The following is a 57,671-nucleotide window of genomic DNA, read 5'->3' as shown; positions in this document are numbered from 1 at the left end:
TCGGTAAATTATTTCATGAATTTGCCGTAACGATCGCAGTGGCAATTTTGGTTTCAGGTTTTGTTTCCCTCAGTCTCACCCCCATGTTGTGCAGTCGTTTCTTAAGTTCATCCCATCACCAAAAACCAAATCGGCTTTATCGAGTCTTAGAAGGGGGATTTGATTTTCTACTGCGGGGATATGATTGGACGCTCAAGCCTGTTTTAAAATACCGCCTGATGACGCTGATTGGTTCTGGCATTCTGCTGCTAATGACCGTCTATCTGTTCGTCATCGTTCCCAAAGGATTTATTCCTACGGAAGACACCGGACAATTAATGGCGAACACGAAAGGAGCGCAAGATATTTCTTTTGATGATATGCTGCGTCACCAGCAAACGGTTGTTGATATCATTCGTAAAGACCCGAACATTGAAGCAGTTGATTCGATTGTGGGTGCAAGTGGCCCGAACGGTTCAGTCAACGGCGGGCGAATTACGATTCGGCTAAAACCACGTTCTCAACGTCAACTGAATGCTGACCAAATCATTCAAGAATTAACCCCGAAGTTGAGACGGACAACTGGGATTAAGACATTCCTCCGCTCTCCGCCAGCTATTCCCATCGGTGGACAACAAACTAATTCTACTTATCAGTTCACCTTGCAGAGCTTGAATTTGCAAGACTTGCGCCAATACGTTCCGAAACTTGTCGATAAAGTCAAAACCCTACCAGGACTTCAGAACGTTGACAGCGATTTACAACTCAGCACTCCTCAAATCCAAGTCCAAATTGACCATAACAAAGCCGCAACTCTGGGGATTACCGCCCAACAAGTTGAACAAACCCTCAGCGCCGCTTATGGTTCCAGCCAAGTTTCTACTATCTATACCCCAAATGACCAATTTTATGTAATCTTAGAAGTTAAACCAGAGTTTCAGCGAGATCCCAGCGCCCTATCGATGCTTTATGTGCAATCGAGTACTGGAAAACTGGTTCCTTTGAGTGCGATCGCAAATATCACCCAGAATGTCGGTCCCCTCACTGTTACTCACGTTGCTCAACTCCCCTCTGCGACTATCTCTTTTGACACGCTACCAGGAACGTCTCTAAGTCAGGCTACAGATGCCATCAAACAAGTAGCCAGTGAGATGCTACCCTCAACAATTACCCCCAGTTTTCAGGGGTCAGCCCAAACCTTTCAACAGTCTTTCAACGATTTAGGCGTGCTGTTGTTGGTGTCTATTTTAGTAATTTATCTGATTCTCGGTATCCTCTATGAAGATTTCATTCACCCAATCACCATTCTTTCCGGTCTACCTTCGGCGGGTTTTGGCGCATTATTGACGCTGCTGATTTTCCAAGTTGATTTAAATCTTTACTCTTTCATCGGCATCATTTTGCTAGTGGGCATCGTCAAGAAAAACGGTATCATGCTGGTGGACTTTGCAATTATTGCCCAGCGAAAGGAAGGAAAAAATTCCTATGATGCCATCTATGCCGCTTGCTTGACTCGCTTCCGCCCAATTATGATGACGACGATGGCAGCTTTAATTGGGACACTTCCCATTGCTTTGGGGACGGGAGTTGGTTCAGAAGCGCGTCGTCCTTTGGGGATTGCGATCGTTGGGGGATTGCTGTTCTCTCAGATATTGACTCTCTATCTGACTCCAGTGTTTTACATTTACATGGAGGCATGGCGGAAAAAGCTTAGTATGCAAAGTAGGAAAGCTGAAAAAAAGCATCTGCCAGCAGTTAAAAGTTAATGATAGTTTTTGGTAAAACCGAGCATGAGTAAAGCGATCGCTTAGAGTCAATAAGTAGTCAGACAGAATTAACAATGTCATTGCGAGCGAAGCGAAGCAACCCCAGCCCTTGAGATTGCTTCGCTTCGCTCGCAATGACTGTAAATATTTTTGTCCGACTACTTAACCATTGCTCGGAAACTACTTGACAAGATTAGGTTCAAGCAAGAAGTATCCTTATATTCGGGGCAGAGGGCCGCTAGATGCTTCCCTCGCTTGCTTCCAAATGTTGAGTCCGCACTCATTTGATGGATCAAGGTGCTGTGGTAGAACAGGGGACTCATGAAGAATTAATGGCGCTCAAAGGTTATTACTCCTGTCTGTATCAACAACAAGAAGCAAAACTGTAGGCAGGAGGCAGGAGGCAAGGGGAAATCTTATTGCTTCGACTTTTGAACTCGGAACTTTGACCTCTGAACTCGGAACTTCGACCTTTGAACTCGGAACTTTGACCTTTGAACTCGGAACTTTGACCTCTGAACTCGGAACTTTAACTTCAGAACTCAGAACTTCAACCTTTGAACTCGGAACTTCGACCTCTGAACTCGGAACTTCGACCTTTGAACTCGGAACTTCAACCTCTGAACTCAGAATGTCGAGATCATAACTTGGAAACTCAGACTTAGAACCTAAAACACAGCACTTTATGAGTATCTTCACTGATTTCTTAGTGCAAAAAACTGAGAGCTTAAAGTCTCTGCGCTGAACAAAGTCCTCAACCTTGTACTGTTACTTAAAAAACATTAATTACTCAAGAATCAATATCAATACAAATCACTGTAACGTATGGATTAATTACTGATTCAGGTACATCAATTGTTAATTCTCCTAACGGATTAGAATTGAACATAGAATCTATAATTGCACAACGACTTGTGTAGGTTAGCGCTGTACCGTCAGCAAGAACAAACACCGATTTTACTCGTTTGATTGGTATACCCCTAACTGATATTGTTTCGTAAGGTTTCATTAACAGGTGTAGATAAATGCGATTGCCCTTACGAGTTGAGGGGCCATAAAATTGCCAGGGTTCTAATCCTGGAGTTGTATCAAGTATACTTTCAGAGTGGCTCTCCATCCAATCTGCTATATCTTTGAGACGCTCTAACTGCTCAGGAGGGATTTGTCCATTACCCATTGGACTAATATTGAGCAAGAGGTTGCCTCCTTTACCTGCTACTTCACAAAGGGTATGAATTAGCTGACGAGATGACTTGAAGCAATGGTCGTCTGAATTATATCCCCAACTTTCATTGATCGTCAGACAGGTTTCCCAAGGATGAGTCGGTGGATGAGGAGGAATAAACTGTTCAGGAGTTTCAAAGTCTCCACAATTGGGTAGGCGATCGTTAATGAGAATATTAGGTTGTAAATCACGAATCATTTTTGCTAATTTTTGAGCCTGCCATTGCTCTGGAGTGCGTTCCCAACTTCCGTCAAACCAAATGATGTCAATTTGACCATAATTAGTCAATAATTCTCGTATCTGATTGAACATAAATTGGATATATCGCTCCCACTGTTGCGCTGTAGGTTGAGGTAGCTGGTCAAAGCGATAAGGTTTATCTGCTTCTGTAAAAGCCGGATAATCTGGATGATGCCAGTCACTAAGCGAAAAATAAAGACCAATACGCAATCCTACAGAGCGCATCGCTTCGATATATTCACGTACAATATCTTTTTTGTAAGGTGCAGATGCAATTGAAAAGTCTGATTCTTGGGTATGGAATAGGGCAAAACCATTATGATGCTTGGCTGTTAATATGGCATATTTCATTCCTAGACTTTTTGCTAAATGTGCCCATTCTTGAGGATTGTATTGCAGTGGATTGAAAGTATTAGCTGTGTAGTGATATTTCTCAACTGGAATATCTTTGCAAAAAGGAAGGCTGAATACACCCCCAACTAACGGCCAAGATAACTCACGTCCTTGTTGAGAACTATGTCCCCAATGAATAAACATCCCCAATCGAGCTGTATCAAACCAGTTATTCATCATGCTTAAATTTGGCAATAATTCTGCTTAATAAAGGAGACATAGCTCCCTTTGCATCTTAGTACATATACAGATTTTGATTGTGATTATTTTTTGACTGGTAGGGGGTTAAGTTTCTGAAGCCAACTGTTTAAATTTAAGTAAATAGTGAAAAAAGTATGAAAAATTCCGGTAAAGTCTTATTTAAAACAAACTTTATGCTTTTGACAAATGAATATAGAAGAAGCGCTAGTAATTTTAGACACATTTATTGAGCATGGCTTAAGTGATGTTCAGGATCACAGAAGCTTAGAAGTGGATGATCGTTATAAATTGGATGACCATTTACCTGAATAACTCTGAATGTCTAAATCAGTAGTAATATCTTTTACAGACAAAGAGTTCTTGCTTATCTCATCAGTTTCAATAGCAATGCTATCCATGTTACTTTGCTCAGATGCCTGAATATAGCGATGAATTGCTTCTTCCGGCCGGATAAAGTCTTGGTTTATACTATTTTTTAGCATCTTATTTTCTTTCCTCAAGTTTCTTTATTGGGCATACTTTGCAGGTTTGATGCAGTACTAAAGCTGCTTTGGCTCTCTGCTGATTCTTCAGGACTTGAGCAATCTGACTGGCTTTTTTTTCTGGATACCACACTTGTAGAGCTTATATTTAAACTGCATAGATATACTCAATTTAATGCTTTTTGTGGGTCTATCAATAATTTACAAGCGATCGCTCTTGCAGTAAATGGGCAGCTAGTTGCTCTTTGCGGGGAACGGAACGCGTTAGCAAAGCGGGGCGGTAGCACATCGCCTCGCCATTTGCACTGATTAGAGTAATTATTTTACCGCGTGGCTTAATAATTCCATTAATGAATCGAATGGGAGGTGCTTAATATAGCGTTTCCTAATCACATGAGGTACATCATAGTCCCCTCCTCGCTTGCGGGGAGGGGGTTGGGGGTGGGGTTCTTGTACCTCACTTAAGCGAGAACCGCTATATAGCACCTCCCATTCTGAAGATTTCTATTTGACTGTGGGGTTGAGAATTAAACAACTAGGAAGTTGTTTTCGGTTAGTGACACTCCACCAGATAGTTGTGCAAATTTTACCTGAGTAAATCCGCCCGCACTGCCATCTTGGTCAAAATATAGCGCACCTGTAGTGTTGTTATAGATAAATCGCTGATTGCTCGTTGTTGCAGATGCTCCAAGGGTAAAAGAGCTAGCTGAGAGTAAACCTGTTGATAACCCGCCAAAACCAGCAGCCGACACCCGAATCAGTTCATTAGTCGCGTTGAAGTTATAAATATTATCAACGCCTTCATTGAAACTATTGAAAATAAAGGTATCAGTACCAGCTCCTCCATAGAGGTTATCATTACCTTTGCCACCTTTGAAGGTGTTGTTACCAGAAGCACCAGAGGCTGTAAGAGTATCATTACCATCGCCTCCATCCAGTAGATTATTGCCTGATGAATAGTCAACAATCAAGCGATCGTCATTAGCACCACCATTGAGCGTGTTATTACCAGAGACAGTATAAGCTCCGTATAAGGAATATAAGGAGGCTGAACCAGCGGCTGTAAGAGTATCATTGCCATTGCCCCCATTTAGTAGGTTATTGCCTGATGAATAGTTAGTAACTAAGTTATCGTCACCAGCGCCACCATTGAGGGTGTTATTGCCAGAAATAGCATCGAGATAGAAATTGCCTCGGTAGTCATCGTAGGAGCCAGAGACGTTAAGAGAATCATTATCATCACCACCAGAGAGCGAATTATTACCATTTGAATAGTCAGCACTCAAGTAATCCTCACCTGCACCGCCGAGAATTGTGTTATTTCCACGTCCCCCAGCGAGGGTATCGTTGCCATTGCTCCCTACAATCAAATCATCGTAGTCTGTACCTGAGATATTTAATTGTTCGATAAACTTATAGCTAACCTGATTTGGGCCTGCTGTAATCGAACCAGTGTTAGTAGCAGCATTGAATGTCGTTGTGATTCCCTGGCTGATAGAATAGTTATAGAAGGACAACAAATCGTCACCTCTCCCTCCATCTATGGTATCGTTGCCGCGATCGCCCCCGTTGAGTGTATCGTTACCATTGCCCCCCACAATCAAGTCATCGTAGGCTGTACCTGAGATATTTAATCGTTCAATATTTTTGTAGCTAACCTGATTCGTGCCTGATGTAATCGAGCCAGTGTTAGTAGCAGCATTGAATGTCGAAGTGATTCCCTCACCCCCGGTAGAATTATCGGAATAATAGGCTTCCAATAAATCATCACCTCTCCCCCCATCGATAGTATCATTGCCACTACTACTTCCGTAGAGCGAGATGGTATCGTTACCATTGCTCCCCACAATCAAGTCATTGTAGACTGTACCTGAGATATGTAATCCTTCGATATTCTTGTAATTAATCAGATCCGTGCCCACGCTAATCGAGCCAGTGTTAGTAGCAGCATTAAAAGTTGAAGTGATTCCCTGACTAGGATAGATATACGAAACGCTCAACAAATCGTCACCTGTCCCCCCATCTACTGTTTGAGTCGCTAAGGAAGGTGGGGAAGTATATAGGACGAAAGAGAAGGAATCATTACCATCCCCTCCATTGAAAATGTTATTACCAAACGTGCCATAGGCTTTTTTGTCGTCGTAGTAGCCAGAGGCAAAGAAAGAATCATTACCATCGCCCCCATTGAGGATGTTATCGCCCGTTGAATAGTTAACACTCAATTCATCGTCACCAGCACCACCATTGAGAGTGTTATTGCCGGGGGTAAAAGAGGCGGAATAGTCGTAGTAGCGAGAGCCACTAAGAGAATCATTGCCAGCCCCTCCATTGAGGATGTTATCGCCTGTTGAATAGTTAGCATTTAATTGATCGTCACCAACACCACCGTTGAGGGTGTTATTGCCATTTGTGTTAGACGCTGAGAGATTATCATTGCCATCGCCCCCAGAGAGCAGGTTATTACCTGTTGAAGAATCAGCACTTAATTGATCGTTACCAACACCACCGTTCAGGATGTTATCGCTGGTGGAATAATTAACATTTAAGTAATCGTTACCAACACCACCAAAAATCGTATCATTGCCATAACTTAAATCATTGCCACTACTGCCTCCGAAGAGTAAATCGTTGCCATTGCTGCCGACAATAAAGTCAGCGTAGGTTGTACCTCTAATTTCTAATCGTTCGATATTGTTGTAGTTAACCCGATTTGTGCCAGCCCTAATCGAGCCAGTGTTAGTAGCAGCATCAAAACTCGAAGTGATTCCCCTGGTAGCACTGGTGTAATATACAGATAAGTAATCCTCACCTGTTTCTCCATTTACGCTTTGAGTCGTTAAGGAAGCGGGGGAAGTTTTTGAGGCGGACAAATAGAAGACATCATTACCAGCGCCTCCATTTAAAGTATTTCTACCCTGAACTTCATCTGCGTAGAAGGAATCATCGCCGTCTTTGCCTGAAACCGTATTGTTGCCAGTAGAGTAGCTAATATCAAGGTAGTCATCCCCTGCATCTCCACTGAGGATGTTATTTCCAGAAGAATAGGAAGCATCAAGGGTATCATTTCCCTCATCACCCCGCAGCAGGTTATTACCAGTACCACCACGGAGGGAGTCGTTACCCGTACCACCACGGAGGGAGTCGTTACCCGTACCACCAAGGAGAGTATCATTGCCCGCACCACCAATGAGGGTATCATTTCCGGCATCACCGCTTAAAAGGTCGTTGCCATCTTTGCCATCGATGGTATCATCTCCCACTTTAGCGTTAATTGTATCCGCGCCCTGACTACCCAGTAGAGTATCCTTACCGTTGGTTCCAATGATATTCACCATAACTTTTACCTTCCTGAATCGATTTTTTTGAGTAATTTCAGCTATTAACTTGTTGTTAATGTTGTTAAAGGACACACCGAAATCGCCGAGAGTTAACGCTTTCGACATACTTTTATGTCGCCCTTGAGGGCTAGCAATTTTCCCGAAGATTTACCTTATTGATGAGCTTGTAAGTAGGACTGATCTAACTGACTTGAAAAAGGCAGGAGGCAGGAGGTTCAAAGTTAAATTATTTACCTATTCCCTATTGCCTTTTTCATCCGTTATTTGTGTACGCGTTAATAATGGCTAGTTAGGACTATCTAAGAGGTTGTTTTAAAAGTGGTTAGCTGTGATTTTCAGCACATCTTTATCCCCCCTAGCCCTGCTTAAGAAGGGGGGAAAACTTCTTAAAGTCCCCCAATTTATCGGGGGATTTAGGGGGATCTAAAACTTTTTGCTACCAACAACAGGACTTGTTCATTCATCCTCTAAGTCTTAACCACTGTAAAGATTTATGAGCGTGTGTTTAGGAAAACACATGGTTTCACGCTTTTTTTATCATCCTTGATCCGCAGCTCAACCCAGCCATCACTGACAAAGCGTCGAAAAATCAAGCTTGAATGCCTAAAACCCACACTTCATATTTTTTTATCAAAACGTAAGCCCTACTGTCGTCAAAATAGAGAGTAATTCACTTCCAATAGGGAAAGAACTTTTATGCAGTCGTTGTGAGCTATTGCCCGTGGGTATGGAGCTTAAAAATAGAGAACATCTAAATAACACTTTAGTAACCATATCTGAATATTTACTGAGATGTCCATACTTAAAGACATATCTTTGCATACTCTTCACATTATTTGCCGATGAGTATAATGTCAGTACTTATCTTTATGTATTCTTCATGTCTTGATAGCCACTAACGCTCAAAATGCAGCAGCTAAACAGTTGTTTGAGATGCTGGTGTAGCGTGTCGTCCCGCTAGTAGACAAGCAAGCTGTAAGAGTTTTTCAAACCTGGGGTTATGCAGCAAGGTTTTGACGGCGATTTGTCGGAGTTGAAAGCGATCGCACTGGAGTATTGGCACGTTATCAAGAACTACTTGGGGGTAAATATCTCCTGCAAACAGACCCCCGTGGTGTAGGCGTAGCCCGTCGTAGACATCGCACAGAAACTACTGAGGACGGTGGATCTGAAACTGGACATATTGGTAGATTTGGAACAAAAATAGATTTTTATTAAAAATAACAGTCGCCAGGGAATGAAGACGTATTAAATAATCGATTCGGCGCTATTTTATTCTGGCAACGCTAACTATAAGGGTACGATCGCACCCGCATTCTCGGAGCGATTTTCAACGCTATATGTGCGATCGCCAGAAGGCACTCTCTCAGAAAAGCAGTGGAACCTCTGGTAATTACCCAAAAATTTATCCCACACCGCCCTTCGAGTGGGATATGAATTTTCATTTAAGCTAAAACACTGGAATTTCAATGACAAATTCTGTTCCTTCACCAAGTACAGAATTGCAACTCAACCGCCCATCATGGGTTTCCTCAACAATTTGACGAGCGATGGCTAATCCTAATCCCGTTCCTTTCCCAACCTGTTTTGTTGTAAATAGGTGGTCAAAGATCCTTGCTCTAATCTCCTCTGGCATCCCATGACCGTTATCTATGATGCAAATTGTTACCGTGCGTTGGTCACTGGATACTTCGGTGTGAATCAGTATTTGCTGATGTTCGGTTTCCACTTGAGCAAAAGAACGCCCTTCAATGGATGTATCGAAGACATCAATTGCATTTGCGAGGATGTTCATAAATACTTGATTTAGCTGTCCTAAAAAGCACTCAACTAATGGTAATTTTCCGTATTTGGTGATGACTTCGATCGCTGGACGTTTTTCGTTAGCTTTAAGCCGATACTTCAAAATCATTAGCGTACTCTCAATCCCTTCATGGAGGTTACAAGCAACTTTTTCGGCTGTATCGGCTCTGGAGAAGGTGCGGAGACTGTTACTAATGTCTATAATTCGTTCCGAAGCCATTTTCATCGAACTTACTAGCTTTGGTAAATCTGCAATCAGGAATTCTAGGTCAATTTTTTCACCATGCTCAATGACTGCCAAAGCAGGAGTGGGATGATGTTGTTTAATTAATTGGATATGGGCGAGTAAGTCTTGAGTATACTCTTCGGCATTGTGGAGACTGCCTTCGAGAAATCCAATCGGATTATTAATTTCATGTGCCACACCTGCAACCAAATTACCCAAGGTTGCCATTTTTTCATTTTGTACCATTTGTAATTGGGCTTGCTCAAGTTCTTGCAGCGATCGCTCTAGTTGATGGGCATAATTCTGGTATTCTTGATAAAGACGGGCATTTTCTAGAGAGATGGCGGCTTGGGTGCATAGCAGTTGGATAACTTCGGTGCGATCGCGAGTAAATGCACCAATTGTCAGCGGATTTTCTAAATATAGCAGCCCAATGATTTTACCCTGATTTAATATCGGCGTACACAAGACACTCTTAGGTTGTTGCTGTATGAAATATGGATCGGCGATAAAATCAGTTTGTGCTGTTGCATCATCCAGCACAACAGTTTTTAAGCTGTGTTTGACAAAGTTCACCAGTGTAATGGGAATGCCTTCGCTGGTTGACAATGGTACAGATAGTAGGGTGACTCCTTCATTGATGGTAGCTACGGCTTCAACCATTAAGTTGTCCTGTTGGAGTATAAGCAGCGTCGCTTTTTGTGCCCCAGTATTTTCCATCACCACTTGCAAAAGCGTAGTGAGTAATTGCTCTAATTGAATTTCACTGGAGAGAGCTTGGGAGACTTTAAAGATGGTGGCCAAATCGAGGGCTTCATAAATATTGCTGCTACAAAGGTTTGTGTGGATGGTTTGATTTGCAAATGATAATCTATCGACGCTTGAACTCAGTTTAAAGCGATTAAGTTGCTGTTGTAAGATGGGAGCCAAGAGTTGAGGATAGCGTTTTTCTAAGTCCTGGATTTTAGCTTTAGCACCCCAACGGGCATAGCAATAATAAGCTTCTTGCATGTAAACTTGAGCAATTTTTTCTTTGCCCCAGTCGAGGTAGAACTTGGCAGCTAGTTCATTGCTCAAGGCTTCTTCTTGGATATATTCGTTTTCTTTAGCTAGAGTTATGGCGCGATCGTACAATTCCATTGCTTTGTTTTTTTGTAGCAAAATCCGATGCCGTTCTGCTTCGACTAAATAAAATTTGTGTTGATGATTTCTTGGGGTATGATGCGCCCATTTTTTCAGCTTTTTCTGATGGGACTTTACTTTTTTAATAATCTGTTTTTGCTCAGTAGCCGTTGATGTTGGATAGAGAATTAGTTGGGTTAGCGCCTGATAAAAATAAACTATTGGTACAACTGCCGCCGATGTTACTCCATCTAAATAGGTTATTGCATTAATTGCTGCCTCAGATGCTCTGGTATAATTTTCAAACAGGTAGCAAAGTATCAATTCATTAGCATAGCTAAAGCACAATCCAGTGCGATCGTTTGCTTGCTCTTGTAAGGGGCGAATAGTTTGGGCATCATAAACAGCACCTGATAAGTAACTGGGATTATTAGATCCCAACAAATTCAAGATGGCTTGACGAAATGAATTAATATATGTGTGAGGTTTTTCTTGTCTAAAATGGCTGTAGACTTCAGCATAGTCACCCATCTGTTTTTCTAACTCAGTCAATTCCTGCCCCATAAAGTATCCATGAAAGCTACAGCTATAGCTAGCCCAAGCAGCATATTCAATATCTCCGGTTTCTAAACCCACTTGATAGGCTTCGATTAACGGTGTAATTGTGTCTTTAAGGGGTTGATGCCAGTGATTAATAAATGTTTGAACAATGAAGAAGGTTCTAGCTTTGAATTCCTTGCTATGGAATTTTTCGAGAACTTGTAATGCTAATTGACCAAATTCATAACCCGTCTGAATATTTCCCAGAATTCCACACTCAATCAATCCATACCAGGCATAGCCAAATGCAGATGCTGCCGCATTGCCGTACTGCATCGATAAATGGACTTCGCTCAAAATGATTTGTGGCAGTAAATCTGGACGACCAATATAAGCTGTTGAATTCGTACTAGCTAAAATTCTGATTGCTGCCAGTTGTTTGTCCCCCGTCATATTAGGTAAATCAATCAAATTTAAAGGAGATTTACCTAAAAGTCGCAATTTTGTTTGGGCTAAACTGAGAAATGTTTGTGTTTTATTTGCTTGATGAGATAGTTTGATACCTAAGAGATTTAGCAGTGCGATCGCAGTCCGAATCGAATCATCAAATCGACTCTGAGCTAAATAAGATTGGATTTGAATTTCAATCGATTTCACCTGATCTAGTAAGACGTTAGCATGGTGTTGCACTTGCCTAACAAACTCTTCTACCTGGTCAAATTGACCCATAAAATATGCTGCCGAAGCAGCTTCTTCATACAAGGATAAGGTGAGTGAATATTGTTGTTGCCAGCTATCTGTTGTCAATAGCTGAATCCCGCAACTAATATATTCCATTGTATTACTATAAGCAGTGGATTGTTTGGCTTTTTGCCCAGCTAGCAAATTTAACTGTGCTAATTGATTTCGGTCAGACTGGTGAGTGATTAGATTTACACCAATATTCAACTGATTAACAATCTCAAAAATTCTCTCTCCCTGCTTTTTAATCGGTATTTTGCTTAATAATAGTTGTCCAATTTGCAGATGGATGGATTGCTTTTTTGACTCTGGGATTAACGCATAAGCCGCTTGTTGAACGCGATCGTGTAAAAATTTATAGTTTACAGTTAGCGAACTTTGTACTAAATCCTGTGTTTCCCGCCCGACATAGAATTTGTAAACTTCACTTTGTGGCAGGATTAATCCCTCTTGTAATGCTTTCCAGAGGTCTGTTGCTGTTTCGGTTTCGGAATTTTCTGAAACAATTGCCAATGTTGCCAAATCAAATTGATTACCAATACAAGCCGCTAATTTCAAAACATCCTGCGTTGGTTCTGGCAATTTTCGCAACCGTAACACCATAAAATCAACCACATCATCTGTCAGGGCTAACACCTTCAAGTGGGCAATATCACACTGCCAACTTTCGCTATCTAAATCAAATTTAATTAGTTGATCTTGATGCAGGGCTTTGAAAAAATGCGTACTGAAAAATGGATTGCCCTTGGTTTTCTGATAAACCAATTGTGTGAGTTTTTCTGTAGTTTCTAGTGAACAACTTAGGGTATCAGCAACCAGTTGATTTAAACTGGGTTCACTCAGGGGAGCTAATGTAATTTTGTTAATGGTAGCATTGGCTTTGGCAATTTCATCTAATGTCAACATCAATGGATGAGCAGCAGAAACTTCATTATCCCGATAAGCTCCAATTAAAAGTAAAGCTCCACTTCCAGACTCGTTCATCAGCAACTGGATCAATTTGAGTGATGTAGAATCAGCCCACTGCAAATCATCAAGGAAAATTACTAATGGATGTTCTTTTGTGGTGAATACCTGAATGAACTTTTGAAACAGTAAATTAAACCGATTCTGGGCTGCACTGGGTGAAAGTTCGGTTGCAGGTGGTTGTTGACCAATAATTTGTTCTAGTTCGGGAATTACCTCAAGAATGACTTGCCCCTGCTCACTCAGCACTTGTAAAATTTTATTTTTCCAAGTTGACAATTGGGCATCACTTTCACTCAGCAATTGCCCCATTAAGTCTCGAAACGCTTGCACAAAAGCAAAGAAGGGAATATTACGATTAAATTGGTCAAATTTGCCTTTGATGAAGTAGCCCCTCTGTCGGACAATGGGTTTATGAACCTCGTTGACTAAGGCAGTTTTACCAATACCAGAAAAACCAGCCACTAGCATTAGTTCCGTCTGATTGTTGGTAATGCGGTCAAATGCTTTTAGCAGAGTTTCAACTTCATGCTCACGACCATAGAGTTTTTCTGGGATAATAAAGCGATCGCACACATCTCGTTGAGCAATTGGGAAACTTGCAATCTTACCCGTTTCCTTGAGTTGAGCCAAACAATTTTCTAAATCATATTTCAGCCCGAATGCACTCTGATAGCGGTCTTCGGCATTTTTCGCCATCAGTTTGCTGACAATAGATGAGAGTACAGACGCAATTTGCAGATTAATCTCGTGTACTAAAGGCGGAAGTTTGGCAATATGACAATGTACCAATTCCATCGGATCGTGCGATTTAAATGGTAATTGCCCTGTTAGTAACTCGTAAAAACTTACACCCAGAGAATAAAAATCAGTCCGGTAATCAATTCCCCGATTCATGCGTCCAGTTTGCTCTGGAGATAAATAGCCGAGTGTCCCTTCTAGCACATTAGGACTCATCAAGATTTGAGTTTCCCGTGGCAGCAGAGATGCAATACTAAAGTCAATTAACTTAACTTCTTTAGTTTCTGGATTAATTAAAATATTAGCGGGTTTAATATCTTTATGAATGATCCGATTACGAATTAGAATATCTAAGGCATTACACAGAGCGATCGCTATTTGTAAAAACTCTTGTAAAGATCCGATGTCTGGCGTCTGGTAATCAGTAAAGTAATCTTTGAGAGAAACCCCGCCAAAATCTTCCATCAGCAAAGCATAACCATTTTGATACGCCTCCAAACTATAGGTTTGGACGATCGCAGATGAGTTGAGATTTTTGGCAATTGTGTACTGATTGCGAAACTGCAACAGCTCGCTGAAACTGGGATATGAACTTTTCAGCAGTTTAATCACTACAGGTAATGAGTCAGTTTCTCGATACCCACGATAAACTATGGTTCTGGAACCATTGTAGATTTGTTTCGTTATGTAGTATCCGGGAATACTGACAAGAGTGCTGATCATGCTGCTAAATCCTGGTGATTTCTGAATTTATTGTTCCCAAATCAGTAACTCCAGTTTGTTTATACAGCAGAATTCTGAAGTAAAACAGGCTTTATAGCTGGCTTTGAGACTTAGCTTATGTACTTCACTGACTTTAAATCCGCTGTATGTGTCTTTTGAGACAACTCACAGGTGCGAATCATCCCAGTGGATGAAACTGTGTTCGATGTACCAAATTCAAAGGCAATGCGAGATTAGATATCCAGCCGTTCAGGAACGAGAATGTCTTCCTAGAAGAGAGAAATTTGTTAGTAAAGCCTTAAATAATACTCAAACAATAAACAAAACGAGAAAGGTTACAAAAAACCCACCTCCGAAGAATCGATATGATAGAAAAGTAAATAAAATTTATAAAATATTTATCGAATGGTGGAGCAATCATCTGGCTTGTCCAAGGTCAAAGACTCATTAACACAAAAACTCTTCTTGGGTAATGAACCGAATGCGGAGTTAATTGCAATTCTCACCGTTTACTTTGTCCAAGGAATTTTAGGGCTATCGCGTCTAGCCGTTAGCTTTTTTCTCAAAGATGAACTAATGCTGAGTCCAGTCCAGGTATCGGCGCTATTGGGAATTGTCTTCCTACCTTGGATGATCAAGCCAGTGTTTGGTTTTATCTCTGATGGCTTGCCTATATTTGGCTATCGTCGGCGTCCTTACTTGATTTTATCCGGGATACTGGGAACTGCTTCTTGGGTGAGTCTGGCCACAATAGTTGATACTAGCTGGGCAGCGACATTAGCGATCGCTCTTGGTTCTCTTTCTGTCGCCATGAGTGATGTGATAGTTGACTCGCTGGTTGTAGAACGAGCCAGAGGCGAATCGCAAGCAAAAGCCGGTTCACTACAATCTCTCTGCTGGGGTGCTTCTGCGATCGGAGGTTTAATAACAGCCTACTTTAGCGGTCTGCTGCTTCAATATTTTACTACCCGTACCGTCTTTGGGATTACCGCTTTATTTCCGCTGATCGTTTCAGGCGTGGCTTGGTTAATTGCTGAGTCTCCCGTTAGCAAAGATCCTCAAGATAGTAATCAGACCAACTCTTTACCAATAAAACATCAACTGGGGCAGCTACGCCAAGCCATTAGCCAAAAAACAATTTGGCTACCAACGGCATTTATCTTCATCTGGCAAGCTACCCCAAATGCTGACTCAGCCTTTTTCTACTTCTCTACTAACGAACTCCACTTTGAACCAGAATTTTTGGGGCGAGTAAACTTGGTGGGAAGTTTCGCTTCTTTAGCAGGTGTTTGGATTTTTCAACGTTTCCTCAAAAGCGTCCCTTTTCGCGTGATTTTTGCTTGGAGTACTGTCCTTTCGTCAATTTTGGGGATGACGATGCTGTTGTTGGTGACTCACACAAACAGACTGTTGGGTATAGATGACCACTGGTTTAGTTTGGGTGATAGCCTGATTCTCACTGTGATGGGGAAAATTGTTTTTATGCAAGTAATGGTGCTAGCAGCAAGGCTTTGTCCCTCTGGTGTGGAAGCGACATTATTTGCCTTGTTAATGTCGGTGTTTAATTCAGCAGGAACGGTTTCCCATGCATCCGGGGCATTAATCACCTATTGGCTGGGGATCACCGGAACGAACTTTGACTCACTTTGGCTCTTGGTGATAATTACTAACCTCAGCACACTGTTACCCCTACCATTTATCAAATGGCTACCTGCTGCTGATGAGCAAACTGAGACACCCAAAAATGGGGAACAATCATTTTCGCCTGATTTCATGTCTGAGTTGGTACTGAGAGAATCAAAGTCGGAAACAGTGGAATAGTGCCATAAATTTCACCCTAATTCGAGTCAGTGCTATGTCTTCCCGTTTGAGTAAAGCCGCAAAGAAATTATTTTGAGCGGCTACATATTTTTGTGCAAAATAACAACAAAAAACCAAGTATATGCATTTTAAAATTCCAGAGAGCTTAGTTACAGAAAAATCCTACACCCGTGCAGGCTGGCAAGGAGGATATCAATCTCTCACCGAAGAGTTTGATTATTGGATTGATGATATAGAAGGACAAATTCCCAAAGAGTTAAAAGGTACGCTGTTTAGAAATGGCCCCGGTTTGCTGGATGTGAATGGGCAGTCTATTCATCACCCATTTGATGGGGATGGGATGATTAGCAAAATTACTTTCAGCAATGGCCGCGCTCATTTTCGCAACCGCTTTGTCCGCACAACTGGCTATTTGGCAGAGCAAGAGGCGGGAAAAATTCTCTATCGCGGTACTTTTGGTACTCAAAAACCCGGCGGTTGGTTAGCGAATATCTTTGACTTCAAACTTAAAAATATCGCCAATACAAATGTTATCTATTGGGGTGGTAAATTGCTAGCACTGTGGGAAGGTTCTGAAGCACATCGCCTCGATCCTGACACTCTTGAAACCTTGGGCAATGAATATTTTAATGGTGTTTTGTCAGCAGGTGAGCCTTTCGCGGCACATCCCCGTTTGGAAAATAATTGCGATCAAGATGGGGGTGCATCTTGCCTGGTAAATTTCTCAATTAAGCCAGGATTATCTACCACAATTACTATTTTAGAGCTAAACCCAGCGGGTGAAATTGTCAGACAGCACGCTCATAAGGTTCCAGGTTTTTGTTTCATTCACGATTTTGTGATTACTCCTAATTACTGCATCTTCTTTCAAAATCCTGTCACATTCAATCCCATACCTTTCGCCTTGGGAATACGTGCGGCGGGAGAATGTATCAAATTCCAGCCAAATCAGCCAACTCAAATTCTAATTATTCCCCGCACCCCCAAAGAAGGGGAAGAAGAGATAAAAATTCTGGAAACTCAGTCGGGTTTTGTCTTCCACCACATTAATGCTTTTGAGGTAGGAGACGAAGTTTTGATTGACTCCATTTGCTACCAAGATTTACCAAAAGTAGAACCTAAAAGCGATTTTCGACAAGTTGATTTTGAAGCTTCTTCACCTGGGCAACTTTGGCGATTTTATCTGAATCTAAAGAATGGGATAGTACGGCGGGAATTGATTGATGGCCGTTGTTGTGAATTTCCCAGCATACATCCGGCGAATGTGGGACGCCCCTATCGATATCTATATATAGGTGCGGCTCATGCAGAGACTGGTAATGCTCCCTTACAAGCATTGCTAAAAATTGATTTAGAGTCTCTTGAAAGACAACTTTGGAGTGCTGCACCCCGTGGTTTTGTCGGTGAACCGATTTTTGTCCCGCGCCCAGATTCTGAAAAGGAAGATGATGGTTGGGTATTAGCCTTGGTTTATGATGCTGCTGATCACCGTTCAGATTTGGTAATTTTAGATGCTAGTGATTTTTCTAAAGGAGTAATCGCACGGCTACATCTGAAGCATCATATCCCCTATGGTCTGCATGGGAGCTTTACTTCTGAGGTTTTTGGGGAAATTTGATCCCCTATTTGGGTGAAACCATTTTTTCGCTGGAAATGATATGCAAATCGATATTTTTGAGCAAACGGACTAATTTTTGCGTCAAAGATCCTTTGAGGAACATAAGCCAGCGCGATCGCTGACTTTCACCAATAACAATTTGGGTGATCCGATATTTCTCTGCTACTTCAGCGATCGCATTGGCGATGTTACTGTTGGTAACACGAAGAAAAGTACCTTCAAATTCTTTACAGAGTTTCTCACAAGTGTCAATGTGTAGGCTTTCCTCCTTGGTGAGGAAGCGTTCTAGATCGGCAACAAACAAGGTATAAAGTGGGGCATTCATATAATTAGCCAGCCTCGCACCCCGGCGTAACAGCTGCACTGAGTTGGGATAAGTAGATACACATACCAAAACTCGTTCATGAATATTACAGGATTGTCCGTTGGGAGTGGAGGCGATCGCATTTCCTTCCACGTTGTCTGCTACTTCCCGCAAAGCCAACTCCCGCAAAGCAATCAGGTTACGGCGTTGGAAAAAATTATCGAGGGATTGTTGGATTTTTTGGGGTGCATAAATCTTCCCTTCTAATAACCGTTCTTGTAGCGTTTCGGGTGTGACATCTATTACCACAATTTCATCAGCATCATCCATAATCCTGTCAGGAACTCGCTCACGGACTACCACACCTGTAATTCGGGCTACTAAGTCATTGAGACTTTCCAAATGTTGCACATTCATTGTGGAGTAGACATCAATACCTGCTGCCAAAACTATTTCTACATCTTCGTAGCGTTTTTCGCGTGGGCAACCAGGGACATTGGTATGAGCAAGTTCATCGATTAAGACTAATTGGGGCGATCGCTTTAAAATAGCATCTGTATCCATATCCGTTAGCATCAACCCATCCCGAAGATATTGCTTGCGGGGTAAAATCTCCAGTCCCTTTGCCTTCTGGACGGTTTCCTTGCGCCCGTGGGTTTCCAAAAGCCCAATGACGACATCAATTCCTTCATGTTTGAGTGAATGTGCCTCTTCTAGCATCCGATAGGTTTTGCCTACTCCAGGAGCCATACCAATAAAGATTTTATGCTTGCCCCGCCGTCCTGGCGGATAAAGCGAGTAACTTAGAGAATTTAAAGGTGTAGTGCCAGCCGAACCAGTATTACTATAATCTGACATTTCATTATTGATTCCTATAGCAAGCCTATTTCATCGAAAAACGGCGCTTTCCCCATGCCCAATGCCCATTTACTAATTTGGCTGACGAGAAAAATCTTGCACGTCAAGAGCATAATTCAATCGGAGAACATTGACTCCCGGTTCGCCAAAAATCCATAAAAATCTGTCATCAGTATACTTATTAATTAAACGTAAAATCTCATCTTCTTTTACTCCCCGCGCACCAGCAACCCGCGTCAATTGCTGCCGTGCTGCTTTCAAGGAAATATGCGGATCTAAACCAGAACCAGAGGTATAAATTATATCAGCTATCGGTTGAAGATTTTCCTCTCGCAATTTATCTGCCTCTTCTAAAATCCGTTTTAGTAATTCTGGATTGCTGGCAGCGAGATTGCTAGCTCCAGATATGCCAGTTGGCTTGGCTTTTTTGCCTTGGCTATATCTAACAGTACTGGGACGAGAATGGAAATATCGCTCAGATGTGAACACTTGACCAATCAAAGCTGAACCAATTGGTTCACCATTTTGACCCGGCCTGATGCTGCCGTTAGCTTGATAAGGGAAAAAAACTTGACCGACTACAAGGATTATCAGAGGATAGATGATTGCAGTCAACAACCAAAGCATTAGAGTTATAAAAATTGCTCTGATGGTTTCTCGAATAATAGCCATAAAAAGTTTTCCAATTGCGCCTAGAATTTAATTTTTAATTTTTAATTTTTAATTCTTTTGTCCACCCAGCAGGACGTTCCAAGATGCTGTTAGCAACAGCAGAAACAACTGGGGCAGTTACCACATTCAAGCACAGCAGGATAAAAATAGCGAGTGGTAGATGTTGTTTATGCCATTGCGACCAAACAAAGGATATCGCCAAAGTAGTTCTGAGTGAAAACGATGTTTCTTTATATTCTTCTTGTTCCCCCTCTCAACAGGTAAAAGTAAAAATGTTTATTATTTTACTTTGATCGAGATGCGCTCGTTTCCCAGCGTCTCTACTTTTGCTGTCCTGAGAGGATGTTTGAAAAGTCGCAAAATATACTAGCCCTGGTGAATATAATTTGCCTAATACTTTTCAAACATCCTCTTAAGCCAAGCCCACAACTGTAATCAGTACATCAATCAACTTAATGGCAATAAACGGCGCAATCACCCCACCTAAGCCGTAAATTAAGATATTGCGTTGGAGTAACTGATTAGCTGTCAGCGGTCTAAACCGGACACCCTTTAAAGCCAAGGGAATCAAAGCGGGAATAATCAAAGCATTATAAATCAGCGCTGAGAGTACAGCAGATTTAGGGCTAGTCAAATTCATAATATTCAAGCTTTGCAGGTTAGCCGCGACAAATATCATTGGGATAATTGCAAAATATTTAGCAATATCATTAGCGATGGAAAATGTCGTCAATGCCCCGCGAGTAATCAACAATTGTTTACCAATACTAATGATATCGAGCAGCTTTGTGGGATCGGAGTCCAAATCGACCATGTTGGCGGCTTCTTTGGCAGCTTGTGTTCCTGTATTCATCGCGACGCCGACATTAGCTTGGGCTAAGGCTGGAGCATCGTTAGTTCCATCTCCGGTCATAGCGACCAGTTTCCCTGCTGCTTGTTCCTTTTTAATCACACTGATTTTGTCTTCTGGTGTGGCTTCGGCAATGAAGTCATCCACCCCTGCTTCTTTGGCAATGACAGAAGCTGTAATTCGGTTGTCTCCAGTTAGCATGATGGTACGCACTCCCATCCGTCGGAGTTGCTCAAAGCGATCGCGAATACCAGGTTTAACTATATCTTTGAGATAAACGATCCCATAGATTTCGTTATCTAGGCTGACTGCTAGGGGTGTACCTCCCAAGCGAGAAACTCGTTCGTAGGCAGCATCCAATTCTGGTGTATCGCGTCCGTTGCGGGAACGGACAAATCCTTTAATGGCTTCTACTGCTCCCTTTCTGGCCTCATACCCACCAGGTAAGTTTGTGCCACTCATCCGGGTTTTGGCGGAAAAATTGACTCCTTCTGCCTGAGTGGAGTCAAAATCAAACCTTGCGCCCAACTTTTCTGCCAGTCGGACAATGGATTTTCCTTCTGGTGTATTGTCAAAGACACTAGCTGCCCAGGCGACATTAGCAATTTCCGACATTGAATAACCGTTGAGGGGAATAAACTCTTCCGCCAGACGGTTGCCGAGGGTAATTGTACCTGTCTTGTCCAGAAGTAAAGTGTTGATATCACCACAGGCTTCGACTGCTCGTCCTGATGTGGCAATGACGTTAAATTGGGCAACTCGATCCATACCAGCAATACCGATGGTACTTAGTAAGCCGCCAATGGTGGTAGGAATTAACGCTACTAATAGGGCAATCAAAATTGGGATGCTGACTGGACTGTTGACATAGTAAGCAAGTGCAGGCAAGGTTACTACGACTAACAAAAACACTAAGCTGAGAACTGCCAACAATACCGTTAGGGCAATTTCATTGGGTGTTTTGCTACGTTCTGCCCCTTCTACTAAAGTAATCATCCGGTCAATAAAGCCTTTGCCTGGGTCAGTAGTAATACGGATAATCAGTTCATCGGAGATAATCCGCGTTCCACCAGTGACGGAACTAGCAACGTCCGAGCCTGATTCTTTTAATACTGGTGCGGATTCCCCAGTAATTGCCGATTCATCCACTGAGGCAACACCCATGATTACTTCGCCATCGGCGGGGATGATATCGCCAGCAACGACGTAGATGGTATCGCCCTGTTTGAGGTTGGTGGATGAAACTTCACTAAGTGTGCCATCGGCAGCAAGTTTTTTAGCGATCGTCTCTAACTTCATTAATCGCAAGGCATCGGCTTGGGCTTTACCCCGTCCTTCTGCCACTGCTTCGGCAAAATTGGCAACCCAAACTGTAAAGAATAAAATCCCCGACAATAAGCCGTTGAAAAGTTGCGGGTTCTTTTGAAGGGCTGGGCCAAATAGGTTGGGATCAATCGTTAGCAATAGGATGATGATTGTCCCTACCCAAACCACAAAGATCACTGGATTTTTGATTACATACTTAGGGTTGAGCTTGATAAAAGCATCCCTAATTGCTCTTAAGTACAGCCACTTATTACTTGCCCTGGTCTTTTTACGTCCTTGACGGCGATCGCCAGAACGAGAACTTGGGCGTCTAGCTTTGAAGTTAGTTGCCACTTGATTCATGAATAAAGTTTAGGAGTGAGAAGTTAAGAGTTAGGAGTTATAGAAACTTCTAATAAAAAAATATCCAACCTGTAGGATGCGTTAGTAACGCATCCTACGAAACCAGATAATTTATCAGATAAGGCAGGAGGAAAGAAGTATGAATTAAAACTTTATTTCTAAGTAATTACCCAGTCAAAAATCAGATACTGGTACGAGACGTGTAGTGCAAGATATAAACCTTTCTTGCTTGAATCTCACACTTTTAAGTCTGGGTTACTCCTTCCTCCTGCCTCCTGAATTATTTTTTGATATTTTCTTAATTTCAAACTTATAACTCATAACTTTTCTAACTGCCAGATGCTAGTTTCAAACCCTCAGCTATGGGGCCTAAAGCCAGAACGGGAAAGAAAGTCAAGACTCCCAAAACCAGGGTGACTCCAGCCGTGATACTAGTAAATACCAGAGAATCAGTTCTCAGGGTAGCAGGGGTTTCTTGTACTGGTTGTTTGCGAGACATCCCGTCAGCTAGCAGCAGGATGGCAATCATCGGAATGTAGCGTCCTCCGATTAGGCTAACTAAAGTACTCAAGTTCCACCACAGGGTGTTATCCCTCAACCCCTCTAAACCCGAACCATTATTTGCTGCTGCTGAAGCGTATTCATAAACTACTTGAGAAATGCCGTGATAGCCAGAGTTGCTAATTCCAGATAGGGAGATGGGATAAGCCAAGGCGATCGCACTGGGAATCAAAACTAGAATTGGGTGAATCAACAGCACTACGCTGGCGAGGACGATTTCTGGCTTTTCAATTTTGCGTCCTAAAAACTCTGGGGTGCGTCCTGCCATTAGTCCAGTTAGGAAGACTGTGAGAATTAAGTAAATAAATAAGTAAGCTGTTCCAGTTCCCTGACCACCCCAGATAACCTGGATAAATAAGTTGAAGAGAGTCGAAAATATTCCTTGCGGCATCAAAGAATCGTGCATCCCATTCACAGCACCAGACATAGTAGCGGTAGTCATCACTGCCCAAAATGCCGTTTGTGCCCAACCAAATCTAACTTCCTTACCCTCTAAATTGGGTTGTTCTAATCCAAAGGCGTTATTAACCAGAGGATTACCTTGTAGTTCTCCCACAGCTGTCACTCCCACCAGAACTACAAAAATCACAAACACCATCCAAAAAAGTAGCCAAGCTTGTTTGATGTTATTCGCAAATATACCGTAGGTGTAAATCAAGGCTGCCGGTATAGAAATCATGGCGATCATTTCGATCAAGTTAGAAGCGCCATTGGGATTTTCAAAAGGGTGAGCTGAGTTGACGCCAAAAAAGCCGCCGCCGTTCTCGCCCAAAAGTTTGATCATTTCAAAGGATGCCACCGGGCCTCTGGCCAGATATTGCGTCCCGCCTTCTAAGGTTGTCACATCCATAGTCCCAGCTAATGTTTGTGGTACACCTGCTACTAGCAAAGCGATCGCTCCAATAATCGAAATCGGCAGCAATATTCGCGTAATTCCACGGACAAGATCGACATAAAAGTTTCCCAATCCTCTACCCGTCAACCCGCGAATAAAGGCAATTCCCACGGCTAACCCGGTGGCTGCGGAGGTGAACATCAAAAAGCCTAAAGCCGCTACCTGGCTAAAATAGCTTAAGGTTGTCTCACCTGCATAGTGTTGTTGATCGGTATTCGTTACAAATGAAATCGTTGTATGCAGCAATACATCCCAATTGGGCGCACCGAAGCCGTTTGGATTCCAGGGTAAAATTCTCTGAAAATATATCAGAAAATACACGGAAATAGCCATGACCGTGTTGCAACAGAGTATGGCCCGGATATACTGCCAACCCGTCATGTCATCTTTTCTGCGAACACCCGCAAATACGAACATACTTCGCTCTATGGGGTTCATTAAAAAATCAAGCAGTGTTCTTTCTCCCAAAAAGACACGCGCTATGTATTTTCCGAATAATGGAGTGATTGCTATGACAATACACAGCGTTAAGCCAATTTGCAAAAAACCTTGTCCCATATATTTTACGCTAAATTAAATTTAAGTCCTACCAAGCCAATTTTTAGAAATAACGGATTTTGAGGAATTTACTATTTTCAGTTATCACTATTTTCCAGAGAGTTGTTCAAGTTTTTGTTAAGAATATTTAATCTTTACTTTTAATTCATCTATTTAAACTAATTAGGATTATTTGTTTATACAATACATTTTCCAAGTTTGCAGAACTTATACACTCAGATTCCCCATTGCATTGCTCCCTGACAACATCGACAACGCCGCTGCCGCCTCCAATACCTGATGGTCACGCACTTATAAGCGTCTCTGGAACTGCTCTAAATTCCGATGCCCTGAGATTTCCTGAATTACCCACAGTGAGATACCAGCATTACTCATCTGGGTTAAGGCTGTACGCCGAAAGGCTGCGATCTAGAGAATATAAGGATTTGACCCCGATTAGTCAGAATTGCTTGAGTGAGATTAGCGTAGCTTGCCAAAGTAGGCATCGCTCCCATATATTTCCAATCGACTGCATTAGGTGCGATCGCGCTGACGGCAGTATGCTCCAAATATATTTCAGGACTAGCCAGATTTTTAGTAAATCATAAATGACGATATTAAGTCGATTATTGACTATGAAAGAAGCGATAAATGAACGTGGAAAGACCTATGGACTAATAGCGATCGCCTTTGCGATCGTGATCATACTAGAATATTTGACACCTCCAGAGTACGTATTTGGCTACCTCTACACAGGGACGATTTTATTAGCAGATTCTCGATTGAATCGGAGAGCAGTTTTGGGGATCACTCTTGCAGCTACAGGATTAACATTATTGAATTTGTTTGTCCCAGGAGGAGAAATGATTAATTACCCAACGTTGGCAAATAGGTTGATTGCAGTGTTGGCATTGGTGGTAACGGGTTGGTTAAGCGATCGCAACCATCGCAACGAAGAAGCGATCGCTTATACGCAAGCACAATTACGCTCCCAAGAACAACTAGCTATCATGCGTGAAGATTTTGTTTCTACCCTAACGCATGATTTGAAAACACCCCTATTAGGAGCAATTGAAACGCTGAAATATTTTCAAAATGAGCAATTTGGTGAAATCACGCCCATGCAAGTAAAAGTCTTACAAACAATGGCTCGTAGTCATCGCAGTACACTGCAATTAGTCCAAACCCTTTTAGATGTGTACCGCAATGATGCCGAAGGGCTGAAACTACAGATATCAGCAGTTAACTTGGTGACAGTGGCAGAGGAGATCATCGCTACACTGACTGAACTAGCGAGAACACGTCAGGTTTATATTTCTCTGCACTATGGCGAATCAGATTTTCGGAGCTTTCTCTGGGTAAATGGCGATTCTTTGCAACTTGGGCGAGTCTTCAGCAATCTCCTGAGTAATGGCATTAACCATACCCCTCGTGGCGGTAAAGTGGAAGTAGTATTTGAAGGTTATTCTAGCGATCAAGTGGTAAAAATACTCGATACTGGTTCCGGCATTACCGAAAAAGAGTTACCCCACTTATTTGAGAGGTTTTATCAAGGAAATAGCGATCGCCACGTCTCAGGTTCTGGATTGGGGCTTTATTTGACTAGGCAAATTATAGTTGCTCATGGGGGTACAATTTGGGCAGAGAATCGCTCACCACGGGGCGCACTATTTGGTTTTCGACTCCCAGCTTGTCCACCACCGGGGAGATGAGAAATCAATTCAAAATTCAAAATTCAAAATTGAAGAACTCTTGCCTTCTCTACGACACGCTGCGCGATCTGCTTTCTCTTTCCCAATGCCCAATGCCCAATGCCCAATGCCCAATCCCCAATCCCCAATCCCCAATGCCCAATGCCCAATTACTAATGACAAAAATCTTACTTGTTGAAGATGATGAATTATTTCGGCTTGGTCTGCGGATGCGGTTGCAACAAGAAACCAGTTTGGAGATTGTCGCAGAAGCAGAAGATGGGGAACAAGCTGTAGAATTAGCAAATCGCTATCCTCTGGATTTGGTCTTGTTAGATATAGGTTTACCGGGAATTGGCGGGATTGAGGCTTGTCGCCAAATCAAGCAGAAGCACCCAAATTTACCAATTCTGGTTTTAACGTCTCGTTCTGAAAAACCCCTAATTTCGCGGTTAATTGCCGCCGGCGCACAAGGTTACTGCCTTAAAGGTATTCCTGCTGAGTCTTTGATATTGGCAGTGCGATCGGTTGCAGCGGGCGCTTCTTGGTGGGATCAAACTGCAACAACTGAAATTAGAGCCGCTTTTGAGGGCAATTCTATGGCGGTGCAGTCTGCAAAAACTGAGGAATCTTTAGAAAATCCTTTAACGAAGCGGGAGCAAGAAATTTTGGCACTGGTAGCAGCTGGCAAAAGCAATCAAGAAATTGCTGAAATTCTCTACATTGCCCCTGGTACAGTGCGGGTTCATGTCCATGCTATTTTACAAAAACTAGAAGTACGCGATCGCACTCAAGCCGCAGTCTTAGCTATCCAAAAAGGATTGGTAGCACCAGAATTGTTGATTAATTAGATTTATCGGGGACTGAGGACTGGGTAAACATTCCAAAATATGTTCGGGGTTAGAGCGAATTCTATAATTTTTCGTTTCAAAACCCAGTACCTAATCCCCAGTCTCTAATCCCTTTTCCGATTTTGAAAATTGCGATGAGATATCAGGTTGCTCTGTGGGAATTTCGATCACAAACTCTGCTCCTTTGCCAACAGATGAGTTACAGCTAATATTTCCTCGGTGTTTTTGCACGATAATCTGATAGCTAATAGATAATCCTAGTCCACTACCTTTGCCCACAGGTTTTGTCGTAAAGAATGGGTCAAATAAACGCGAGAGCAACGACTCTTCAATACCAAGACCATTATCAGCGATCGCAATTTTGACCATATTCAAGTCTGTCACCTCTGTATGAATCCGAATTTGGGGAGTAGGTAGTAGGGAGTAGGGAGTAGAAGATTGATTTCCCACTCTCCACTCCCCATTCTCTACTCCCTCTTTTAAAGATTGATTCCCCATTCCCCACTCCCCATTCCCCATTCCCTCTTCTATTGCATCAATAGCATTATTCAACAGATGCATAAATACTTGATTTAATTGACTCGCATAACAAGTGACTAGGGGCAAGTTACCATAATCTTTCACTACAACAATTGCCGGATGGTCTGCTGCCTCTCTGAGCCGATGTTGTAACATCACCAAAGTATTTTCGATGTCTTCATGGATATTTACCCGCTTCATCTCTGCTTCATCATGCCGAGAGAAGTGTTGTAGCGCCAGTACAATTTCCCGAATGCGATCAGATCCTCTATACATTGCACCTATCAGGTTTTGCAGATCCTTAATGATAAAATTCAGGTCTACATCTTTGGCTATTTGCTGAATTTTTGGTGTGGGTTTGGGATATTCTTGCTGATAGACCTCAATCATATTCACTAGGTCTTCCACATATTGACCAGCATATTGGAGATTTCCATAAATAAAACTGATCGGGTTATTAATCTCATGAGCCAGCCCAGCCACTAACTGTCCCAGCGCCACCATCTTTTCGTTCTGAATTTGTTGAACTTGAGAGGCTTTCAAGTCGTCAAGAGCCTGTTGGAGTAAAAAGTTTTTTTCTTGCAGTTTAACTTGGAGCAAACGTAAATTAATCTGATTTTCAATTCGCAATACCACTTCTGCCCCATGAAAAGGTTTGGCAATATAATCGACACCACCAACATCAAAGGCTTTCACCTTATCTACAACATCATCCAGGGCGCTAATAAAAATTACTGGGACTTCACAAGTTTTATCGTCAGCTTTCAGTTGTTGACAAACTTGGTAGCCATCCATACCGGGCATATTGATATCTAGCAAAATCACATCGGGCAAAACCATTTGACACGCAGTCAGTGCCATTTTACCGTTTAAGGCTTTGCGAACTTCAAAACCTTGTGCAGTCAACATCGCCGATAAAAGCCGCAAATTATCTGGGGTATCATCTACCACCAAAATATTTCTTTTATGATGGTTAGTTTGATTAAAATGCATTATTATCAAAAGTTATGCGTATAATTATTGAGAATAGTAAATGCTTCTTTCAAATCACCCTGAAGTGTGTTAACCAATTTCACCGAAATACTTGTATTTATAGTTTAACTCTCATGTGGCTGGAGAGTTTTGCTGACTATCGAAGTTATTGACCAGTTATTAGCTTTGAGAAGCTGATAAAGGGCTGTAAGCAGTATAGTAGATAGCACACGCAGATTATCTAGCCGAGCATCAACAATGAAATTTTTCCCAGGTGCTACTTGATAGCTACCATTGAGGTGCTGCCGTGAGCAACTTAAAAACTAATTGTTGTTCTATGGGTTGAGAAAATAGATATCCTTGAGCAAAATCACAGTTTAAACTTCTCAATTGGGCTAACTGTTCTTGTGTTTCGACACCTTCAGCGATCGCACTCATCCCCATTGAGTTGGCAATCCCAATCATTGCTGGTACTAACCCCATATTATCATTGTTCTCCTGCATACGTTTGACGAAAGATTTATCAATTTTAAGTGCATTCAAAGGAAAGCTGTGCAGGTAACTTAAAGATGAATATCCTGTACCAAAATCATCCATAATCAACTTGATTTTTCGCTGCTTTAGTTGTTGAAGAATTATTTTTATCGCCTCAGTATTTTCCATAATTACACTTTCGGTAATTTCTAATTCCAAATATGCAGGATTTATTTTATTTTCATAAATTATTCGGTCAATTTGTTCTACCAAATTCGGCTGTAAAAACAACCTTGCACTCAAATTGACACTCATAGTTAGAGGTTCTGGTGTAATTGGATGATGTTGCCAGATGCTTAGTTGATGACAAGCTGACTGTAATACCCAAGTATTGATGGCATTAATCAAACCCGTTTCTTCGGCCACAGGAATAAATTCTATGGGAGAAACCAGACCACGAATCGGATGTTGCCAGCGCACCAAGGCTTCAAATCCAGAAATTCTACCTGTAGTTAGAGAAACAATTGGCTGATAATAAACGAGAAATTCTTGCCTTTCAACAGCCCTTCGCAGGTCATTTTCTAACTCTAAAAGCTGAAGAGCTTCCTGATGCATCGCTGGATTGAAAACGTGATACTTGGCTCTCCCTTGAGCCTTAGCTCGATACATTGCCGTATCAGCATCCCGTAGTAAATACTCTGGGCGATCGTAATCTTTATTGCCCCAACTAATACCAATACTGACATTCATAAATACTTCATATCTTGACAGTTTAAAAGCAAGTGATAGCTGTTGCAGAAAAGATTCTGCAACTTGGATTGCTATATTGATATCTGTAATATTTTCTAGGAGAATTCCAAATTCGTCCCCGCCCAATCGTGCTAAAGTATCAATAGGTATCAGACATGCTTGCAAGCGGCGAGCAATGGCTATCAGTAATTCATCTCCTACCGGATGACCAAGGGAATCATTGACAACTTTGAAGCGATCGCAGTCTAAAAAAAGTACTGCAAACTGATAACTAGATTCTTGCTTCGCCCGATTCAGAGCATTTTCTAGTCGCCTAATAAACAAAACTCGGTTTGGTAATCCAGTCAGGGAATCATGCAGTGCTATATCTAGCAGTTGACTTTGCAATTTCTGGCGGGAATGGATTTCTTGTTGAAGTTTTTGTAGAGTTTTTTCTAGTTCCCCAGTCCGCTGTTTTACCCGATGTTCCAGTTCCACATTTAGTTTCAATATTTCTAGTCGCGCCGATCTCAATGCCAGTTGATTTTGCACACGCACTAAAACTTCTTGAAACTCAAAAGGTTTGGTGATGTAGTCTACACCACCCACCTGAAAGGCTTTAACTTTGTCAAAAACATCATCTAAAGCGCTAATAAAAATCACCGGAATATCGGCTGTTAGCTCCCAAGCTTTAAAGGTCTGACAAATTTCATAGCCATCTACTTCTGGCATCATAATATCAAGTAGAATCAAATCAGGTAATAATGTTTGAGTTGCTGTCAGTGCCATTTGCCAATTCAAAGCTTTACGAACGTTATACCCTTCCCTTGTCAATATGGAGGATAAAACCCGGAGGTTGTCCGCCATATCGTCAATGATCAAAATATCTTTTTTATCAGGGTCTAAATGCTCGTAATTCATTCTACGTTTGTTGTAGTCAATTCCATGATTTTCTCAAACTGGTAGTTATTTGCTAAATCCCTGAGAACTTGGAAAACGTGAGCATTATCGGATGGAATTTGCTTGAGTAACTCTAAAATCAGTTCATCGCTACAGCTGGCTGCGGCATAGTGAATCTGTTGGAGCCACTCAGGTGACATTTGTGATAAATGGCTCAGGAGTTCGGCAACAGTGACATAAATCTGTGTAGCTTGATCGACACCTGCACCTTTTGTGGTTTCTACTTGATTGGTATATTTTAAACCCAGATGTTGGCTCAGTTTTTCCAATAATACTTCCTGTGTGAATGGCTTGCGAATAAAATCATCACAGCCAATAGACAAAATTTTCTGGCGTTCTTCCTCAAAGGCGCTAGCAGTTAGGGCAATAATGATTGTAGGTGTATTGGAGCAATCCGGCGTTGCTCTAGAGAAGTCGCAAGCAGGAGCCAACGCTGTTGGCAGGAGCGATCGCCAAGTGGACGCACCAGAAGCATTATTTCCGATGACACCAGTTGCTTCTGGTGTGGAAGACGCATTTCGTACAACTTTGAGAACCTCGCCGTCATCTGAATCGGTTAACCCTGCTGCAAGGTACTGGCTCCTCGATGACACCAGTTGTTTCAATTTTGGGAACCTCCGCAACGTATTGGCTACCCTATGCCCTATTCCTCTAGCTTTAATAATTCTTGTGGCTTCGTAACCATCCATGACCGGCATTCGCATATCCATAAAAATCAAGTGTGGTTGCCAAGATTCCCAATTAGCAACTGCTTCACTACCATCTGTAGCTTCGTTGACTTCAAAGCCTAGAGATGTGAGAATTTTAACTAACAACAGACGGCTTTCTTTGGAGTCGTCAACTACTAAGATCCGGTATACTTTCTCAGTCGGCGCTAAAGCTAGAATTTGGGATTTAATTTGGTTTATCGGGATTTCTCTGGGGCAAGTTAGAGCAATCTGAACATCAAAGGCAAATGTACTACCGACACTAGGCATAGTGCCGACAGTAATATCTCCTCCCATCAGTTGCACGTATTTACGGCTAATCGCTAAACCCAGTCCCGTCCCCTGTTGGAATTTTCTGCCGATTTCGGTTTGTTCAAAAGCCTCAAACAGCAAGTCAATTTCTTGTGGAGCAATACCACAGCCAGTGTCTTGTACCTCGAAGAAGAGAAGAGGGGGATAAGGAAGATTTTGCTCCCCCTGCTCCTTTAGCTCCCCAGCCCCCAGTCTCACTCGTAGTGTCACCCTTCCTTTATCAGTAAATTTGATGGCATTTCCCAAGAGGTTGAGCAAGACTTGGCACAGTTTATTTTCGTCTGTTTCTATGTATTTAGGAATATCTTGTGCATATTCAAACAGTAATTCTAAATTTTTAGATTTAGCACGCAAGTGCAACATCTCTTCTAAGTTCTTCAACAGATGAATTAAGTCAAAGCTGCTGCGATTTAAGGTGATTTTGCCAGCTTCGATTTTAGACATTTCTAGAATGTCATTAATTAATTTGAGTAGATGTTCGCCAGCACGATTAATTATTGCCAAGTTTTCTTGATGTTCGCTAGATAGCGAATAATCTCGACTCATGACTTGGGTGAAACCAAGAATGGCATTGAGTGGGGTACGCAGTTCGTGGCTCATGTTAGCAAGAAATTCGCTTTTGGCGAGGTTGGCGGCGGCGCTTCGCGCTGCTTCCCGAACGGCTGCTTGTTGCTCTTGTGCAGCGATTTTTTGCGATTGAATCAGTTCTTCTTGGGTGGTTTGCAGTTGCTCGATAACTTGCCGAAACTCTTCAGTACGTTTTTTTACTTGAGCCTCTAAGGTGCGATTGTATTCTGCTAATAACTTTTCTGTTTGTTTGCGTTGGGTGATATCAAAAAATGTGACGATCGCAAAAACAAGATTCCCCGATTCATCATAAATTGGCTTTCCTAAAACCTCAATGGGAGTAATCTTGTCACAACGACGAATTTCCACATCATCAACCCTGGTGCTTTCCCCAAGCAATGCTCTCGAAATTGGTAAGCGATCGCTGGGGTAAAGTTGATCTGTCCCGGCAAGGTAAGCTTGATATACCTCTGACAATTCTTCGACTCTAACTTCTGCTATTGTCCCTTGACCGAGAATTTGCTGCCCAATCTGATTTGTATAATAAGGTTCACCTGACGCATCGATGATCAATACACCTACCGGCATGGCTTCTAAAAATTGAGTTAGCCGACTCTGATTATGAGATAGCGCCTCATTTAAAACTTGCATCTGGGCATTCTTTGCTTCTAAAGCACTAAAGGATGCTTGGAGTTGCTTTGCCATAGTTTCAAATGATTTGGCTAGTTCTCCCAGTTCATCGGAACGCTGAATTTCTGGTGTTTGCTCCCATTCACCTTGAGCAATTTTCTTCGCTGATGTATTTAATTGTAAAATCGGCTTAATTACCCAACGAGCAGTCAAAATCCCAATTCTTGTAGTCACTAAAAAAGCAACTATGCACAGCAAAATAGTCATGCGGGTGTTGGCATTAATTTGCTCCATAAATTCGCCTTCGGGAATCACCGCCACGATTAGCCAATCTAAACCCAGAGCGTCTCTCCAACTTTTTACCTGCACAAAATAACGCATTCCATCGGCGGTAAAACTTAGCTGTTGCTTCCCCGCAATAAACCCAAGATTACCAAAGCGTTTGATCAAAGACTGTGTTGTGAGTCTAATTAAAGAATTTTGACTATTTAATGCTGATAGACGTTTTCCTTTACCATTAATAATGGTATATGGTGGCTCGCTAGTAGAAGAAGCCACTATTAACCCAGAACGTTCTAAAATAAAAGTTTGACTCGACCGTTCGGTATTTAATTTGGCTAAAAAGTTGCTGATTTGTGACAATATCAAATCGATACCAATCACCCCAACAAGTTTGTGAGTTTTATCGTAAACAGGATAGCTGGAAGATATGGATAAAATTTGTGGTTTATCTTCCCATTGATAAATTTGACTCCAGACGGGTTTGCCTATCTTGACTGCATCTGCATACCACGCTTCTAGACGAGGATCGTAATTTTTGACTTGCTGCAACTGGCGGCGATTCCCTTTTCGGGCTGTATTATAAACATAAAGTTTCCCGATGCCATGCTTTTGGGTAACTTGATTAATTAAGAGCGTGCCATTATCTAAACGTTCAATACCGATAAATTCACCTTTGGGGTTGGCAAAGTTGTTGTAGCCAACATTGAAAACCTGCATTTGTTTCCAAAAGTAATTTCCGGTGGTTTGAAAGTCCGAAAGGTTGAGCAAACCTAGCTCAATCGCATCTAAGTTGATTTGATTGATTTGCTTCGGGGTTGTTAAATAGCTATCAAGATGTTGTTCAATGCGATCGCAGATTTCATTTTCTAATTGAGTAGCAAGCTCGTTTACCGCTTTTTGACCGTTTTGATACGAAAGATAGCCCACAAGTCCCACCGCCCCACAAATTTGCAATATAAAGGGCAGAATCAGAACATACCTCAAGGGCATCTTGGCATAAACTTTGCCAACTAAGCGATTAATCGATTTGACGGGCTGAAGTTTGGATAACATTGTTGTTTAATTCTTCCCCAGTCTATACTAGGTACATTTTTGCCACACAAGCTACACTTGTTCTCATGACAATTACGGTGTTCTCTCGCTTTTATGATGAAATATTTTAAATTTTTAGTATAAAAAAGCATAACTTCTTTATTTTATACTTATTTGACTGGCTGAATTCCTCCAACGCCTAATTTTCAAACTTTGCGATTGCACCTGAATTTGCTCAGTTTTATCTGGCAATATGTCAACAGATTTTCTCAAATGAACTGAAATTTAACCGATAAGCTCCAGTATGACATTCTAAAATTCAGGTCGCCATTAGCACCCCATCCTAAATTTAATTGTTAATTGCTGATCTCTTGATTTTCTGGTCTGAAAACCTCTGGAGTTCTACAAAAGCTTATATTTAACTACAACAATTTTAAAATTGTCATGCAAATACATCGCATAAACAAAAAAATCCCCAAAAATTTACTTTGTATTTTTTATTTTTAAGAAATGTTGACTTTGTTGTGGAAATATGTCAACATCATTGCCGATTTGTAAAATTTTTCCGGCTGACGATGGGGGTAATTGGGTATTAATACTCAATCTATAAAAGTGATTAAAAGGCGATGAAGCAACCCAATTTGGCAGAGTTGCTTGTCGCTGGGTTGCAAAAATTCTTTGAAAGTTTGGGTAAGCTTCCCCTAAGTAAGAATCGCGTGTTGGGACGATACAACGCTGACATGGGTTAACCCCAAAAAATTGCACATCTCCCACTCGAAAGGAGACTAAATCACCTTGTTCACTAAATAGCTGATCTTCCCAAAATGCTGGTACACCACCAATCTCAATGTTGGCACGCATCCGACGACGCATTTCATCTACACTTAAACCAGGAAACCAAGAAGCTACCTCTGCCAATGTTGCCGTACTAATTACCGTTGGGCCAAGTGAGTGTGTATCGTCAGGAAAACCCATTAGAGAGTTTTGTCCCAATGTGACAGCAAACTCAAAAAAAGCACTCAAAGTTGCTTCAAGTGCTTGCCGTTCCTCATCCAGATGAAAAATTTGTTGTAAGTCGCCATCTGGAATTTGCAACGAGATAGTTCTATTTAAGAGTGCAAATTGCGCCCTTAGTAAATGGATTTTAGCATGACGCTTGCCATTGACAAATTTACCTTGTTCGTCAAAAATGGCAAACTCGCGGTCATGCTGTAGTGCGCCACTGGCAAGAACTCTAGCGTTCTCAACTTCAACACCATCCAATGACTTAACTGGATACAGTAAAATCTTAGCTAGGTAAGGCATCATCGCAATTTTGGATTTTAGATTTCGGATTTTGGATTAAAGATTGGTGATTTAGCAGTTTCCAATCTAAAATCTAAAATTCTTTTGTTACTTATCCATTTGATTAATCAATATTGTTAATTATGGATATACTGGCGATTTATCGATTCCGCCAACATGATTTAGAGGCCAGAAGCGAACTACAGCACGTCCAATAATATTCTGGCGGGGGACAAGACCCCAGCAGCGACCATCGTAACTACTGTTACGATTATCACCTAATACTAAATATGAATCAGTTGGTATAGTCTGGGGTTTTGCTAAAAAAGGTGGCTGTGGCCCTGATTGGCAAACATCAATGACTGTGGTCTGACCAGAACTGAGGTAATTGGCTTCTGGTAGAGCTTTGTCGTTGATATAGACTTTGCCATCCTTAAGTTGTATTTTTTCTCCAGGTAAGGCAATTATACGTTTAATAAAAGCATCCTGGTATTGTTCTTTTTGTAGTTCTTTTGTCGGTGAAAATACTACTATATCTCCCCGCTGCGGGTCAGCAAATCTATACTTCAACTTATCGACAATAATTTTGTCTGCCTCCCACTGGTTTGGCGTACCATGCAGAGTCGGTTCCATTGATCCAGAAGGAATCCAGCGTGCTTCAGCAACAAAGGTACGAATTCCCAGAGCTAGAACAATGCTCAATACAATTGTTCTACCTAGCTCTGCGATCCAGGAATTATCGGGTTGTTGACTAGAATTGTTATCAGACACTTGATTATGCATGAAATTACTTAACTTAACGAAAGATGTAGGTAATTAACTCGCCTAGTGAGACTTTATCTGTTAATCTTAACGGGAAAACTTTAATTTCCTAGTCATGTTTGCATCTTGACTACCAATTTTAGATTGTGGACTTGATTGTGAGCGCTCACAATCAAGTCTAAAATCCCAAATTGATTGACGGGGTTCTTCATAAATTAAAAAAAGTTTATTTTTAAGGCGCGGCAAAAATTGGTTACTCCGATCGCGAATAAGTTTAACCTAAAAGTATAGTTCTCTGTAATATATAGCTCCCTGTCTAAACTTTGTTATCCCTATGTCATCTCCAAAAATTTTACTGATTCGCCGCGCTCGCATAATCTTACCCAATGGTGAACTGATGGTTGGGGATGTGTTGACGCGCGATCGCCAAATAGTCGAAGTTGCGCCAGAAATCTCCCAAACAGCACTAGTCACTGAAATTGACGCAGAAGGCTTAACTTTGTTGCCAGGAGTTATCGATCCGCAGGTGCATTTCCGCGAACCTGGACTAGAACACAAGGAAGATTTATTCACCGCCAGTTGTGCCTGTGCTAAAGGGGGAGTCACAACATTTTTAGAAATGCCCAATACGCGCCCCCTAACTACGACACAGCAGGCATTAGACGACAAGCTAGAACGGGCCTCACACAAGTCCTTGGTTAATTATGGCTTTTTTATTGGGGCAACAGCAGAGAATTTACCAGATTTGCTTTTGGCAAAGCCAACACCGGGAATTAAGATTTTCATGGGGTCGATGCATGGTCAGTTGCTGATTGATGGCGAAACAGCATTGGAGGCGATATTTGCTAAAGGCGATCGCTTAATTGCTGTTCATGCCGAAGACCAAGCTAGAATTAACCAACGCCGCCAAGAATTTGCCAACATTCACGATCCAGCAGTTCACTCGCAAATTCAAGATAATCAAGCGGCACTGTTGGCAACTCAACTGGCATTAAAACTTTCTCAAAAATATCAGCGTCGTCTGCATATTCTGCATTTGTCAACGGCTGAAGAAGCAGATTTGCTGCGTCAGGAGAAACCGAGTTGGGTGACAGCTGAGGTAACACCACAGCATTTGTTGTTAAATACCAGTGCTTATGAAACAATTGGTACCTTAGCACAGATGAATCCACCTTTGCGATCGCCCCACGATAACGAAGTTCTCTGGCAAGCTTTGCGCGATGGCGTGATTGATTTCATCGCAACAGATCACGCACCGCACACCTTAGAAGAAAAAGCTCAAGAATACCCCAATAGTCCTTCGGGAATGCCTGGGGTAGAAACTTCCCTAGCTTTGATGTTAACTGCGGCGATGCAAGGACAGTGTACTGTCGCTCAAGTTGTGAACTGGATGTCTAAAGCTGTAGCTGTGGCTTATGGTATTCCGAATAAGGGAGCGATCGCACCTGGTTATGATGCCGATTTAGTGCTTGTAGATTTAAACACATACCACCCAGTCCGACGCGAAGAACTTTTAACCAAATGCCATTGGAGTCCCTTTGAAGGCTGGAACCTGACCGGCTGGGCTAAAACCACCATTGTCGGCGGTGAAATAGTTTATGACAAAGGCCAAGTAAATACGCAAGTGCGGGGTCAAGCTTTAACTTTCTTATAGCAAATATTTATTTAAGCTTACGTAGTAGACAAATAATTATACATCAAAGCCATACTTGAACTGGCAAGATTTTCATCTATCCAGAGTCAAGACTAGACCAATGCGGTTTGGTTAAAGCTAAAAGGCGAAAATCCTTGTTTTTCCTCCTTTACCCTTTTAACCAAAGGGTATTGACTTGTCACTCTAGGAGAAATTGCAACTTGAAACCCTAAATTTATTTATAAGTGTTTCAAGTCAAATCTTCAATAACTACTTCTTTCCCGCTATCAGATTACCTATTTATTCTTCTCTTTCCTGCTTTGCGTCCTTCTCTACGAGACGCTACGTGTAGCTTGCTTCCCCGTAGGGGTACGCGTAGTATCTCGTAGAGAAGGCGGTTCGTTAAAAAAAACTTAGGTATTCTTCCAGTCCGATAAGAGTAAACAAGCTAATGAAGATTTATCTCATGATGCTTGTCCCCAGAAAGATAACCAGAGAAATAATCAAAGATAATTGCTATGTCCTTCAAAATTTTGGCTTTAGACGGTGGCGGTATTCGTGGACTTGTTGCAGCACGAATACTTCAACAAGTAGAACAAGAAATTAGAAATCAGGGGAAAGGAGAGTTTTTACACGAATACTTTGACCTGATTGCTGGCACTTCTACCGGTTCAATACTAACAGGAGGGATTGCTGTCGGAAAAACGAGTGATGAACTAATTAAAATGTATAAAAATGGGGGTAAAGATATATTTCCACCGGATAGAAAAGATCGCTACAAAAACTTTCCGCCCATCATCAAAACAATTCTTGATGTCTTTTCAGAATCTAGATATTCTCATGATGGAATTACTAGCGTCCTTAAAGATGCGTATAAATCCACAAGAATAAAGGATATTGAAAAACCCATTATTTTGATTCTTGCCTACGATACGCTATATCGCAACACAACCTTTTTTACAAATTGTCATCCCGACTTAGGAGACAGATGGTACGATGACTGTTATTTATGGGAAATATGTACCGCTTCTGCCTCAGCACCCACTTTTTTCCCACCATATAAATTAGAACCTGTAGATAAACAAAAATTTGGTGATTGGGAATTCCCACACATTGATGGAGGAGTTTCTGCTAATAATCCGGCTCTGGCTGCTTTGAGTCTAGTTCTGAGGGTCAGTCAGTCTTCAATCTCTCGAACAATCAAGCAAGAATATAAACTGGATAACTTGCGATTGGAAGATATTTCTATCCTTTCTATTGGCACAGGTCAAACTGGTGAACCATATCAATATAAGCAAATAAGCAAATGGAGAGGCTTAGACTGGGTAAAGAATCTTACTAACATCTTTATGGAACCTACATCTGAGATTGATAGTACGATTTGCCGACAAATCATGGGTGGATATGAATCTAAACGTTACTTACGTCTTCAATTTGACTTAAATGAGACATTTAAACCCAAACCAGAAGAGACTTATAAAGATCCTCGCATTGTATTACCTCCAGAAGATCGAAAAAACCGATTTACAGGGGAAAAAGTCAATGAAGAAATAGATAATACTAATTCCGAGATTCTTCAGCAGTTAATAGATACTACCTCTGCATTCATTGAGCGAGGTCTTACGTACTACACCAGAGACGACTCCGGTTCTCCAATCAAAAAGGCGATCGCTTCTTTCATTAGAGATAACTAGTACTTTGTCAAGCTAGTTTTGAGGGTTTGTAGTCAGCATTTTAGTGGTTAGAAAATAAGGACTAAAGTCCCCACTACGAACTTGCTTATCTATGAATGCTGCTCGGTTAAGAATATTCGTAGGTTGGGTTTCGTTCCTCAACCCAACCCAACCTACACATTTTTATTTTTTAGGGTTAACCGAGCAGTATTGGCTTACCTATCACTTTAAACTTGATAGACTATTAGTGCATCCACGTAAGCATATTAACTTCAAATAACCGAGGATAAAATATCTCGTGTTTATACTATTATTCTGTATAAATACGAGATGTTTTAGTTAATATTTTATTGATATCAGTGCTAATTACAGATGTGAATATAAGAATTTATTGCTAGTTTAAATTATTAAAAATAATTTAAACAATTTATCACTTAGTTCATTTTTTGTATAGATTATGAACCTACTTTGGGAATACTAAGTGTAAGCAAGCTTAGACGAATTATACATAAATTGATTATTGTTTAACTTTTCTCTAATAGCTTTCGCTGCTAAATAATCTAGATTGCTTCTCCGAATTAAAGTAGGGAAATAATCTGGTTCAACCAAGCTGACTAAGTTCTGTAAAACTCTCATTTAACCCAACAAGTGAAAAGTAATCTCCCTTTTTAAAGAGAGCCAGGGCGTTGCGAACTTTCCCAAAGTTATGGTAACTGGCGTCAGCTTTGCTGAGTGCCAATTTGAGATTGAATAAAAGCCAATTTGAGATTTTTTGGTTGAGATAACAATGTTAGTGACTTACAATGGCGAACGTGGTAGTGGCAGATAGAACGAGTGTGGAGTTTTCCTTCGACTATTTGCAGAAATTTTTATAGTGTTGCGATCAAAAAAGTCAAATCCCTCGTACTTCAGTTGGGAGATCAGCTTAAATAGCGGCAATGACTTTGCTAATGGCACAATTGAATGGTGTGAGTTCGACTTGACGAGTGCCTCCATGCCCATAAGTCAAACTCACACTCAGATAACTATCTGGCTTGTAGGGCAATCGTTCCGCCCATTCAACTGCCACAATTCCTGGTATGACTTCAATACCTTCCCAGTAGCTTTCTAAATTCAGGGTTGCAACTTCTTGCGGTTCTAAGCGATATAAATCCAGGTGGTAAAGGGGAAAGTGCCCTTCCGTGTACTCATTAATCAGCGTGAAAGTGGGACTGACAATGGGTTCAGCAATTCCCAAACCTTTACCAATTCCTTGAACTAGGGTAGTTTTCCCAGCCCCTAAATCACCTTCTAGTAAAATTACACTGCCAGGGGTCAGGGATTCGCCAAGAGTAATACCTAAGCGTAGCGTCGCTTCTGTATCTGCAAGAAAAATTTTCATAATTAGTCATTAGTCATTAGTCATTAGTCATTAGTCATTAGTCATTAGTCTAAACAAAGAACAAATGACTAATTTTCTATCTTAAGTGATGACCTCTACCGTACCACCGCAACAATACTTGTGCTAGTTTTTGCGGATTGTGACGTACAAAACCCGTTTCATCTTCATATAAAACATTAGCTGGAACAATCCGTCGCCCTAGCTGAGTTACGGCTTCTCTATCTAGGAAAACGGGATGGGAGTTTTGTTGGGCGTAGCGGATGAGTGATTGCTCTGAGGGGGATTTTTTGTGTATCAGTACAGCATCGAATAGCCGTCTTTCCCCACAAGCAGCATCAATTGCTCTGATGTGATCGGCAACAGTGTAGCCTTCAGTTTCTCCTGGTTGAGTCATTATATTGCAGATATAAATACGGGGGGCATTTGTTTGAGCGATCGCATCGGCAATTTCTGGTACTAATAAATTAGGAATTAGGCTTGTATAAAGGCTACCTGGGCCAATAATGATGTAATCAGCTTCTTTAATTGCCTTAATAGCTGCTGGCACCGCCGGAGGATTAGCTGGAATGCAGCCAATTTTGACAATTTTACCGCCAGCTTTAGGAATGCTAGACTCCCCATCAATACGACGACCATCGGCTAATTCTGCCCAGAGGCGAACATCACTGAGAGTTGCTGGTAGTACTTGTCCCCGTACTGCTAACACTTTGGAACTGGCTGCAACTGCTTGTTCTAAATCTCCTGTAATATCACTCATTGCCGTTAAAAACAAATTGCCAAAACTGTGACCCGTTAACCCATCTCCAGCCCGAAAACGGTATTGAAACAATTCTGTTAATAACTTTTCTTCATCTGCTAGTGCAGCCAGACAATTGCGAATATCCCCTGGTGGTAGCACTCCAAATTCTTGGCGCAAACGCCCAGAAGATCCACCATCATCGGCGACAGTGACGATCGCAGTAATATTAGCGCTATAGGTTTTCAGTCCTCTCAACAACGTAGAAAGTCCCGTTCCACCACCAATTACCACTATTTTCGGGCCTCGGTACAATCGACGATGGGCCATCAAGACATCAATGAGTTCCTCCCCGCCTTCTGCTCTTAGTACCTTAGTAATTGAGCCTACGGTGCGAGTTTGCCCCCAAAGCACTAACAGCAAGCCGCCAAGCAGCACCAAAGGCCCACTGATATAGTTCGGTAAGAGGTTGGTGATGACTCCCAGAAAACCCCTAATCAACTCGATCATTAAAAAAATTGGGGTCAGCTTAATCCAAATGGCTAACCCCAAACTCGCTAGCAGTACACCGCCAACGCTGATCAACAACCAGCGTTTTACCGATAGTCCAGGGGATAACCATTTGAACCACTGGTTAACCCGATAGGAAGTACGAGAGCGCGACTGCTTTTGCAGGGCGTTGAGGGCTTGTCTGAGAAAACCATTTGACATACCTGATTTGGAGCAGTGCTACAAACAATAATTAACAGAAAATCTACATCACTTGGTTTCAAACACCAGGTGTGAAACTATTATATTTGTCAATCCTATTAGACTAAGAGCAAGTCGTGAAGATTGCCAGTATTCCTAGTTAAACAATACCCTGGCTTGGTAAAAGTGAATTTAATGGAAAAACGAATTTTAGGATTAGATCCAGGACTGGCAATTTTAGGATTTGGGGCAATTAGCTGTACACAAAAGCTCAACAAGGTGCAAGAGACTACAGTAAATATGCTGGACTTTGGAGTAATTAAAACGTCGGCAGATGTAGAAATGGGACAGCGCCTATGTACTTTATTTGATGATTTACACACTGTGATGGAAGAATTTCAACCAGATTTAGTGGCGATCGAGAAACTATTCTTCTATCGTATGTCAAGTACAATCCTGGTTGCACAGGCGCGGGGTATAATTATTTTAGTGTTGGGCCAGCGTCGTCTTCCTTATGTAGAGTTTACTCCGGCTCAAATTAAACAAGCTTTAACGGGCTATGGCAATGCCGATAAGTCGGAAGTGCAAGAAGCGGTGGCGCGGGAGTTGGATTTAGATGAAATTCCTAAGCCGGATGATGCTGCGGATGCTTTGGCGGTGGCTTTGACGGCTTCTTATCAGCTGTAGGTGTAAAACGAGAATAAAGTTATTAAAAGTTTTTTCTAACTTGTATGCAAGTATAAATACTTGAAACTTAGCTCATCCAGGTTTTGACTTTTAACGTCATCTGGAGAAGCCTATAAAAAATCTAATCCCCCTTTTCTACCTACGGTTTACACACAAGTCTGAAAGAACTTATTAACTGAAGTTTTAGCGTCAGTTTTATCCCTCCCTAACCCTCACCTTGTCAAGGGGAGGGGAGACAAAGCAAGCGTAGCTTTGGCTCTTTGGGGTTCTTATTTGTGATTTATGCAAGAGGTCTACTACCTTCTCTACAAGACGCTGCACGAACGCCATTAGTAATTATGAATTACGAATTGTTAATCTCTGTTTTTGTCGGTTGCGATCGCCCTTCAGAATTCAGTTTTCAATTATCTTCTTAACTGTCTTCTTAACTGTCTTAACTGTCTTAACTGTCATTGCATTTTTTTGGCGATGGCGAGAAAATACAAACGTGACATTCAGAAGGCAGAAGTAAGCCATCTTTAAAAAGTGGGATTCAAGCTAGGCAATGACCCACAATTATGGTTCCTGAGCTTGTCGTTGGCGCCGCCTAAGAAGAGAAGGAAAGTTTTTATTAATACTTCTTATATAGCTGCCTTCTACCCTTCTTTGTAAAAAACATTTGTCCATAATGCAACGATCTCAATCAATTTTATTCTTTTTAAGGAGAAAAATCATGAATTCATTCAATCAAAGGCAAAATTATATACTAACACAAGGTCAAGGTATTTATCTGTCTGGGAATCCCATTCAAACCGAAAAATTTTCTATTCAAAAGACCCTACGGAATGGTGGAAAAATCCGTTTCAAAATTCGTTATTCTGCTGAACTACAGGGTTTCTGTCTGCTGGAAGTTTTTCTAATGAGGGCAGAGAATGGAACACTAACTGCTGGCATGACTATCCCTAATAGTGGTTCGACAGCTAATGTTCAAGAACAAGAGCAAGAATTTAGTATTTGGGAGCCAGGAGATTATTACTTCTTTTTCAAAATGTCTTCCAATAATGGAAAATTTTATATCGAGGATTATCAGCTTTATTGGTTAGCCAGTTAATTATTTTTCCTTGGAAATCCTAAAATCAGTAGCCTTAAACTACAGCCAAATAAAGACGTAATTTGTCAGGATTCAGGAGTAATATCATATTCGCTTGATTGCTTATTCAACGCCAAGAACTCAAAGAGCCAAAGCTACGTTTTGTCTGCCTGTCCCTAATCCCCAGAGGGCCCCCAAGTGGGGGATTAAGGCGAGCCAGTACGATGCCAGAGAAAGAGTATCTGATAGTTTTTTCTCAAGCACGTTTTTGCAATGATTTATATTCAAATTCAGTAACACCTAATTGTTTTTTAAAGTAGGCACGGTATAGTTCACAACGCGGTAGGATGCGATCGCCTTCATAAGCGATCAACCCCAAGCTTTCGAGCTTATGAGCCTCAATGGGATTCAGAGAAATGCTTTGCTTTGCCGCTACAACTTCAACGTATGCCTTTACTAAACTGGGATTTTCTTGTAACATTGCCCAGTGTCGCCATAGATGATAACGATAGATACCGCCGTTAGCGATCGCATCCTGTATCAGTTCTTCTAAGGTGATTCCTTGACAGCATAGATAATACAGAGCAATCCGAATCAGTGCTGGATGTCCCCCCACGAGAGACATCAGTTGGTTAACTTCGTTATTAAAGGCCCAGTCTAGACCATGCCGTTGGGCTAAGTATTTTACTTGATGCTCGGTAAATTCTGGCAGATGGATCGGTAATCCAATATTAAATGGGGAGCGGTTGATATCCAGGGAGACATATATTTCTGTGGAGTAAACCACTACTAGCCTTAGTTTCTGCAAGTCGCGATCTTGTCGTGCTTCCTCATACCAAGAGCGCAACAAACCAAAGAACTCTGGAGCAATTTCGGGATATTCAAAAAAGCGGTCAACCTCATTTAACACTAAAACTACTGGACTTTTACACTGCTTGAGCAAATAAGATTGCAAATATAAACTACAACTCAACTTACAGCCTATTTCTTCATCCCAGTTGTCATCTAGCTTGGGGTTAATGCCTAATTCTGTTGCAATTTGCCAGCAAAGAGAACGCAAAAGCTTGTTTAAGTCTCTCAGACAGCTTGAATCGATTTGGCTGCAATTCACGTTCACCGGACGATAACCTTGCATCTTGGCAAAAGCTAACAGCCGTAGCACAAGAGAACTTTTTCCCATTTCTCTTGGTGCTCGAATCCGAATCACACAGCCTGGTTGAATTACTTCTCGATAAACAAGTTCCTCGATGGGGGGACGATCAACATAGAAGGCGGAATCTATAGGTACGGGGCCATCTGGGTATGACCAAAGATTTTCGAGTTGGTTATAGTGTTGAGTCGCAAACAAATCTAAGGATAAAGACGGAGGTAAATTTTTTTCTCTTGTATCTAAACTCAGTGAGATAGTTTGAGAGCTTTCAGTATGATTCGGTTCACTCAGGATTCCATAGTCTTCCCTGCCTAATTCTAGGTTAAAGGCGCTAAAGCACAATTTTAGGGTTTTTTGATCCACGCCTGTATTCAACGACCATAGTCGATTCAGAGTTTTGGTAGAAACCTTCATGCGATCGCCTAAATCTTCTAAAGTGAAGCGATGTCCATTGTTTTGTACCTTTTCCATAGCCAGAATAGCCCCTTGTAAACGCTTCAGCCCAGCGATCGTTAGGACAAGTCCCCGCTTTCGTGTACTCTTAGATTGCTTCATATCACTAATTATCAATCTGCTTTCTTTATTTACTGTCTTAGCTATTTCCTCATTGTTTCATGTTTTTAAACAGTTACTCAACAGTTACTTAGCTGTTCTTAAAGTTCTATTTAATTGGTAAAAAAATATACATATCTGCTGGAGGAGAGTTAAATGAATGGGTATCAACAAACATAACTATATTGATTGTGATTTTTTCTCTTCTACAGAAAGACGCTGACGCTTCTGCATCAAGTATCTTTGACTACAACAAATGACAAGCTGAATAGTTGATTTTATTTCTACCAATTTACTCAGTGTTACTGAAAAATATTTTTTATTTGGTATTAATCTAAATTTTGCATTGCAGACGCATCCAACAAGGTGGAGACGATGTATAACGAAGGTAGCGTCTCGTAGAGAAGGGAGAAGGCTACACTGTCTCCCCTTAACGTATCGCGGAAGTCCCCATCTTCTCTGCGAGACGCTAACGCGAACAAGGTACTCCTAAGATGGGGGTTGTGAGCCTTGGTTGTTCGCGAAGCGTCACGAAGTGAGGATTGCATCTGGAATTGATTTTTTGCTGTGCAAAAACAAATTTTGGATGTATGACGAATCCCCAGGATTTTCTGGTAAGATAGGTAATATATTGACCATCAATGCCACAAGCGAAAACCATTAGCTTTTAGGTATATGTCGTAAGAGAAAGATTTGGGTCTTGGGAACCAGGACTCCTGCCCTTGGAGGGAATGTCAGACCAAAAAAACTACGGAGTAATTGATGGCTATTCCCGATGAATTGGGAGAGCTACGACTTCAGGCGAAGCCAAGTCTGAGTAGTTCACTCCCTTACCAAAGCAAGGAGAAACAAAGTATAGTTTTGAGGCTTTGGGGTTCTTCGAGTTTAAAAGTAATCAAGCGGACGTAGAATTATAACACGCAGTAGGGGCATACAGCTAGCTGTACGCCCCTACTAAAAACCTATCTATATTTAATGCAACTGACGAAACGCTACAATCTATCATCACCAAGGATGAACGCCTTACCCAAATATTAGAAGAGTTCGTTGGTTAGACACCAGCCTTCCTAATATTACTCATTTATTGGCGAAAAGTTATTATTACTTACTGCCAAGTCAAGATTGTAACGCATTCAGTGTCAAACTTAGTTAAGGATTTTTTTGCCTGTTCGTGCTGCACTATCCCCTACATCACTAGCAGTTTTTTGAGCACCTTCTACGTAGCCCGAGCCAAATTGTTTAAAGGCTTCTGCTGACTCTCCTCCAATCTTTTTAAGTCTTTCACCAGGAGAACCTTCCGTTTCACGAGCTTCTTTGTTCCACTCTCCGATTGTTCTCGGTCTTTGAGAATCATTTTGCTCTATCTGTTCACGAACTCTTTCCTTTAAGCCTCCGTTATTGTCCCCAGGAGCAGCATTCGTCGTCAGCACTAGAAAACCAACTACGACAACAGCCAAAAAACCTTTTATCTGAAGTCCTTTAAGCAGGGAACTGATATGACCAATCGTCCTAGAAATCAAATTTTTCATGCAAATTAGCTTGTTTTTTAGAGTACAAGTAAAGATTAACTATAAAAAAATAATTATCCTTCTAACAAAAGGCATATCTCAGTAATGAAAAATATTGGATAAGACTATGCCAATCATCCGCAAGCATATCAACGGGTGCATCTCACTTTTGTAAAAATATCCCTAGCCTTAGCGAATGGAATTCGCGGCCATACAGACAAAAGCTACCGATCCTGGGTTTCAAATTCCTTGAGTCCGGGCGGCGGACTACCCTTCTCCAAAGGAGTACGGGAACGCCAAGGGCGAAGGTTTGTAAGTAGTCGGACTAGTATTTGATTTTTGAAATGCACGTAGTGGACTGTCTAGGCAAAATAGTGCATTAGACGTAGACGTAGGTTGGGTGGAGCGGAGCGCAACCCAACTGATGAGAAGGATGTTGGGTTACGCAAAGCCTCCACCCAACCTACAATTTTTTTGTCACATTAAAGCCATGACAGTCCACTACAAGACTACCGAGATTTTTTCAGAAATCAAATATGATTCCTATAGCCGCAATTTCTAATTGCTAGGTATATTTGCAAGGGTGAGATGCTCCCCAAATCAACTAAATCAAACCATTATACATAGAAGTGAAAATTGCACAACTCATCCCAAAAAAACATTTAACTGCTCAATAACAGCTTTCTTATAAGTCTGGCTGTTTGTTTATAAATCATGCTTGATATCTCTTCGGCTGCCAAATGTAGCACTAAATACATTTTTAATGCTACATTTGGTTTTTAATACAAATAGAAGTAAAAAAAACATGTATCTCTGGTTGTAGAAACTATCAATTTTAAGAGATAAATGCTTAATGGATAATTCCCAAATAGTTACTAATAACAATTAATAGTCGCACGACTTTTAGACTAGTAGACTGTGGCGGAAGTTTGCCTACCTTTAACAAGTTGCTTGAGCAATTTGTCTAGTTAATTGAGATGGTAGCTGGATTTCTGCCGTGCTGTACTAGAGGCGTTGTTTATCTGACTGAGTGGATTTATACCGTAATCCCTAGATATTTGAAGGGCTTACAGACAAAAAACTAATCCACATTTTTCCTGAACACGATAACTGCTTCATGTGGAAAGCCAAAGGATGAAATACTGCATAAGGAAATTAGCAATCTGTATAGTATTAGTGTATAGCTTGTTCCTCTCAACTGATTATGCAGGAGCAAACCAAATTTCAAATATTTCTAATATTGATGTGCAGCAATTAAATGCACTACCAACAGTTAAAAAATTAGCAAGTGCTGACAATAATCTGGCTGAGATTATCAAGGAAGATTTTTGCCGATTTAATGGGATTGTTAATCGGATAGATAAACTAGTGGGACTCTTCACACTTTATTGCAGTGAGGATTCGGGAAAAGTTTATTTAGAACTTAAACCAGAGCAGTTAAATAAAGACTACCTAGCTATAGTTACATTGGAATCAGGCCTCGGAGAAAGTGGGATTTATAGTGGATTACCTCTTTCTGATTTTATCTTTTACTTCCGACGAGTAAATAATAGATTGCATTTTGTTGTACGTAATGTTAAATTCCGTACAGACAGTAGACCAGAACAGCGATCGCTAGCTCGTTCATTTAGCGATTCAGTTCTTTATTCACTACAAATAGCCACTATTGATCCAAACAATCAAAATATTCTGATCAACCTAGATGAACTGCTAATGCAGGATTTTCCCGGATTAACTCCTCTATTGAAATACTCTTTACAGGCTGATTACCGCTTAGATGCACGCAAGTCATATTTTGGTGATATTAACAGCTTCCCAGAAAATGTAGAGATTGATTCGATTTACGGTTTTTCATCACTAGAAGGATCAAACTTAGTCAGCGTACCCGATAGCAGGGCAGTCACTCTGAAGGTACATTACAGTTTTTCTCAGCTTCAAGAAAACAATGGTTATATTCCCAGACTTGCTGATGACAGAGTGGGATATTTTATTACTGCTTTCCAAGATTTCTCTAACAATAATCCTCAGGAATCTTATGTACATTATATCAATCGCTGGCATCTAGAACCATCCGACCCTAACGCTCCTTTATCTCCACCCAAAAAGCCAATTGTCTATTGGATTGAAAATGCTGTGCCACTAGAATATCGCGATGCGATTCGTGAAGGCGTTTTGATGTGGAACAAAGCATTTGAAAAAGCCGGGTTTCAAAATGCCATTGAAGTACAGCAAATGCCAGATGATGCTGATTGGAAGCCAGCAGATGTACATTACAACACTATTCGCTGGTTTAATTCTTTAGATGCAGGTTTTGCCAAAGGGCCGATGCGCGTCAACCCATTCACTGGGGAAATATTAGATGCAGATATCATTGTGGATGCCAATATGGTGCGTTTGGTTCAGCAAGAATATCACGCACTGATGGAGGCAGATTCATCATTGAGTACAAATTCATGTCAAGAAAAGACAAAAGGACATGAAGACGCGGGGAAATTCCTGGATAGATTCTTTGCGTCATCTTCCCCTACTCTCTTTTCCTCCTCTGAATTCTGCTATGGTATGGAATCTTCAAATCAAGCAGCTATGGGGGCGCTGGCGTTGTCAATTTTGCCAAACACTACAAGTAGTGAAACGATGAAGGAGTATGTGCATCAATATTTGCGTTCTCTCATCGCTCACGAAGTCGGGCACACTTTGGGTTTGCGCCACAACTTTTATGGCAGCACCATGTTAGCGCCAGAAGAATTAAATAATACTGAAATCACTCACACCAAAGGTTTAGTAGGTTCGGTAATGGACTATCTACCTGTGAATATAGCACCACAGGGAGTACAGCAAGGTGACTATTTCCCAGGTGTTATTGGGCCTTATGACGAATGGGCAATTGAGTATGGTTATAAAAGATGTCCAGCAACAGCACTTGAGGTAAGTATTCCAGAATCAGAAAAAAGTTTTTTAGACCAGATTGCACTGGCGTCGCCTCAGCCAGAATTATCTTACGCAACTGATGAAGATATCTGGGACATCAATCCATTGGCAAATGTCTGGGATATGAGTAGTGATGTACTACTTTATTCACAGTGGCAAATGGATAATGCTCGTTTTATGTGGCAGCGTCTTGATAAGGGTTATCTATCGAAAAGAGAAAACTATAGTAACCTGCGCCTTAAATTCAATAGAGTATTTAAATATTATTTTCGGAACGCCACTTTGCTTTCTAAATACATTGGTGGACAATCGTTTCAGCGTCTCCATACCAGTGATGATGCTTGGGCATTTGTACCAGTTTCTCTTTTAAAACAACGTCAAGCATTGACAAAGTTGCAAGAGTATGTTTTTGCCGAGGATGCTTTCAGCTTTTCACCACAATTACTGAATCAACTGGCACCGTCGCGTTGGGAACACTGGGGTAGTTCTGCACCTAATAACCGCCTTGATTATCCAATTCACGATCGCATTTTGAGTTTTCAAAGTGCGATATTGCGATCGCTATTAGACAGCGATCGCCTAAATCGTTTACAAGATATAGAATTAAAAACTCTGCCTGGGCAAGCGCTTTCCATTCCAGAACTGTTCGACACCCTGCAAACAGGCATTTGGACAGAAGTTTTTGCCCCAGGAGAACCAAAGCCAATTTCTAGCATCCGCCGTTCATTGCAACGGGAACATCTGAATATTTTGCTACAGATGATGTTAGGTACTACTAATACACCTGAAGATGGTCGGACATTGGCTTGGTATGAATTGCGCCAACTGCAAAAAGCCATTGATGTTAGACTCAAACAACTTGGTGAACAACGCTTTGATGGGGTTCCCCCCCTTGAAACAACTGGCGTTAGCGCCGCGTTAGCGACGTTCGCCTTAGCGTCTTTGCAGGAGAAGGAGCGTCACCCAGACGGTGGCCTTGATACTTACACCCTAGCCCACTTAGAAGCTTCTGGCGATCGCATCACTAAAGCATTAAATGCACAGTTACTTTCTAGGTAGACATGATGAATTGGGCATGGGGCATTGGTTATTCTCCTGCTTAATCTAAAATCTAAAATCCAAAATTGAGTCACCCAAGATACCGCTGCAATAGACCAATGAAAACTTCTGGTATTTCCAAATGAGGTAATATGCCAGTATCTGCGATCGCAGAAAAATCTCGCATGGCGCTGGGATTTAAATTTGCCAAGCGTTGTCCTAATTTGATGTTGGTAAATTGTGCCTTTTCTCCCCAAAAAATGACGGTGGGAATTGTCAGTTGTTGAATATATAAACTCAGATCAAAGTAAAGATCGCCCCGCAAAAATGCTAAAGCAGCAAATTTGGCATTAGGTTGTTGTGCAGAGGTTAAATAAGCCTCTACCATCTCTTGGGATACTCGTTGTGATTTCGCAAACAGAAAACTTTGTAAAAAATTTCGGACTGCAATTTCATTTTCAGCACCAAGGATGTAAATAAAATTGTCCAACAGAGGCGTATTGATCACCGAAAGCGGAAGTCTGCGTCCAGCACCCTCTCCAAAATCATCAAATCCAGAGGGGGAAACCAAAAAGAGTGCTTTAAATAAATTGGGTTGAACAATAGCTAGGCGGATAGCAAAAGCGGCTGTGAGAGACGAGGCTATCACCGTCACAGGCTGGCGACAAGTTTGGATGATAAACTCTGCGATCGTGCTGAGATAATCCCTAATTTTATAATCCCGGACTGGATGAGCCGATTCTCCCCAACCGATGAGATCGGGGGCTAAAATGCGGTAATTAGAGGCAAAAGCTGGGTAAACTTTAGACCATTCATAAGCAGACGCTCCACCACCAAAGTTATGCAGAAACAGTAGTGGGGGTAAATCTTCAGTGTCAGCAATCGCCCAAGGTGCATTTGTTTGGGTATAGTAAACCATTGCCCCTAATGATGTATGGATGACTTTATGTCCAAAGCCAGGAGGTTGAAACTGAAGCATAAAATTAAAGAGTTTAGTTTAGTAAAAATATCCCTAGACCTGGCGAATTGAATTCGCAGCTATACAGACAAAAGCTACCGATCCTGGGTTTCAAATTCTTAGAGTCCGCGCAGTCCGACTTAGTTTGTGTAGCTGCGACTTCTAATCGCCAAGTATATTTGCTAATTGATAATTGATAATTCATAATTTACCCTTGCTTTTTGTCGGCATCTCCTGTGATTTGAACAAGTTGATGGAGGTTATCACCACTGATTTGATATGCTCCCCCAAAACCAACTACAAAACGACCTTCACTCGGAGTTAGCCGGAAAATCCGAAAGTCAGACAAGCCGCGCAAAACCTCGACAATTTCACCAAACCGCCCTTGAAATTGCTCAACAATTTGATTCCAATTGTCAGTTTCACGCTCGATCAAAGTTGCCGTACAATCAAAACTCAAACGACGACGGGCAAAAATTAAATTACTTTTAGCTTCATCCTCGATAAACAAGACACTAACATGAGGATTGGCATAGAGATTTTTGGTATGAGTCGAAAGACCACTGACGTAAATGTAGATATTTTTGGAATCGTCCATTACAAAAGGAGCATAACTAGCATTGGGTATTGCCTGTGCGCTCACAGTGCTAATGATTACACTCTCAAATGCTTCCGGAAACTTTTCGTACTCAGCTTGAATATTTTCAAGTTGACTCATAAGTAAATTACCACGCTTATTAGGAACATTAAGTATCCTAACGTGATTGAGCGATGTCTACGAACCAGAGAATGCCCAAAAAATCAAAGCGATCGCTCCCTTTAACTCAAGAGCGATCGCTAATTTTTCGATTTTAGAATACAGCTTAAGCAGCAACAGGTTCCAACAATTTAATGTCAGAGAAGATAAATTCCTGAGTAGAAAATTGTCCTGCTGTCTCGGTGCGAATCTCCCGACGATTTAGGATGAAATAGTCACCAACTTTTTCATACTCATCAATAAATTCGCTTCTACCGCCCTTTTGTTCCCCAGTTTTGGGGTCATGGTACATAGAGTCATAGCTGTGGGACAGGTAGCCTGACCCGGTGTCGTGACTGCTGAAGGTGTCAATGGTCACAAAAGTACCGTGGATTAAACGGTGAACATGGCAGACTTCATTCTTGCGGACTTTGTATTTATCGCCCTCAGCCTTACCACCCATTAAAAGCTCAACCGCACCAGTTTCGTCAGTTTTACCATAGCTAAAGGTATTGGCGCTGTGAGTGTCTTCAAAGCTGCGGCGGACGCGGTGAATTGCTATCTCCCAGGCTTGACCATGAATTGCTTTCTGGGCTGACTCATCATCTACATCCAAAACTTCGGCTTTGAGATTGGCACTGATGATAACTTTGCCTGTAAACACTTGATCATCATGCTTAAAGGTAATATTGGCGGTATAACCGGGAAAATTCTTGTCCCAAGTATAGCGGTTTTCATAAGCAGCCCGGAAAAGTTCCTGAGCAGAGAGTTGTGTAACTGTCATGTGCTTCTCCTAGTCGCTACTGTAATTAGCGTTTTAGTTTCGTTGGTATTAGCATAGAAGTAATTGTTGAGGCTTGGATAGTCCCCAACTGGGTACACTTATGGCTAATTCTCTCCACGCCGTATTTCATGCGATCGCTAATGTCCAGAATGAGCAAGAGTTAAGACTCGCTCTCACGGATAAAATTAGCGAGCATTTTGGCGTGCAAAATTGGGGTATTTATTTCCTAGATGAGGAGCCAAGCACTGATATTAATGTTCCAGGCATTCCGGCAGTATGCTTAGAGAGCAATCCAGTGGGGCGCTACGTGGTTGAGCGTCATGCTCCCGCTCATGAGCAGTTATTATTATCACCAGGAGACTGGAAGCATTTTTGTTCGCGTTCCGATCACGAACACGTAATGACTGGGCCAATTGTTTGCGATGGTCGTCTTGTCGGAACGCTTAACTTGGCTCGTGACAAGGGAAATCCTGCCTTTAATGGCAACGATTTAGCTGACTTGAGCGCTTTATGCATTCATCTGTCAGCAAAAATGGCAACCCTACGGACAAAACCCAAAATATCCAATTCCCTTTTAGTTAGTCCTTTAACAGCGCGTGAGTTAGAAATTGCCGATTTGGTGGCGCAGGGGTTAACGAATGCGGAAATTGGGGAAAAACTTTGGATTACGCAAAATTCCGTCAAACAAGCTTTGAAGAGGATGTTTCGGAAGTTGAAGGTTTCGGCGCGTGCAGAAATGGTGGCAAAGCTACAAGATATACAAGTTTCTTGAAGGAGGTAGCAGATAGAAGGAAAGAATGATCAATGAAAACTTTAATTCTGGGTATAAAACCCAGTTTTAAAATAAGAATTGTATTGAGTAGAGTGCAGCGAGATACAATTCTTCTTACTTCAATCTCACGCTTTTAAACGTGGGTTACTCCTGCCTCCTGACTTTTCTAAGAGACGCTGCGCGATCTGCCTTTTGTTATAAATACTCTAACTGATGGTAATCTAAGATTGTTGAACCCGATTAAATAAAAACTTTTGTTTTTGACAGTTTTATTTTTTGGACAATAGTAATATAAGTCGTGAATAAAGTCTTTGACAATTAAGACTTGATTATACTTTAAGTAAGTTATAGATAACTTAGTTAGTTTTTTAACAGGAGAAGTAGGGTGCTTAACAACCTTCATCAGTTATTATCTCCCCGTAAGTGGGCAATTTACCTCGCGGGCTTAGGCTTACTTCTCGGTTTGGGCTTTATAGCCAAGCAGACTCAAGTAATCTCAGTTATAGATTCTCGATTATCATCGGCTCAGATTCACAAAACCTCCGAAAACTCTCTTTTGTCGCAGCTTAGAAAAGTTCGAGAGCAGAGAAGTCAACTTAATGCGGCTTCTGGAGATAGAGAGGTTTTTTTCCATAAGAACGGAAAAACAGCACCTACAACCACAGCGCTGGTTCCAGGCGATCAGGGAACTACAAAAGGCGCAGGAGTTTTACCAAAAGCAAATTTTCCTGTAAAAGATGGGATTTACCTCTATGGTCAATCCCCAAAACCAAACCAGCTTGGTCAAGGTTATATCATATTTCAAAAGCAGCAGGACAAGGTAAGGGGTGCGTTGTATATGCCCGAATCAGAGTTGAACTGTTTTCAGGGTACAATCAACCCATCAGGAGAGTTGGCGATGACGGTTAATACTTCGTCAAATGAAGCCAGTTCTGAGCAGTCGAATCAGGTAGCTACAAGCAATAGACTGCCCAAAGTTGCTGAGGATGAGTCAAATTCTTATGCTTACTCCCTGGCTCTGCAAGACTTTTATCCGTTAAATTCGATCACTGCTAGCGATCGCCGCACCTTGCAAGTGTGCAAGTAATCTCCAATGTTTTGATAATGAATAATGAATTTTTGACAGGAACCTGAAATGGTACAGATCCCTGCTAAAATCCTGACTTTAAGTGAATTCCTGGATTTGTCAGAGACAGAACCTGCCAGTGAATACATTGATGGGCGGATGATCCAAAAACCGATGCCACAAGGAGAACACAGCGCAATTCAGACCGAGTTAGCACCTGCAATTAACTTGGTAGTAAAACCCAAACAGATTGCACGTGCTTTCTGTGAACTTCGCTGTACTTTTGGCGATCGCTCAATTGTACCTGACATTTCTGTGTTTATGTGGGCTAGAATTCCTCGCAAAGAAAATGGTGGGGTTGCTAACGTCTTCTCAATTGCCCCAGATTGGACAATTGAAATTCTATCTCCCGATCAAAGTCAAACTAAAGTTACCAAGAATATTCTGCATTGCCTCAAGCATGGAACTCAGATGGGATGGCTGATTGATCCTAAAGAACAATCTGTGTTTGTCTACTTGCCAGATCAACCAACCACTTTTTACGAAGAAGTTGGAACACAGTTACCAGTGCCAGAATTTGCTCAAGATTTCAGCCTGACAGTAGAAGGTTTATTTAGCTGGTTGCTGGAGTAACTGTTTTTGAATGTGGAAGAAAATGTTGGGTTGATTCTAGGAAACCTAATCTAAGGTGAATATGTACCCTTAATCCCCTCTGATTTCAACTAACGCTTCACCAGATCGCAAAAGCTCTAATGCTTCTGGCAATGTTGAATTCAGAATCTCTTTCAATCGGTCATTTGATGTATTGCCACACGTCAACCAGATAACTTGTGGCGGTGTTCCAAAACGATCAACTAAGTCAGCAAAGTCACTGTTAGCCCTCGTTGCCTCGAAAATCTCAGGATCTTCGGCATCTCTCAGCCCAGCATCACGCAAAGCTAATGCCGTTATGCCGAATGTAATGGTGATCCAAGTTGCAATTGCAGGTGACAGATGTGCATCTATCCAGATCGTCATGCCACCAAAACGGGATGATTGAGCTTACGTGAAGCGTACACAAGTGCTGCTTTCAGATCATCCGCTTCCAGATCGGGCATTTCTTCTAGGATTTGTTCGGCACTCAGTCCAGCCGCAAACAAGTCGAGTACATCTGATACCCGAATTCTCATGCCCCGGATACAGGGACGACCACCACACTGTTTGGAATTAACTGTAATTCTTCCAAGTAACTCTAACATACGGTTTCACTCGGAAATAGTCTTTAACCCAGTATATGTAAAGTAGGCGCTTGTTACATCACTTCTGAAAAATTAAGGTGATTCGCTCTATCCATCTCAGAAAGATTATATTACTTACTCAACACTGGTAATCAGGCAATTTGAAGCGTGCTAGGTTCAGGAATAGATTCACCTTCTACTTCCCAAGCTTCCAAGTACATTTCAATCACTTCTTCGCCATTACGAATAGCTTCTTCACGAGTTTTGCCGTGAGTGCAAGGCATAATAACGCGATCGGTAAACTCTGGAATGGTGACTAGGAAAAGCTGATATTCATCAGACCATTGAAGAATCATACTGTCTCGATTTATCATTACTCATCTGCTAACCACTTTTCGTAGTTGCAACTCATCAGCTTTTGCTTAACGGAATCAATGACCTCATCTGAAAAAGTCGTCATTGACCCAACTCGATAGACATCATTTAGGACAATGTGGTAATCTTTGCCCGTATAATCAGCAATAACTTGAGCTAAACTGCGATCGGACATATTTGTGTAGAGTATTGACAGCAGAGGTAAATATCTTTGATCATCAATGCCTTGGGGAAAAGCACACTGGAGCAACTGATAAGTACTTGCTAAATGGGCTGGGATTGTCTTCTGCATAATTCAACTACCTGTTAATGAAAAGGGGAGATGAAGATAGACATTAAAATCAACCCCTTGGGCACTGGCTGCGCGAACAGCTTTTGCATCCGCTGTCATGGTTACAACACCCATTTGATCGCCTGTTCCTAGAATGATTATATCGTTAGTATCCAGGCTCCGAGTCGGTCTTAATTTTTGGGCTGCTGCTGAAGGATTGTCTGGAACAACCGTAACTCTTTGCAAAAAACGATTTGCTCGTGTCTGTTCTGAGCTACCTGCTGAGTACTGCACAATATTTACGAATTCATTAAACAGTAAACCAAAAAGTTTTTCCCCAAAGAGCGATCGCTAAAAAATTGGTAGTTTATAATACTAGTAAATACGGAATCCTCTAACCAGCAG

45 protein-coding genes and 1 pseudogene (1 of these 46 running past the window's edge) are annotated in these 57,671 nt (G+C 41.5%); 16 read left to right on the top strand and 30 right to left on the bottom strand.

Features of this window, described 5'->3' with window-relative positions; all coding sequences use genetic code 11:
- Window positions 1-1,745, top strand: the 3' portion of a protein-coding gene (locus tag V7K62_RS20575; protein ID WP_334867268.1) for an efflux RND transporter permease subunit. The gene continues 1,381 nt to the left of window position 1, outside the view; 1,745 of the gene's 3,126 nt are visible here — the last part of the coding sequence; its start codon lies off the left edge, out of view; it ends in the stop codon at window positions 1,743-1,745.
- A gap of 445 nt (window positions 1,746-2,190) precedes the next feature.
- Window positions 2,191-2,391 carry a hypothetical protein gene (locus tag V7K62_RS20570; RefSeq protein WP_334867266.1) on the top strand — a complete coding sequence of 67 codons (201 nt, stop codon included), beginning with the start codon at window positions 2,191-2,193 and terminating at the stop codon, window positions 2,389-2,391.
- A gap of 144 nt (window positions 2,392-2,535) precedes the next feature.
- Here the strand turns inward: V7K62_RS20570 and V7K62_RS20565 are convergent, their stop codons facing one another.
- The 4 genes from V7K62_RS20565 to V7K62_RS20550 all read right to left on the bottom strand — a co-directional run bounded on the left by V7K62_RS20565 (window position 2,536) and on the right by V7K62_RS20550 (window position 8,687).
- A complete protein-coding gene (locus tag V7K62_RS20565; RefSeq protein WP_334867264.1) occupies window positions 2,536-3,783 on the bottom strand; it encodes an alpha-L-fucosidase in 1,248 nt (415 codons plus the stop codon).
- 302 nt (window positions 3,784-4,085) lie between these two features.
- Window positions 4,086-4,286 carry a hypothetical protein gene (locus V7K62_RS20560; RefSeq protein ID WP_334867263.1) on the bottom strand — a complete coding sequence of 67 codons (201 nt, stop codon included), beginning with the start codon at window positions 4,284-4,286 and terminating at the stop codon, window positions 4,086-4,088.
- A gap of 527 nt (window positions 4,287-4,813) precedes the next feature.
- The gene (locus tag V7K62_RS20555) at window positions 4,814-7,621 is read right to left on the bottom strand and encodes a beta strand repeat-containing protein (RefSeq protein WP_334867261.1); all 2,808 of its coding nucleotides are present in this window, start codon (window positions 7,619-7,621) and stop codon (window positions 4,814-4,816) included.
- A gap of 919 nt (window positions 7,622-8,540) precedes the next feature.
- Entirely contained in the window at window positions 8,541-8,687 is a 147-nt protein-coding gene (locus V7K62_RS20550) for a hypothetical protein (protein ID WP_334867259.1), read from the bottom strand.
- Here V7K62_RS20550 and V7K62_RS20545 point away from each other — a divergent pair.
- Window positions 8,681-8,842, top strand: coding sequence for a hypothetical protein (locus V7K62_RS20545; RefSeq protein WP_334867257.1), 162 nt, complete (start codon window positions 8,681-8,683; stop codon window positions 8,840-8,842). The two genes, V7K62_RS20550 and V7K62_RS20545, sit on opposite strands and share 7 nt — an antisense overlap.
- A 68-nt stretch (window positions 8,843-8,910) precedes the next feature.
- Here the strand turns inward: V7K62_RS20545 and V7K62_RS20540 are convergent, their stop codons facing one another.
- Window positions 8,911-9,069 (bottom strand): hypothetical protein, encoded by a 159-nt coding sequence (locus V7K62_RS20540; RefSeq protein WP_334867255.1) that lies wholly within the window; start codon window positions 9,067-9,069, stop codon window positions 8,911-8,913.
- 5 nt (window positions 9,070-9,074) lie between these two features.
- Complete coding sequence (locus tag V7K62_RS20535) at window positions 9,075-14,486, bottom strand: trifunctional serine/threonine-protein kinase/ATP-binding protein/sensor histidine kinase (protein WP_334867253.1); 5,412 nt, start codon at window positions 14,484-14,486, stop codon at window positions 9,075-9,077.
- A 405-nt stretch (window positions 14,487-14,891) separates the two neighbouring features.
- Here V7K62_RS20535 and V7K62_RS20530 point away from each other — a divergent pair, with 405 nt between their 5' ends.
- Both V7K62_RS20530 and V7K62_RS20525 read left to right on the top strand, forming a co-directional pair.
- Entirely contained in the window at window positions 14,892-16,307 is a 1,416-nt protein-coding gene (locus V7K62_RS20530) for a folate/biopterin family MFS transporter (protein WP_334867251.1), read from the top strand.
- Between the two features lie 121 nt (window positions 16,308-16,428).
- A complete protein-coding gene (locus tag V7K62_RS20525; RefSeq protein WP_334867249.1) occupies window positions 16,429-17,925 on the top strand; it encodes a carotenoid oxygenase family protein in 1,497 nt (498 codons plus the stop codon).
- Window positions 17,926-17,929: 4 nt separating this feature from the next.
- Here V7K62_RS20525 and V7K62_RS20520 read toward each other — a convergent pair whose 3' ends face one another.
- From V7K62_RS20520 to V7K62_RS20490, 7 genes and pseudogenes are all read right to left on the bottom strand, one after another.
- Entirely contained in the window at window positions 17,930-19,087 is a 1,158-nt protein-coding gene (locus tag V7K62_RS20520) for a universal stress protein (protein WP_334867247.1), read from the bottom strand.
- A 72-nt stretch (window positions 19,088-19,159) separates the two neighbouring features.
- The gene (kdpC, locus tag V7K62_RS20515; protein WP_334867245.1) at window positions 19,160-19,759 is read right to left on the bottom strand and encodes a K(+)-transporting ATPase subunit C; all 600 of its coding nucleotides are present in this window, start codon (window positions 19,757-19,759) and stop codon (window positions 19,160-19,162) included.
- Between the two features lie 34 nt (window positions 19,760-19,793).
- Entirely contained in the window at window positions 19,794-19,961 is a 168-nt protein-coding gene (locus V7K62_RS20510) for a hypothetical protein (RefSeq protein WP_334867243.1), read from the bottom strand.
- Window positions 19,962-20,171: 210 nt separating this feature from the next.
- A complete protein-coding gene (gene kdpB / locus V7K62_RS20505; RefSeq protein ID WP_334867241.1) occupies window positions 20,172-22,277 on the bottom strand; it encodes a potassium-transporting ATPase subunit KdpB in 2,106 nt (701 codons plus the stop codon).
- A gap of 328 nt (window positions 22,278-22,605) precedes the next feature.
- Window positions 22,606-24,291 (bottom strand): potassium-transporting ATPase subunit KdpA, encoded by a 1,686-nt coding sequence (gene kdpA, locus V7K62_RS20500; RefSeq protein ID WP_334867239.1) that lies wholly within the window; start codon window positions 24,289-24,291, stop codon window positions 22,606-22,608.
- Between the two features lie 291 nt (window positions 24,292-24,582).
- A pseudogene (locus V7K62_RS20495) lies at window positions 24,583-24,693 on the bottom strand (site-specific integrase); the annotation flags it as partial.
- Window positions 24,672-24,839, bottom strand: a complete 168-nt coding sequence (locus tag V7K62_RS20490; RefSeq protein ID WP_334867237.1) for a hypothetical protein — start codon at window positions 24,837-24,839, stop codon at window positions 24,672-24,674. The gene V7K62_RS20490 and the pseudogene V7K62_RS20495, both read right to left, overlap by 22 nt.
- Before the next feature lie 66 nt (window positions 24,840-24,905).
- Here V7K62_RS20490 and V7K62_RS20485 point away from each other — a divergent pair, with 66 nt between their 5' ends.
- Together V7K62_RS20485 and V7K62_RS20480 are read left to right on the top strand one after the other, a co-directional pair.
- Window positions 24,906-25,982, top strand: a complete 1,077-nt coding sequence (locus V7K62_RS20485; RefSeq protein ID WP_334867235.1) for a sensor histidine kinase — start codon at window positions 24,906-24,908, stop codon at window positions 25,980-25,982.
- Between the two features lie 155 nt (window positions 25,983-26,137).
- Window positions 26,138-26,812 (top strand): response regulator transcription factor, encoded by a 675-nt coding sequence (locus tag V7K62_RS20480; RefSeq protein WP_335101677.1) that lies wholly within the window; start codon window positions 26,138-26,140, stop codon window positions 26,810-26,812.
- A gap of 90 nt (window positions 26,813-26,902) precedes the next feature.
- Here V7K62_RS20480 and V7K62_RS20475 read toward each other — a convergent pair whose 3' ends face one another.
- From V7K62_RS20475 to lepB, 5 genes are all read right to left on the bottom strand, one after another.
- A complete protein-coding gene (locus V7K62_RS20475) occupies window positions 26,903-28,324 on the bottom strand; it encodes a hybrid sensor histidine kinase/response regulator (protein WP_334867233.1) in 1,422 nt (473 codons plus the stop codon).
- Window positions 28,325-28,591: 267 nt separating this feature from the next.
- On the bottom strand, window positions 28,592-30,427 hold the full coding sequence (locus tag V7K62_RS20470) for a GGDEF/EAL domain-containing response regulator (protein ID WP_334867231.1): 1,836 nt from the start codon (window positions 30,425-30,427) through the stop codon (window positions 28,592-28,594).
- Complete coding sequence (locus tag V7K62_RS20465; protein ID WP_334867229.1) at window positions 30,424-34,017, bottom strand: ATP-binding protein; 3,594 nt, start codon at window positions 34,015-34,017, stop codon at window positions 30,424-30,426. Before V7K62_RS20465 ends, V7K62_RS20470 begins: the two co-directional genes overlap by 4 nt.
- Before the next feature lie 462 nt (window positions 34,018-34,479).
- Entirely contained in the window at window positions 34,480-35,301 is an 822-nt protein-coding gene (locus V7K62_RS20460) for an MOSC domain-containing protein (protein WP_334867332.1), read from the bottom strand.
- A 120-nt stretch (window positions 35,302-35,421) separates the two neighbouring features.
- Entirely contained in the window at window positions 35,422-36,063 is a 642-nt protein-coding gene (gene lepB / locus V7K62_RS20455) for a signal peptidase I (RefSeq protein ID WP_334867227.1), read from the bottom strand.
- Window positions 36,064-36,376: 313 nt separating this feature from the next.
- Between lepB and V7K62_RS20450 the strand changes: the two genes are divergently transcribed.
- Window positions 36,377-37,696: a dihydroorotase gene (locus tag V7K62_RS20450; RefSeq protein WP_334867225.1), complete on the top strand. Its 1,320-nt coding sequence runs from the start codon at window positions 36,377-36,379 to the stop codon at window positions 37,694-37,696.
- A gap of 497 nt (window positions 37,697-38,193) precedes the next feature.
- Window positions 38,194-39,369, top strand: a complete 1,176-nt coding sequence (locus V7K62_RS20445) for a patatin-like phospholipase family protein (RefSeq protein ID WP_334867221.1) — start codon at window positions 38,194-38,196, stop codon at window positions 39,367-39,369.
- 904 nt (window positions 39,370-40,273) lie between these two features.
- On the opposite strand, the gene tsaE is transcribed toward V7K62_RS20445, so the two are convergent.
- Both tsaE and V7K62_RS20435 read right to left on the bottom strand, forming a co-directional pair.
- The gene (tsaE, locus tag V7K62_RS20440) at window positions 40,274-40,729 is read right to left on the bottom strand and encodes a tRNA (adenosine(37)-N6)-threonylcarbamoyltransferase complex ATPase subunit type 1 TsaE (protein ID WP_334867219.1); all 456 of its coding nucleotides are present in this window, start codon (window positions 40,727-40,729) and stop codon (window positions 40,274-40,276) included.
- Between the two features lie 76 nt (window positions 40,730-40,805).
- Window positions 40,806-42,176: a gluconeogenesis factor YvcK family protein gene (locus tag V7K62_RS20435; RefSeq protein WP_334867217.1), complete on the bottom strand. Its 1,371-nt coding sequence runs from the start codon at window positions 42,174-42,176 to the stop codon at window positions 40,806-40,808.
- A 174-nt stretch (window positions 42,177-42,350) separates the two neighbouring features.
- Between V7K62_RS20435 and ruvC the strand changes: the two genes are divergently transcribed.
- The 3 genes from ruvC (at window position 42,351) to V7K62_RS20420 (ending at window position 43,932) form a co-directional block, all read left to right on the top strand.
- Entirely contained in the window at window positions 42,351-42,842 is a 492-nt protein-coding gene (gene ruvC, locus V7K62_RS20430; RefSeq protein WP_334867215.1) for a crossover junction endodeoxyribonuclease RuvC, read from the top strand.
- 275 nt (window positions 42,843-43,117) lie between these two features.
- Window positions 43,118-43,258 carry a hypothetical protein gene (locus V7K62_RS20425; protein WP_334867213.1) on the top strand — a complete coding sequence of 47 codons (141 nt, stop codon included), beginning with the start codon at window positions 43,118-43,120 and terminating at the stop codon, window positions 43,256-43,258.
- A 296-nt stretch (window positions 43,259-43,554) separates the two neighbouring features.
- Window positions 43,555-43,932 carry a hypothetical protein gene (locus V7K62_RS20420; RefSeq protein WP_334867211.1) on the top strand — a complete coding sequence of 126 codons (378 nt, stop codon included), beginning with the start codon at window positions 43,555-43,557 and terminating at the stop codon, window positions 43,930-43,932.
- 235 nt (window positions 43,933-44,167) lie between these two features.
- Here the strand turns inward: V7K62_RS20420 and V7K62_RS20415 are convergent, their stop codons facing one another.
- The gene (locus V7K62_RS20415) at window positions 44,168-45,616 is read right to left on the bottom strand and encodes an AAA-like domain-containing protein (protein WP_334867209.1); all 1,449 of its coding nucleotides are present in this window, start codon (window positions 45,614-45,616) and stop codon (window positions 44,168-44,170) included.
- 1,142 nt (window positions 45,617-46,758) lie between these two features.
- Window positions 46,759-47,142 carry a hypothetical protein gene (locus V7K62_RS20410; protein WP_334867207.1) on the bottom strand — a complete coding sequence of 128 codons (384 nt, stop codon included), beginning with the start codon at window positions 47,140-47,142 and terminating at the stop codon, window positions 46,759-46,761.
- Window positions 47,143-48,255: 1,113 nt separating this feature from the next.
- Between V7K62_RS20410 and V7K62_RS20405 the strand changes: the two genes are divergently transcribed.
- Window positions 48,256-51,108: a zinc-dependent metalloprotease gene (locus V7K62_RS20405; protein WP_334867205.1), complete on the top strand. Its 2,853-nt coding sequence runs from the start codon at window positions 48,256-48,258 to the stop codon at window positions 51,106-51,108.
- A gap of 70 nt (window positions 51,109-51,178) precedes the next feature.
- Here the strand turns inward: V7K62_RS20405 and V7K62_RS20400 are convergent, their stop codons facing one another.
- The 3 genes from V7K62_RS20400 to V7K62_RS20390 form a co-directional block, all read right to left on the bottom strand.
- Complete coding sequence (locus V7K62_RS20400; RefSeq protein ID WP_334867203.1) at window positions 51,179-52,066, bottom strand: alpha/beta fold hydrolase; 888 nt, start codon at window positions 52,064-52,066, stop codon at window positions 51,179-51,181.
- A gap of 187 nt (window positions 52,067-52,253) precedes the next feature.
- Window positions 52,254-52,763, bottom strand: coding sequence for a HugZ family pyridoxamine 5'-phosphate oxidase (locus V7K62_RS20395; RefSeq protein ID WP_334867201.1), 510 nt, complete (start codon window positions 52,761-52,763; stop codon window positions 52,254-52,256).
- A 145-nt stretch (window positions 52,764-52,908) separates the two neighbouring features.
- A complete protein-coding gene (locus V7K62_RS20390; protein WP_334867199.1) occupies window positions 52,909-53,565 on the bottom strand; it encodes a DUF3386 domain-containing protein in 657 nt (218 codons plus the stop codon).
- A 100-nt stretch (window positions 53,566-53,665) separates the two neighbouring features.
- Between V7K62_RS20390 and V7K62_RS20385 the strand changes: the two genes are divergently transcribed.
- From V7K62_RS20385 to V7K62_RS20375, 3 genes are all read left to right on the top strand, one after another.
- Window positions 53,666-54,337: a LuxR C-terminal-related transcriptional regulator gene (locus V7K62_RS20385; RefSeq protein ID WP_334867197.1), complete on the top strand. Its 672-nt coding sequence runs from the start codon at window positions 53,666-53,668 to the stop codon at window positions 54,335-54,337.
- A gap of 385 nt (window positions 54,338-54,722) precedes the next feature.
- Complete coding sequence (locus V7K62_RS20380; protein WP_334867195.1) at window positions 54,723-55,424, top strand: hypothetical protein; 702 nt, start codon at window positions 54,723-54,725, stop codon at window positions 55,422-55,424.
- A 48-nt stretch (window positions 55,425-55,472) separates the two neighbouring features.
- The gene (locus V7K62_RS20375; protein ID WP_334867193.1) at window positions 55,473-56,036 is read left to right on the top strand and encodes a Uma2 family endonuclease; all 564 of its coding nucleotides are present in this window, start codon (window positions 55,473-55,475) and stop codon (window positions 56,034-56,036) included.
- A gap of 69 nt (window positions 56,037-56,105) precedes the next feature.
- Here V7K62_RS20375 and V7K62_RS20370 read toward each other — a convergent pair whose 3' ends face one another.
- The 5 genes from V7K62_RS20370 to V7K62_RS20350 all read right to left on the bottom strand — a co-directional run bounded on the left by V7K62_RS20370 (window position 56,106) and on the right by V7K62_RS20350 (window position 57,584).
- Entirely contained in the window at window positions 56,106-56,420 is a 315-nt protein-coding gene (locus V7K62_RS20370; RefSeq protein ID WP_334867191.1) for a DUF5615 family PIN-like protein, read from the bottom strand.
- On the bottom strand, window positions 56,417-56,641 hold the full coding sequence (locus V7K62_RS20365) for a DUF433 domain-containing protein (RefSeq protein ID WP_334867190.1): 225 nt from the start codon (window positions 56,639-56,641) through the stop codon (window positions 56,417-56,419). Before V7K62_RS20365 ends, V7K62_RS20370 begins: the two co-directional genes overlap by 4 nt.
- A gap of 131 nt (window positions 56,642-56,772) precedes the next feature.
- Window positions 56,773-56,991, bottom strand: a complete 219-nt coding sequence (locus V7K62_RS20360; RefSeq protein ID WP_334867330.1) for a type II toxin-antitoxin system HicB family antitoxin — start codon at window positions 56,989-56,991, stop codon at window positions 56,773-56,775.
- 2 nt (window positions 56,992-56,993) lie between these two features.
- A complete protein-coding gene (locus tag V7K62_RS20355) occupies window positions 56,994-57,287 on the bottom strand; it encodes a DUF3349 domain-containing protein (RefSeq protein ID WP_334867188.1) in 294 nt (97 codons plus the stop codon).
- 3 nt (window positions 57,288-57,290) lie between these two features.
- Window positions 57,291-57,584 carry a DUF1308 domain-containing protein gene (locus V7K62_RS20350; RefSeq protein ID WP_334867328.1) on the bottom strand — a complete coding sequence of 98 codons (294 nt, stop codon included), beginning with the start codon at window positions 57,582-57,584 and terminating at the stop codon, window positions 57,291-57,293.
- Window positions 57,585-57,671 lie beyond the last annotated feature (87 nt).

The sequence above is a fragment of the Nostoc sp. genome (assembly GCF_036917935.1).
Classification (GTDB): Bacteria; Cyanobacteriota; Cyanobacteriia; order Cyanobacteriales; family Nostocaceae; genus Nostoc.
This window is presented reverse-complemented; position numbering and strand designations above follow the sequence as displayed.

Excerpts from the sequence above, each read along its gene's own strand:
- V7K62_RS20365 (WP_334867190.1), bottom strand. The coding sequence starts at position 56,641 with ATGTTAGAGTTACTTGGAAGAATTACAGTTAATTCCAAACAGTGTGGT.
- tsaE (WP_334867219.1), bottom strand. The coding sequence starts at position 40,729 with ATGAAAATTTTTCTTGCAGATACAGAAGCGACGCTACGCTTAGGTATT.
- V7K62_RS20370 (WP_334867191.1), bottom strand. The coding sequence starts at position 56,420 with ATGACGATCTGGATAGATGCACATCTGTCACCTGCAATTGCAACTTGG.
- V7K62_RS20530 (WP_334867251.1), top strand. The coding sequence starts at position 14,892 with ATGGTGGAGCAATCATCTGGCTTGTCCAAGGTCAAAGACTCATTAACA.
- V7K62_RS20485 (WP_334867235.1), top strand. The coding sequence starts at position 24,906 with ATGAAAGAAGCGATAAATGAACGTGGAAAGACCTATGGACTAATAGCG.
- lepB (WP_334867227.1), bottom strand. The coding sequence starts at position 36,063 with ATGCATAATCAAGTGTCTGATAACAATTCTAGTCAACAACCCGATAAT.
- V7K62_RS20555 (WP_334867261.1), bottom strand. The coding sequence starts at position 7,621 with ATGGTGAATATCATTGGAACCAACGGTAAGGATACTCTACTGGGTAGT.
- V7K62_RS20355 (WP_334867188.1), bottom strand. The coding sequence starts at position 57,287 with ATGCAGAAGACAATCCCAGCCCATTTAGCAAGTACTTATCAGTTGCTC.
- V7K62_RS20390 (WP_334867199.1), bottom strand. The coding sequence starts at position 53,565 with ATGACAGTTACACAACTCTCTGCTCAGGAACTTTTCCGGGCTGCTTAT.
- V7K62_RS20415 (WP_334867209.1), bottom strand. The coding sequence starts at position 45,616 with ATGAAGCAATCTAAGAGTACACGAAAGCGGGGACTTGTCCTAACGATC.
- V7K62_RS20375 (WP_334867193.1), top strand. The coding sequence starts at position 55,473 with ATGGTACAGATCCCTGCTAAAATCCTGACTTTAAGTGAATTCCTGGAT.
- V7K62_RS20565 (WP_334867264.1), bottom strand. The coding sequence starts at position 3,783 with ATGATGAATAACTGGTTTGATACAGCTCGATTGGGGATGTTTATTCAT.
- V7K62_RS20465 (WP_334867229.1), bottom strand. The coding sequence starts at position 34,017 with ATGTTATCCAAACTTCAGCCCGTCAAATCGATTAATCGCTTAGTTGGC.
- V7K62_RS20450 (WP_334867225.1), top strand. The coding sequence starts at position 36,377 with ATGTCATCTCCAAAAATTTTACTGATTCGCCGCGCTCGCATAATCTTA.
- V7K62_RS20385 (WP_334867197.1), top strand. The coding sequence starts at position 53,666 with ATGGCTAATTCTCTCCACGCCGTATTTCATGCGATCGCTAATGTCCAG.
- V7K62_RS20460 (WP_334867332.1), bottom strand. The coding sequence starts at position 35,301 with ATGCCTTACCTAGCTAAGATTTTACTGTATCCAGTTAAGTCATTGGAT.
- V7K62_RS20395 (WP_334867201.1), bottom strand. The coding sequence starts at position 52,763 with ATGAGTCAACTTGAAAATATTCAAGCTGAGTACGAAAAGTTTCCGGAA.
- kdpA (WP_334867239.1), bottom strand. The coding sequence starts at position 24,291 with ATGGGACAAGGTTTTTTGCAAATTGGCTTAACGCTGTGTATTGTCATA.
- V7K62_RS20535 (WP_334867253.1), bottom strand. The coding sequence starts at position 14,486 with ATGATCAGCACTCTTGTCAGTATTCCCGGATACTACATAACGAAACAA.
- V7K62_RS20470 (WP_334867231.1), bottom strand. The coding sequence starts at position 30,427 with ATGAATTACGAGCATTTAGACCCTGATAAAAAAGATATTTTGATCATT.
- kdpC (WP_334867245.1), bottom strand. The coding sequence starts at position 19,759 with ATGGCTATTATTCGAGAAACCATCAGAGCAATTTTTATAACTCTAATG.
- V7K62_RS20475 (WP_334867233.1), bottom strand. The coding sequence starts at position 28,324 with ATGCATTTTAATCAAACTAACCATCATAAAAGAAATATTTTGGTGGTA.
- V7K62_RS20435 (WP_334867217.1), bottom strand. The coding sequence starts at position 42,176 with ATGTCAAATGGTTTTCTCAGACAAGCCCTCAACGCCCTGCAAAAGCAG.
- V7K62_RS20420 (WP_334867211.1), top strand. The coding sequence starts at position 43,555 with ATGAATTCATTCAATCAAAGGCAAAATTATATACTAACACAAGGTCAA.
- V7K62_RS20410 (WP_334867207.1), bottom strand. The coding sequence starts at position 47,142 with ATGAAAAATTTGATTTCTAGGACGATTGGTCATATCAGTTCCCTGCTT.
- V7K62_RS20445 (WP_334867221.1), top strand. The coding sequence starts at position 38,194 with ATGTCCTTCAAAATTTTGGCTTTAGACGGTGGCGGTATTCGTGGACTT.
- V7K62_RS20405 (WP_334867205.1), top strand. The coding sequence starts at position 48,256 with ATGAAATACTGCATAAGGAAATTAGCAATCTGTATAGTATTAGTGTAT.
- V7K62_RS20525 (WP_334867249.1), top strand. The coding sequence starts at position 16,429 with ATGCATTTTAAAATTCCAGAGAGCTTAGTTACAGAAAAATCCTACACC.
- kdpB (WP_334867241.1), bottom strand. The coding sequence starts at position 22,277 with ATGAATCAAGTGGCAACTAACTTCAAAGCTAGACGCCCAAGTTCTCGT.
- V7K62_RS20480 (WP_335101677.1), top strand. The coding sequence starts at position 26,138 with ATGACAAAAATCTTACTTGTTGAAGATGATGAATTATTTCGGCTTGGT.
- V7K62_RS20540 (WP_334867255.1), bottom strand. The coding sequence starts at position 9,069 with ATGAAAATTCATATCCCACTCGAAGGGCGGTGTGGGATAAATTTTTGG.
- V7K62_RS20520 (WP_334867247.1), bottom strand. The coding sequence starts at position 19,087 with ATGTCAGATTATAGTAATACTGGTTCGGCTGGCACTACACCTTTAAAT.
- V7K62_RS20400 (WP_334867203.1), bottom strand. The coding sequence starts at position 52,066 with ATGCTTCAGTTTCAACCTCCTGGCTTTGGACATAAAGTCATCCATACA.
- V7K62_RS20560 (WP_334867263.1), bottom strand. The coding sequence starts at position 4,286 with ATGCTAAAAAATAGTATAAACCAAGACTTTATCCGGCCGGAAGAAGCA.
- ruvC (WP_334867215.1), top strand. The coding sequence starts at position 42,351 with ATGGAAAAACGAATTTTAGGATTAGATCCAGGACTGGCAATTTTAGGA.